This is a genomic window from Streptomyces sp. NPDC006339 (assembly GCF_040612775.1).
In the GTDB taxonomy this organism is placed as follows: domain Bacteria; phylum Actinomycetota; class Actinomycetes; order Streptomycetales; family Streptomycetaceae; genus Streptomyces.
In genome coordinates this window covers 1-57671 of sequence record NZ_JBEXQW010000043.1, presented here as the reverse complement: position 1 = coordinate 57671, position 57671 = coordinate 1, and the positions used below count along the sequence as shown (strand labels likewise).

The window sequence follows — 57671 nt, the reverse complement described above, 5'->3', positions numbered from 1 at the left end:
GGGGCACGATCTGACCCGGGGGACGGCGGCCTTCCGCCGGGCGGTGCGGCAGAACACCGAAACACCTGTACCGGAGCAGCGGGTTCCGGATCGATCGGCACCCTCGGCGCCCGATCCCTGGCAGACGCCGCCACCACCTGCGGCCGAAGACGTCTCGCCGCCCGCCGTGACAGCCTCTTGACGGTCAGTCATGAGGATTTGTCGACACCGTGACCTGCGGTTTTGCGGTCAACTTCTGCCGCTGATAACGATTTCGAGTCGGAATGGTTATCAGACCGTACGACGGGACACGGGGGGCTTCCCCGTCCTTAGGATGCCCGGGTACTCATGAGGCGCTTGCTTCCAGTGGGTCAGTGAGTCTGCTGGCGGGTGCTCCCCCCACGCGTATCGACGATGACGCGGAGCAGCCCGCCCGGAGGGGAAATCCATGTTTTCTGTACGGAGGCGCGGCGTTGCCCGCCTTGCCGCCGCGACCGTGGTCTCCGGCCTCGTCGCGGCGGGCGCGATAGCCGTCGCGGGACCGGCGACGGCCGACGACGGCTCCACGAACGGGGGCGGCGTCGCGGCGACGCTGGGTCCGCTCGCCGAGTCCGGCGACATCGCCATCACCGTCAAGAACTCCAAGGGCGAGGAGGAGACCCACACCTACAAGGGCGGTCTCTTCTCCCTCGAGGTCAACGGCGGCGGTTCGCTCAAGGCATACTGCATCGACCTGTTCACTCCGACCGAGCCGGGCGTCAAGTACAAGGAGGTCGGCTGGGACGAGTCGACCCTCCACAACAACGCCGACGCCGGCAAGATCCGCTGGATCCTGCAGAACTCGTACCCCCAGGTCGACGACCTCACCGCGCTGGCCACCAAGGCCGACGTCAAGGGTGGTCTGACCAAGGAGGAGGCCGCCACGGCCACCCAGGCGGCGATCTGGCACTTCTCCGACAAGATCACGGCCGTCCCCGCGGACGCCGAGGCCAAGCAACTGGCCGCGTTCCTCGTGGAGAAGGCGAAGAAGGCCGAGGACCTCGCCGAGCCCCCGGCGACGCTCGGGGTCTCCAAGGGCTCCCTGGCGGGCAAGGCCGGCACCCGCATCGGCCCGACCAAGGTGAGCACCAACGCCTCCACCGCCACGATCTCCCTGGCGGCCGACGCCCCCGCCGGCGTCAAGGTCGTCGACAAGGACGGCAAGGCCGTCACCTCCGCCAAGGACGGCGACGAGCTCTACCTCGACGTGCCGGCGGGCACGCCCGACGGTTCCACCAAGGTCAGCCTGCAGGCCAACACCAAGGTGAACGTCGGCCGCGCCTTCGCCAGCACCACGCAGAAGCGCAAGCAGACCCTGATCCTCGCGGGCAGCAGCGAGACGACGTCCAAGGCCGAGTTCCAGGCCACCTGGGCCAAGCAGGGCCCCGTCCCGGCCGTCGACTTCAAGGAGAACTGCGCCGAGGGCGGCGTGGACGTCACCGTCTCCAACAAGGGCGACGAGGACTGGGTCTTCGAGCTGGGCGGCGTGAAGCGCACGATCGGCGCCGGCAAGTCCGAGACGGTCACCGTGCCGGTCGCCGAGGACGCGGCGTACAAGTACACGATCACCGGCCCGAACGGGTTCGAGAAGGTCATCGAGGGTGTCCTCGACTGCAAGACGGCCACCCCCGGCCCGAAGCCGTCGGAGACCCCGGCCCCGTCGGAGACCCCGGCCACCACGACCGGCGGCACCGCCGGCGGCTCCACCGGCTCCACCACCGGCGGCGGCGACCTCGCCGAGACCGGTAGCTCCAACGCCACCCCGATGATCGCCGGCATCGCCGTCGCGCTCGTCGCGATCGGCGGCGGCGCGATGTTCTTCCTCCGCAAGAAGAAGGCGGCCGGCCAGTAAGGCGCCCGGCAGTACCCCGCAGCACCCGCAGTACCCCGGGGCCGCCCTGAGCGGCGGCCCCACCGGACGGCCCCGTCGCGCACCGCGCGGCGGGGCCGTCCGCCGTCTCACCGCGCTTCCCAGGGGCCGCCGCCCCGCCTGCCCCGCCCGCCGGAGCACCCACCGTGACCGGCCGGTCACTGCGCCTCCCGCGCAAGGCCCAGGTCAGCCGCTCCCGGAGCCGTCCGTGAGGTACTGGTTTCCGCCGATGGGGCTCGGTCAGGCAAGATGGGGTCTATCTGCCCACTCACTCTTTGCCGGACGGTTTCTCTTGGCTGAGTACATCTACACCATGCGCAAGACGCGCAAGGCGCACGGCGACAAGGTCATCCTCGATGACGTGACGCTGAGCTTCCTGCCCGGTGCGAAGATCGGTGTGGTCGGCCCGAACGGTGCCGGTAAGTCCACCGTGCTGAAGATCATGGCCGGTCTGGAGCAGCCCTCCAACGGTGACGCCTTCCTCACGCCGGGCTACTCCGTCGGCATCCTCATGCAGGAGCCGAAGCTCGACGAGTCCAAGACGGTCCTGGAGAACGTCCAGGACGGCGTCGCCGAGATCAAGGGCAAGCTCGACCGGTTCAACGCCATCGCCGAGGAGATGGCCACGAACTACACGGACGAGCTCATGGCGGAGATGGGCAAGCTCCAGGACGACCTGGACCACGCCAACGCGTGGGACCTCGACGCCCAGCTCGAGCAGGCCATGGACGCGCTGGGCTGCCCGCCCGGCGACTGGCCCGTCACCAACCTCTCCGGTGGTGAGAAGCGCCGCGTGGCCCTCTGCAAGCTCCTGCTCGAGGCCCCCGACCTGCTGCTGCTCGACGAGCCCACCAACCACCTCGACGCCGAGTCGGTGAACTGGCTGGAGCAGCACCTCGCCCAGTACAAGGGCACCGTCGTGGCCATCACCCACGACCGGTACTTCCTGGACAACGTCGCCGAGTGGATCCTCGAGCTCGACCGCGGCCGCGCCATCCCGTACGAGGGCAACTACTCCACGTACCTCCAGCGCAAGTCCGAGCGCCTCAAGGTCGAGGGCAAGAAGGACGAGAAGCGGCAGAAGCGCCTCAAGGAAGAGCTGGAGTGGGTCCGCTCCAACGCCAAGGGCCGCCAGGCCAAGTCCAAGGCCCGCCTCGCCCGCTACGAGGAGATGGCCGCCGAGGCCGACAAGATGCGGAAGCTGGACTTCGAGGAGATCCAGATCCCGCCGGGCCCGCGCCTGGGCTCGGTCGTCGTCGAGGTCAACAACCTCTCCAAGGCATTCGGTGACAAGGTCCTCATCGACGACCTGTCCTTCACCCTCCCGCGCAACGGCATCGTCGGCGTGATCGGCCCGAACGGCGCCGGCAAGACCACGCTCTTCAAGATGATCCAGGGCCTGGAGACCCCGGACTCCGGCGACATCCGGGTCGGCGACACGGTCAAGATCTCGTACGTCGACCAGACCCGCGCCAACATCGACCCGAAGAAGACGCTGTGGGCCGTCGTCTCCGACGAGCTCGACTACATCAACGTCGGCCAGGTCGAGATGCCGTCCCGCGCCTACGTTTCCGCGTTCGGCTTCAAGGGCCCGGACCAGCAGAAGCCGGCCGGCGTGCTCTCCGGCGGTGAGCGCAACCGCCTGAACCTGGCGCTCACCCTCAAGCAGGGCGGCAACCTGCTGCTCCTCGACGAGCCGACCAACGACCTCGACGTCGAGACCCTGTCCTCGCTCGAGAACGCGCTCCTCGACTTCCCCGGCTGCGCCGTGGTCGTCTCCCACGACCGCTGGTTCCTCGACCGGGTCGCCACCCACATCCTGGCGTACGAGGGCGACTCCAAGTGGTTCTGGTTCGAGGGCAACTTCGAGTCGTACGAGAAGAACAAGGTCGAGCGGCTCGGCCCGGACGCCACCCGTCCGCACCGCGCCACCTACAAGAAGCTGACCCGAGGCTGAGGCTGACCGCCGTATGGCACGACACATCTACTCCTGTCCCCTGCGCTGGTCGGACATGGACGCCTTCGGGCACGTCAACAACGTCGTCTTCCTCCGCTATCTGGAGGAGGCGCGGATCGACTTCATGTTCCGGCTCGCGCCGGGGAACGGGAGCCCGTCGTTCTCCGGCGGGTCCGTCGTGGCCCGCCACGAGATCGACTACGTACGGCCCCTGGTCCACCGGCACGAGCCGGTGACCATCGAGTCCTGGGTCACCAAGATCGGCGCGGCGTCGCTGACGATCGCGTACGAGATCAAGGACCCGGACGTGACGTACGTACGGGCGAAGACGGTCGTCGTGCCCTTCGACCTCCAGGAGCAGCGCCCGCGCCGGATCTCCGAGGAGGAGCGGGCGTTCCTCCAGGAGTACGTCGACGACGGGATGACGTCCGCTCCATGACCGCCCTCGCGCCGCTGCACTTCGCCGACCCCAGGGAGGCGGCGGGCCTCGCCGCCTTCCTGCGCCGGCTGCTCCACTACGACCGCGCCGCCGCCGTCCGCCTCCAGGCGGGCGAGGGCGGCGCGCTCGCCGTGTTCGGACGGCCGCCGTCGTTCGAGGTGCTGGCGATCCGCGCGGCACGGCTCGTCGACGCCGTGACCCTGGACGTGACCGTGTCCGCCGGTGAACTCCTCGAAGGCATCGAGGAGTCGGCGGGCAAGGCCGTCGTCCCCGACGCCGTCACCGGCCCGCCCTGGGCCGGGGTCCTGCCGCCGCGCGGCGGCTGGGAGCCGGTCGCCGGGCTGCCGTCCGCCGCCGAGATGCGGGGCGCGGTCGCCATGGCGGTGGCCGAGTTCCGGTCCCGCGACGAGGCACTGCCCGAGGAGCGGCGGACCCGGGCCGAGCGGGACCGCATCGGCCGCGAGATCTGGTCCCGCACGCTCGCCGGGACCGGCCTCCCGCTGCGCGCCGTCCACGCGGCCCAGTCCCTCGGCTTCCTCCCGGACCTCCCCGACGAGGACCTGCCGGTGCTGCTGTTCGCCGCCGGACCGTGGCTGCGGCTGCGCACCCCGTACGGCTCGATCGCCCTGCGCCGCGCCCCGATCTCGCTGACGGTCACCCCTGGCCCCGGCCCCACCCGATGACGGACCGCCCGGCCTCCGGCCCGGACCGCCCGGCCTCCGGCCCGGACCGCCCGGCCTCCGGCCCGGACCCCGTTCCCGCCGTCGACAGCGCGCTCACCGGCGACGAGCTGAACGAGCTCTTCCACGCCTCCTGGCCCGGACACCGGGACACCGACTTCGCGCCCGTCCTCGCCCGCCGCCTGCTGCACGTCACCGCCCGCCGCGACGGCCGGCTGGTCGGCTATGTGAACGTCGTCGGCGACGGCGGCGCCCACGCCTTCCTGCTCGACACCACCGTCCACCCCGACGAGCGCCGCCGCGGGCTCGGCGTCGCGCTCGTACGGGCCGCCGCCGAGGCGGCGCGGGAGCGCGGGGCGCGGTGGCTGCACGTGGACTTCGAGCCGCACCTCACCCGCTTCTACGAGGAGTGCGGCTTCCGGAGCACGGCGGCCGGGCTCATGCGTCTCGATCCCTGAGGCCGGTCCGCTCCTCCGCCGCCACGGCCACGACCGAGAGCACCGCCGACAGCGCGAGCAGGACCGACGGGACGACCGGCGAGCCGTGGGCCACGTTGTCCTTCTCCAGGATCGGGTCCATCCGGTGGGCCGGGTCGTAGGCGATGCGCACGGTCTTGCCGGCCTCGCCGATCCGCTCCTCGGCGGTGAACTCCGACGGGTAGCCGCCGGGGCAGTCGAGCGGATGGTGGTACAGCCACTTGTCGCTCGGCGCGCCCTCGCCGAAGGTCGGGTGGTACGTCGCCCTGGCCTTGCCGGTGATCTCGCACGTGACGACCTCCGCGCGGATCCGGGAGTCCCGCGCCTCCACCCACACCGCGGCCAAGCCGGCCACGAGCAGCACCACCGCGGCGAGGCTGCCGCCCTCCCGGAACAGCGCGTCGTGCGCGAGCAGGGCGACACCGGTCAGGGCCAGACCGGCGAGCACCGCGATCAGGGTCGGTACGCGGACGGGGCTGCGCATGCTCCAACCCGCCCACAGGTGCAGCAGCAGACCGGCGCCCGAGGGCACCAGCACCGCGCCGAGATACGCCAGAGCTCTCCTCATGCGTCACCCCCGGTTACGGGGACGCGCACCACCCCGGCACGGTTTCCGCCGGCGCCCCTCAGCCCCGGCCCCTCTCAGCCCCCGGCGCCCGACTCCGTCCCCGTCCCCGTGCCCGTCTCCGTCCCCGCGTCGTCCGGCCACACCCCGATGTGGTCCTGCTCCAGCTCGAGCGCCACCCGGTGCCGCATGCCGAGCGCCTCCGTGTACTCGGCGGGAAGCTGGAGCCGCCCCGCCCGGTCGAGCATCGCGTACTCCCGGGCCACCAGCGACTCCTGGCCCTCCGCGTCGATCTCCGTGCGCCGCAGCACCTCGGAGGAGGTGCGGCCGTCGCGGATGGCGACCGTACGGCGGACCTCCGAGGCCACCGCCTGGTCGTGGGTGACGATCACGATCGTGGTGCCCAGCTCCTCGTTGGCCCGGCGGAAGGCCGCGAAGACCTGTTCGCCGGTCGCCGAGTCCAGCTCACCGGTCGGCTCGTCGGCGAGCAGCACGGACGGGTCGTTGGCGAGGGCCACGGCGATCGCCACCCGCTGCTGCTGGCCGCCGGACATCTGGTGCGGGCGCCGGTCGTGGATCTCCGAGATGCCCAGCATCGCCAGCAGCTCCTCGGCCCGCTTCGCCCTGCTCTTCGCCTTGCCCTTCGCCGTGTTCCCCGCCCCGCCGCGCAACTGCATGGGCAGCGCCACATTCTGGGCCGCCGTCAGATACGGCAGCAGGTTGCGGGCGGTCTGCTGCCAGACGAAGCCGACGACCTCACGGCGGTAGCGCAGCCGGGCCCTGCCGTCCATGGCGAGCAGATCGCAGCCCGCGACCTTCGCGGCCCCGGCGGTCGGCACGTCCAGCCCGGCCAGGATGTTCATCAGGGTCGACTTGCCGGAGCCCGACGCCCCGACCAGGGCCATCAGCTCGCCCTCCTTCACCAGCAGATCGAGCCCCTGGAGGGCCTGCACCTCCACCCCGTCCGTGGTGAAGATCCGCACCAGCCGGTCACAGGCGATCAGCGCGTCATGGCCGTACGAGGGCCGGTCGCGGCGCGCCGCCGCCCGCCGCTCCAGCTCCTCCAGCGTCGTCCCCGCGGCCCCCGCCGTACCCGCCGTACCCGGAGCCCCCATGGCGCCCGCCGCGCCTGCCGCCGTCCCCGTGCTCGTCGTCATCGTGCGTCTCCTGCCCTGAGTTCCCTGATCGAGCCCCTACGGGATGCCCACCACGCCTGCACCAGCGCCGACCCCGCCGCCAGCAGCACCACGCCGAGCGCCGGAAGCCCCAGCGACCACACGTCCGCCCGCAGGGCCGCCCCCAGCGCCATCGCCTCGTCCGGCGCCGCGCCGAGCGCGAGCCGGGCCAGATCCACCCCCGGCGAGAGCAGCACGATCGTCGCCCAGCCGACCAGCGCGCCGCCCACCGCCGCGAGGAACGCCTGCGGCAGCGCCTCCAGGCCGAGCAGCCGCCGCGCCTGCCGGCGGGTCAGCCCCATGGTGCGCAGCCGCGCGAGCAGCGTCGTGCGCTCGGGCGCGGACTGGAGCAGGGCGAGCATCAGCGCGAGGACGGCGTATCCGGCGCCCGCGGCGAGGGCGGTGAGGTAGATCCGTTCGGCACCGGTCTGCATCGGCGAGTCGACGTAGCCGGCCCGCTGCTCCGCCTTCAGCGCCACCCGGAGGCTCCCGGCCTTCGCCGTGACCGCCGCGCGCAGCGCCGCTCCGTCCAGCGAGCCCTCGGCGCGCTCGCCGACGAGCAGCGCGGTGGGCGCCCGGTTGGTGAGGTCGGCGGCGTTGACCAGGAGGAAGTCCTTGTCGGGCAGGGCCGGCGTGGCGGCGCGTACGGCGACCACCCGCACATGGAACCGGCCCGCGGCCGCCGTGATCTCGATGGGCGCCCGGCCGAGCCGCTCGGCGACCCGCGGCGAGGCGATCACGGGAAGCACCCGCTCGTTGTCGCCGGTGTGGGCGGGACCGCCGGTGCCGGTGGTCTTCAGCAGGTCGGCGGGGAACGGGCCGAAGCCGGTCCTGGCCGCGAGCCGGGCGTACGAGGCGGGCTCGACGCCGATCAGGGGCGCGCCCATGCCGTTGTCGACGGAGCCCTTGTGGTCGGGCAGCTCCAGGCCGAACTCGATCTGCACCGGCGACACCTCGCCGACCCCGGGGAAGCGCCGTACCGTCTCGGCGAGTCCGGCGGGCAGCGGTGTCATCTCCAGGTCGTGGTTCACCCGGGCGTCCGCGCCGGTCGCGAGGAGCGCCGCCCGGTCGCGCGCCTCGGAGATCCCGGTGAGCACGGAACCGCCGAACGCGGCGATGGTCAGCGCCACGAGCAGCGCGAGCAGCGGCAGCGCGCCGGTCGACGAGGAGCGCCCGGCCCGGGCGAGGGACAGATAGCCGACGGCGCCCCGCAGCCGGCGGGCCGGCCGGGCGGCCCAGCGCAGCGGCAGCGGATACAGCCGTACGAGCACGAACGCGGCGATCAGGCCGACCAGGACGGGCGCGGCGCTGACCAGGTGGTCGCCCGAGTCGGCGGTGCCGCGGCGGCGCAGCGCGGTGACCGCGCCCACCGCGAGGACCAGGAAGGTGAGTTCGGCGATCGTGCGGCGGGCGGAGGGCCGGGCGGCGACCAGGTCCTCACGGCCGCCGTGCGACAGAGGGCGGCGGTGCAGGAAGACCGCGCGCAGCGGCAGGACCAGGGCGGCGAGCAGGGCGACGGCCGCGGCGCCCGCGCAGGCGGGCCAGAAGCGGGCGCCGTCGCCGGCGCCGACCGCCGGCAGGGCGAGGAGCAGCCCGAGCACGGCGGCCGGGAGGGCGACCGCGGCTGTCTCGCAGAGCAGCCGGCCGCCGATGCCGGTCAGCGAGGCGCCGCGGGAGCGCAGCAGGGCCAGTTCGGCGTGACGCCGGGCGGTGAACAGGCCGGCGGTCATGACGATGACGACGGCGGCGACGGCGCCGATGCCGAAGGCGGCGACGGCGACGACCGACGCGATGGCGTCCCGCATCCCGGTGTACTCGTCGACGACCTCGTCGAGGTCGGTGCCGAGGACACCGTTGTCGCCGAGCACCTTGCGCAGCTCGGCCCGGACGGGCCCGGAGTCCGCCGAGTCGAGGGCGGCGGCGAGCCGGTCGGTGTCCTGGCCGGTGAGGTGGCCGACGCTGGGCGCGAACCGCCAGTACTGCTCGGGTTCACCGAGGGTGGTGAGCAGCTCCGGCGCGCTCTCGGGCGCCACGATCAGGGTCGCCGTCCAGTACCACTTGATCTCATCGACGCCCTTGGCGGTGAAGAGGGGGGTGTGCAGGAGCGGGTCGACCGCCCAGTAGCCGCCCTCGGTGTCACGCGGCTCGACGATGCCGGTGACGGTGACCGGCTTGGGCAGGCCGTCCTTGCCCGGCACGTGGACGACGGAGCCGACCTTCAGCCGGAGCGCCTCGGCGGTCCTCGCCGTGACCGCCGCCTCCATGGCGCCGTCCGCGCCGGCCCCGGGCGCGCGGCCGGCCGTCAGGGTGGAGTGCGCGGCCAGGTCGGACGGCGCGTCGAGAAAGAGCTCCGGCGGCAGGCCGTCGGGCTGCGGCAGCCACGGGTCGAGGCCCGGGACCCGCTTCGTCGTGTGCACGCCGTACGCGGAGTTCGCGGGATCGGTGCGCAGCGGCGGGGGCAGCAGGGGCAGCAGCGCGTCCCGGGTCGCGCGCAGTCGCTCCGGGGTGAGCTGCGCGGCCTGCGCCGCCGGGGTCCAGTCGGCCTCCGGGCTTGTGGTCAGCGTGATCGCGCTGCGGCGGGCCTCCGCCGATGCGACGGCGTGCCACAGCCCCTCGGTCTCGTACGCGTCGACGGCCCGCGGCAGCGCCGCCGCCAGGAAGGCGGTCACGAGCACGAGCAGGCCGTAGGCGACGGCCGTGCCCGGAGCGGTCCGCAGCCGGGTGCGGACCCAGGGGGCCACGGGGCGGGCGGGCTTGCGGGGCATGGCGTCCGCCTTTCCGCGGGCCGGGGTGGACGGCGGCATCGGTGCGCGGGAGTCCGGCATCAGTGGTCCCCCTGGGTGCGCAGGGTCACGGCCGGGTCGGTGCGGCGCAGCGCGATCGCGGCGACGATCAGCAGCGGCAGCGCGGCGACCCCGGCGAGCAGCAGGGCCACGTGGGCGACGGGCAGTTCGACCAGGACGGCGGGCGCAGGGCGGCCGGCCTGGGCGGTGAGCACGATGAGCGGGACGACGGCCCGGGTGAGGACGGCGCCGAGCGCGACGCCGACGAGCAGGCCGATGCCGATGAGCAGGCCCTGCTCGGCGGCGATCAGCCGGGCCAGTTGGCGGCGTGGCGCGCCGAGCGCCCGCAGCACCCCGAACTCCGCGGACCGCTCGCGCATCGAACCGGCCGAGCCGACCGCGAAGCCCACCGCGGCGAGCGCGGCCGCCGCGGCGGCGACCGCCATCAGGGCGGAGTTGGGGCCCGCGCCGAGCGGGTCGCCGAGCAGTTCGGCGGCGGCCTCGTCCCGTACGAGGACCAGGGAGGCATCGGTGTCGGGGCGGGCGCGCAGCGCCGTGGCGACCTCGGCGGCCCGGCCGGGCGCGGTGGTCAGCCACCACTCGGTGGGCGGCAGCGCCGAGGCGCCGGCGCCAAGGGCCCGGTGCGCGGTGAACAGGTCGACGAGGAGCGCGCCGCCGTCCTCCGGGGCGGGGACGGCGGAGGGCGCCGCCGCCGACACGGACCGGGCGCCGGGTCCGGCGGTCGGCAGCACCCGTACCACCTCCGTGATCTCCACGTCGACGGTGACACCGCCGAGGGCGACGCCGACGGTGTCGCCCTTCTTCGCGTTCGCGGCGGCGAGGAAGGCGTCGGTCGCGAGCGCGGGGATCCGCCGCGGCGCGGCGGGGCGCGGGGCGGTGAGCGTCAGCACGTACGCGTCGGTGCCGGGGTGCCCGGCGCCGCTCGCGGGCTTCTTCGTGGACCCGCCGGTGAAGGTGACGGTGAAGGGCGCGCCGGCGGTGGGCGGCCGGCGCACCGGGTCCCCGGGGTTGTCGCCGTTGGCGAGATCCGCGGTGTACGTGGTGCGCCACTGACGCAGGGCGACGGAGAGGTCGACCGGCTGCCCGGTGCCGTCGGCGCGCACGGGGGTGATCCGCTCGACGGCCAGGGCCCGCGGCCCGCCGCGTCCCTCCTCGCTCCGACCGTCGATCTCCAGACCGACGAGCCCGAGACCGGTGGTGGGCCGGGTGGCGCCTGCGGGCTGCGCGTCGCCGTGGGACCGGGCGTCGTGTGCGGACTGGGTGTCGCCTGCGGGCCGGGTGGCGCCGTGGGCCTTGGTACCGCCCGCGGACTGGACGTCGCCCGTGGACCGGGTATCGCCCGCGGACCGGGTGTCGTCGCCGGTGGACTGGGCGTCGCCGTGGGACCCTGCGTCGTGTGCGGACCGGGCATCGCCCGTGGACCGGGTGGCGCCGTCGCCTTCGGGCAGCGCCACGGTCAGCCGGTGGGGGCGCCCGTCGGCGGGCAGGCTGCCGAGGTGGCGGCGGTACGGGGTGCCGTGGGCGTCCTCGAGGACGGCGGTGACCTGGGTGGCGGGCGTTCCGGGCGGTGCCGTGTCGCGCAGCTCCACGGTGAGGGCGCGGGTGCCGGCGGGCAGCGGGACGCCCGGCGGCGGTCCGGCCTTCGGGGTGACGGCGGCGAGGCGCTCGGCGGGCTCGCCGTCCGCGAGGTCGGGGCGGAGGCGGAGGCCGTCGGCGGCGTGCCGGGTGTCCATGGCGAGGACGGTGGCCTGCCGGCCGGCGACGTCGGTGGTGGTGCGGTGCACGGGGGCCGCCGCCCGCACCCCGGGGAGGGCCGCGAGCCGTTCGGTCTCCGCGAGCTCGCCGGGTCCTGAGGCCAGCAGGCGGATGTCCGTACCGGTGCGGAAGTCGGCCTGGTCGCGCTGCGAGCGGTCCCAGGAGTCGCTCTGACCGATCGCCAGCATGCCCATGGCGACGGCGAGGACGAGCAGCAGCACCGGGCCCGCGCCGCGCAGCGGGCGGCGGCTGAACTGCCAGCCCGCCAGTGCCGCGGGCAGTCCCCGGCCGCCGGCCGCGCGTCGCTCGGCGAGCCGGGCGGCGGGCGGCAGCAGACGCAGCGTCAGGACGGTGCCGGCGAGCAGGGCGAGGGCGGGCGCGGCCACCAGGAGCGGGTCGATGCCGAGGTCGCCGGCCCGGTCGCCGGCGAGGGCGCCGCCGCCCTCGCCGGTCTGCCGGTCGAGCTGCCAGTAGGCGACGCCGGCGATGACGAGCAGGCCGACGTCGGCACCGGCCCGTACCGGCGCGGGCAGCGCGGCGGCCCGGCCCGCGCGCAGCGGGACGACGCCGCCGTCGCCGACGGCGAGCGCCGGGGCGACGACGGCGGCGGCGCAGCACAGGGCGACCGCGGCGGCGACCAGCCACACCGTGAGCGGGGGAGTGGCGTCGAGCCGGCCGAGCGCGTCGAGCGCGGACCGGTCGGCGAAGAGCCGGGTGAGCGGGCCGGCCAGCAGCGGGGCGGCGACGGCGGCGGGCAGCGCGAGGAGCAGGGCCTCGGCGGTGGCGAGTGAGGCGATCCGGCGGCGGGAGGCGCCGCGGGCGCGCAGCAGCGCGGTCTCGCCGGAGCGTTCGGAGCTGAGCAGCCGGGCGACGAGCAGCAGGGCGTAGGCGGCGAGCAGCACGAGCTGCACGGCCACGATGGATAGGGTGGAGCGGGACACGAGCAGGGCCCGGTCGGTCTGCTCCAGGACGGTGGGCAGCGAGGTGGAGGCGTTGACGGTGGCGCCGAAGCGGACCGTGTCGGCGGCGAGCGCCTTCGGCCCCTCGGTCGCCGCGGTGCGCAGCGCGTCCATCCGGTCGGTGGTGACGCCGGTGTAGTCGGCCGTTCCGAGCCATACCGTGTCCCCGGTGGTGAGCCGGCCGGCGCCGAGGACGGCGGGGTCGGTGAGCAGCGGGCCGTACGTGGTGAAGACGATCGTCTTCACGCCGCGGCCGCCCACCAGGTCGAGCTGCCAGTAGAGGTCGGTGGTGTCCAGCGGCCGGTAGACGCCGGTGACCCGGATGGTGACGGTGGTGCCGCCGAGCCGGTCGGTGAGGTCCAGGACGGTGCCGGGGGTGACCTTGAGCCGCTTCGCGGCCTCTTCGGGCAGCGCGGTCTCGATCGCGTCGCGCGGACCGGTCGGCTTCGGCCAGGCGCCGTCGACGAGGGCGATCCGCGAACGGTCGAGCGCGGCGAAGTGGGTCAGGTCCGGCTCGCCCGCGCGGGCGGCGGCGGGCTGGAGCGAGCGGGGCAGCGCGTACGTGCCGGAGCGCTCCAGCTTGCGCAGGGTGACGGGGAGCCCGTCGAAGGTCCGCTCGGCGCCCTCGCGGGCGGCGGCGTCGGCACTCGCCCCCTTGGCGGTGGGGACCTGGCTGGTGACGACCAGGGCGGCGGCGGGCGCGGAACGGCCGCGCAGGGTGCCCTGGAGGGCGGCGTCACCGATGGAGCCGGAGAAGGCGGCGAGGGTGGCGAGGACGGCGGTGGTGAGGAGGACGGACAGCAGGGCGGCGGCCAGCAGGAGGCGGTGCGCCCTGACCCGTAGCAGTACGAAGCCCGTCACCCGTTTCCCCCCTGAAAACACCGTGATCGTTCACGATCGAACGTCCAAGGATGCTTTCAGAGGGCATCGGCCCTGGAAACCGCTTTCGGACCGACCTTGATGCGATCGTGACCGTTATCCGGGACCGCGTCACCGGAATGTGTTCGTCCGGGAGCGGGCGGTCAGTCCGCCGTGTTCACCATCGAGGCGGCCGCGTAGGTCAGGTAGCGCCACAACTGCTGCTCGTGCTCCGGCGCCAGACCCAGCTCGTCCACCGCGTCCCGCATGTGCCGCAGCCACGCGTCGTGCGCCGCCCGGTCGACCGTGAACGGAGCGTGCCGCATCCGCAGCCGGGGATGGCCGCGATGGTCGCTGTACGTGCGCGGGCCGCCCCAGTACTGCATGAGGAAGAGCACCAGCCGCTCCTCGGCGGGCCCGAGGTCCTCCTCCGGGTACATCGGCCGCAGCAGCGGGTCCTCCGCGACTCCCTGGTAGAAGCGGCGGACCAGGCGCCGGAAGGTCTCCTCGCCACCCACCTGCTCGTAGAAGGTCTGCTCCTGAAGCGTGCCGCGCGGAATCTCGTTCACCGTTCCATCGTCTCAGATGCCCCGGCGGAGGACCGGAGGTCTAGGACCTTCCCCCGATCGGCTCCCCGGCTCGGCTCCCCGGCTCGGGCGGGGTCCGTGACCGGAGCGGGTGGGAGCGGTGGCCGGATCCCGCCGGTCCGCAGCACAGTGGACCCATGGGCGCACCGCACGACACGTTCGCCGAGGAGGGCACGCGGGCCCGGCGGGAGCTCGTGCGCGAGATCGAGGCGTACGGCGTTCTGCGCGACCCCGCCTGGCGGGCCGCCTTCGCCGAGGTCCCGCGTCATCTCTTCGTCCCCTCCTACTACGTCGCGGGGCCCGGCGGCTACGAACGCCTCTGGTCCGGGGACCCCGATCCGCACCGCCGCTCCCGCTGGCTGCGCGGGGCCTACCGGGACACCGCCCTCGCCACCCGGGTCAGGGACGGCGAGCTGATCTCCTCCGCCAGCCAGCCCTCCCTGATGGCGCGGATGCTGGAGGCCCTCGACGTCCACGACGGCCACGACGTCCTGGAGATCGGCGCGGGCACCGGGTACGGCGCCGCCCTGCTCTGCCACCGCCTGGGCGAGGACCACGTCACCACCGTCGACCTCGACGAGGAGATCGCCGAGTCCGCCCGCGTCCATCTCGCCGCCGCCGGTCACCGGCCCGCCGTCGTCACCGGGGACGGCGCCCGCGGCTGCCCCGCCCACGCCCCGTACGACCGGATCGTGGCCACCTGCGCCGTGCCCTGCGTCCCGTACTCCTGGCTCGCCCAGTGCCGGCCGGGGGCCCGGATCCTCACCCCGCTGTCCACCGGCCTGGTCGTGCTCGACGTCCCCGACCCGGGCCACGCCGAGGGCCGCTTCCTGGCCACCTCCGCCTACTTCGTCGCCCTGCGCGGCGGCGTCGCCCGCCCCGCCCCGCCCCGGCGCACGGCCGGGGTGCCGCGGCGGGTGGGAGAGGACGAGCGGTTCGCGTTCCTGACCGGCCTCGCCGGGGACAGCCTCGACACGCGCGAAGCGCTCGCGCTCTGGCAGCGGGAGGGCCGGCCGGAGCGGGAGCGCTTCGGGGTGACGGTGAGCGGCGGCCGGCAGTGGGCCTGGCTGGACGACCCCGAGGGACCGTACGCCTGGCCCCTGCCGGACGGGTGACCGCGCGCTACGGGGGCGGGCTCAGCCGCGCCGGACCGTGATCGTCGTCCAGGCGCCGACGTGCACCCGGTCGCCGTCCTGGAGCTGCACCGGCACGTACGGCTGGATCGGATCCGGCGAGCCGTTGATCGTGGTGCCGTTGGTGGAGTTCTGGTCCACCACCGCCCACGAGCCGTCCGGCTGCTGCACCAGCACCGCGTGCTGATGCGAGACGCCCGGGTCCTCCGGCGGCACGGACAGGTCGATGTCGGGCGACTCGCCGGTGGAGTGCCGGCGACGGCCGATGCTCACCTGGCTGCCCTGGAGCGGGACCTGCTGCTCGGGGGAGTACGCGGGCAGGTTGAGCCCCGACGCCTCCGGGCCGCTGCGCTGCATCATCGCCATGAAGTAGTCGCGGTCCGGGCCGATCACGGCCGTCCAGCCGGCCTGCGGACGCGGCGGCTGCGGAGGCGACTGCTGCGGCTGCGGGTGCGGCTGCGGTGGCTGCGACTGCTGCTGGAACTGCTGCGGCGGGCCCTGCGGTGGCGCGGACTGACCGGAACCCTGCGGGCCACCGGGGTGCGGGCCGCCGGGGCCCGGCGCGGGGGCCGGCGGTTGCGGCGCCGACGGCGGCGGCAGCATCCAGTCGTCGTCCGCGCGCGGCTGCGGGGGCGCGGGCTGCGGCGGTGCCGACGGGGGCGGCGCCTGCTGGAAGGACTGCGGGGCCTGGGGCGGCTGCGGCGGCTGGTGCGCGGGGGGTCCCATCGGCGGGCGCTGCGGCGGCGTCTGGTGATGGGTCGCGTCGGTGCCCAGCGGCTCGGCCGGACGGTTCACCTGCGAGGGCCGCGAGCCCTGGTACTCGAACGGGTCCGGGTGCTGCGGCGGCGCGGGCCGCGGCGGCGACTGGAAGCCCGGCGGCAGGTTGAGGCCGGGCGGCGGGCCCTGCGGCGGCGCGGCCGGACCCGGCTGCGCGTGCGGCGGGGCGAGCGGCGTGTACGAGGTCGCCGTGTTCGTGAGGAAGTTCCAGCGGCACTCCTCGCAGAACGGCGCCATGTGCTCGCGCGGCGTGCGGCACTGCGGGCACAGCTCGGCCTGGGCGGTCGCGTTCGGGTCGTAACCACCGGGAGCGGGGGCGGAGCCAGGGCCGGGAGCGCCGGGCGGCGGCACCGGGGCACCGGGCCCGCCGGGGCCGGGGTAGCCGTACGCGGGCGGCGGCGGGGGAGGCGGCGGCACGGCACCCGCCGGCGCACCCGCCCCGGCCGCCATGCGGTGGCCGCAGACCTCGCACCAGTCGTCGGAGACCGACTGGTGTCCGTTCGGGCAGGTCGGCATGTCGGTGCTTCCCCCTCTCATCCCGTCATCACGCGCTACTTCTGCACGCCTTACTTCTTCACGCGAACGGTCTTGGTGGAGCGGGTCTCGAGAGTCATCTCGTCCGCTTCCGCGACCTTCGCCTTCAACCGCACAGTACCCGTCGCGGCGTCGACCACGTCCACCACCTTCGAAAGGAGTTTCGCGGTATCGGCGTTGCCGGAGGCCGCCGCGAGCTGCACCGCGCGCCCGAGTTTCGCCGTCGCGCCGTCGTGATCGCCCGATTTGCGTGCGTCGAGACCCTGCTGGATGACGTCGGCGAGCTCGGCCTGCCCCGTGTAGTGCGCGACCTGCGGGTTGATGGACGTGGACATCGCCAGGTCGTCCGTCCACACCGCCCGTACCAGTCCCTGGGACAGCGTCGTCGGCGTGCCGCCCGCCGGGTCGGGGACGATCAGCGAGACCCGGGCGGCCAGCATCTCCTGGCCGACCGCGGCCTGCGGGACGCGGACGGACACGTGGTAGTCGCGGGACTCGTCGCCCCACGAGCCGGTCGGATAGTCCCCGGCGCGCGGGCCCGCCTCGGTGCGGCGGCCGGTCAGGTCCTCGACCGTCGGGGCGACCTGCTTCACGAAGGCGATCTCCACGCCGACCGGGGTCCACAGGCGCAGCGCGACGTCCGCGACCTCCTTGCCCATGGCGTTCTCCATCATCGTCGTGAAGTCCTCGGCGAGACCGGACGGGTCGGCGACGATGTCGGCCGTGCCGAGCAGCGCCGAGGCGATGCCGCGGACCTCCTCGACGTCCCAGTCGGTGCCGACCCCGCGCGCGTCACAGGTGAACCGGCCCGCGCAGGCGTCCAGGGCGGCCCGCAGCGCCTCGGGCGTCTCGTGCTCGTTGCGGCCGTCGGTGAGCAGGATGCCGTGCCGGATGCGGGCGTCGGCGGAGGACAGCAACCGGTCGGCCAGGCGCAGCCAGGTCCCGATGGCGGTGCCGCCGTCCGCGCTCAGGCGGCGCAGCGCGTCCTTGGCCTGGGCGCGGGTCCGGGCGTCGGCGACGGCCAGCCGTCCGCCGCCGGGGTAGACCTCCTTCGCCACGTGCGTGCCGGCGACGAGGGCGAAGGAGGTGCCGTCGCGCAGGGTGTCGATGGCGGCGGCGGCCGCCTCGCGCGCTCCGCGCATCTTGGACCCGGGGTATTCCATCGACCCGGAGCAGTCGAGCATCAGGACCACCGCGGCGGAGCCGGCGGCCGGCTGCGCCGCGGTCGCGGTGCCGCCGCCGGTGGCGGTCACGGTGACGATCGCGCTGACGTCCCGACCGCCCTCCGGCAGGTACTCGTTCTGGTACACGTCCACCGAGAACTGCGGCCCGGTCGGCTTGGAGAAGTTGGCCATGGCTGATTCGGCTCCTCGGCTCACGAGGGAAGGGAAGATCGGGAACGGGTCGGGGTCGGGGTGCCGTGCGGTGCGGTGCGGTGGGGGCCCGGGCTAGGCGGATCCTGCCCCGGGCGACGGAACGGCGAACGGCAGCAGCGCGACCGTGATGTTGTCGTGGCCTCCGCCGTCGAGGGCGTGTCCCACCAGGACCTGGGCGCCGTGCAGCGGACGTTCGGACGCGTCCGCCGGCATGACCCGGGCCATGTCCTCCGCGCCCTCCGCGTAGTTCCACAGACCGTCCGTGCACACCACGACCACACCCGGCCGGTCCGGTTTGAACGCGGCGGTGTGCGGCTCCAGTTCGTACGAGTCGGCGCCCAGCCAGCCGGTGATGGCGTGGGCGCGCTCGTCCGCGTACGCCTGCGCCTCGTTCATCAGACCGGCCGCGACCATCTGCGCGGCCCACGAGTCGTCCTCGGTGAGCCGGGCGGGCGGCGTGGTGCGGTCGTCCGGCACCCAGTAGGCGCGGCTGTCGCCGACCCAGCCGACGACGAGCAGCCCGCCGGCGACGATCGAGCCGACGATGGTGCAGGCCGGGGCGTTCTGGTGCTCGCGGTCGGCGGTGGTCGGCTCCGCGAGGGCGTTGACCGCCTCGGCGGCCGCCACGATCGCCTCGTGCATGGCCTGCTGCGGATGCGTGCCGCGGGGCAGCGCCGCCACCAGCGCGGCGCTCGCCGCGGCGGCGGCGGCGGCGGACGCCTCGTCGGGGCGGGTCGCGGAGGAGACGCCGTCGCAGACGACGGCGAGCGCGGCGGGGGAGCCGTCGGGCAACGAGGCCGACGCCACGGCGAACGAGTCCTCGTTACGGTGGTGCCGCAGCCCCCGATCACTGACGGCGGCCACGGTGGGGAGCTCCTCCTCCATGTGGTCCCGCTCACGCGGCTGCGCGTGCCCGCAGTGCTCGCAGTACCCGTCCCGATCCACCCGCCCCGCCCGGCACGCCACACACACCTTGCCTCCACCCCCGGAGCCCCCGCCGTCCCCCTGCACCGGCCCCCCGGCCTGCATCGCGGCCCGCGGATCGGGCGCGGGCAGAGTGAAGTCCCCCTCGTCCCCGGCCCCACCCGCGGCCCCGGCGACCCCGCCGGGGGCTGCCGCCGTGCCGGGTGTCGCGAGGCCGTCGCCGCCCGCCGATCCGGCGGCCGGGCCGTCGGGGCCCGCGCCGGACACCGCCGGCGCGCCGGGCGCTGTCCCGGGAGTACCGGGCACGGCAGGTGCAGCGGGCGCGCCTGCTCCGACCGGGCCTCCGGCCCCGGTCGGACCGCCCGGCTCTGTCGGGCTGCCGGGCGCGGCATGCCCGCTGGGCGTTGCCGCCCCGGCCGGACCCGCAGCCGTTCCCGGCGTGCCAGGCTCACCCGGCCCCGCCGGCCCGGTGGCGGAGGCCGCCGGGTCACCGGGCACGGCAGGTCCAGCCGACGTGCCTGTTCCGGCCGGGCCTGCGGCCCAAGCCGCGCCGCCCGGTTCCGCTGCCGGCGACGGCATGCTGCCCGCCGCACCACGCTCGCCCAGGCCCACCGGCCCGCCGGGCGTAGACGTCCCACTCGGGCCGGAGGCCCCGGCCGGACCCGCGGGCGCTGCTGGCGCTGCTGGCGCACCCGGCCCCGTCGGCCCCGTCGGCCCGCTGGGCCCTGCCGCCTGGCTGCCGGGCGCGGCGTGTCCGCCGGGCGTTGCCGTCCCGGCTGGGTCTGCGGCCCCGGCCGTACGCGTGGGCGTGCCCGCCGTCCCCGTCCCCCCCGCCCCCGGGACCTCGTCCGTGCGGACCGGGATCGTCGGGAGGTCGTGGCCGCCCGAGTCCGTGCCGGGGAGGTCGCCGGGGTGTTGGGTGGCCGTGGTGAGGGAGTGGGGGTCGCGGGGTGGGGGCTCGGGCCAGTCGACGGGGAGGGCGATCGGGACCGTCGGGCGGTCCGGGACCGGGACGGCCGACAGGTCGTATCCGCACGCGCCGCAGAAGCGGTCGCCGGACTCCAGCGGCTCCGCGCACTCGGGGCAGTTCCCCAGGGGATGCGGGGGCTTGGGCTTCAGGGACATACTCACACCCACGTCCTGGGGCGGAAGCGGTTGGCCCGCTCCACCAGTTCGATCCTTTCGTCGCCCCGCTGGGCGAGCCGGGCGAGCACCCGGTACGAGCGCTCGAGGCCGAAGCGCAGTCCGCGCTCGTCCAGGGCGCTGCCGAGCAGCACCGTGCCGGCCGGGTCCCCGCCGGGGCTGCCGGACAGCACCCAGTCGAGCGCCGTACCGAGCACCTCCGTGGACAACCGCTCGCGCCGCACCGCGTCCAGGCCGAAGCCCTGCAACGCGGAGACCTGCGCCGCGGCGGCGGTCAGGTCCGCGCCCAGCGGCTCGTTCGCGGGCCGGCGCCGCAGCCGGGCCCGTACGGCGGCGACCCGGGCCGCCGTGTAGTGGATGGACGACTCCGGCACCGACTCCAGCGTGCGCACCGCGCCCGCCCGGTCGCCCGCCGCCAACTGCACCCGCGCGAGCCCGAAGGCCGCGCTGACGTAGCTCGGATCGGTCGTCCACACCAGCCGGTAGTACTCCGCCGCGTTGTCGAGCTGGCCGAGCACCTCGGCGCACACCCCGAGCGCCAGCTTGGGCGCCGGTTCGCCGGGGAACGCGTCGTAGATCGCGTCGAAGGAGAGCGCCGCGCTCTCCCGGTCGCCGCCGATCAGGGACGTGACGCCCCGGTACCAGACCACCCGCCAGTCGTCGCCGTACCCCTGCTCCAGGGTGGCGAGCGCCTGCCCGGCCGCGCCGAGGTCGCCCATCTCCAGGCGCGCCCGCAGCTCGCGCAGCCGCAGTTCGAGCGAGGCCACGGGCGCCGCGTGCAGCGCGGTGATCAGCTCGGCGGGGGCGGCCGCGAGCAGACCGGCGAGGAAACCGGCGTTGGGGTCGCCCGGGTCGACCCGCGGCACCGGCAGCGCGAGCGCCGTCGCGGGCACGTCGAGCATCCGCAGGAAGCCGCCGCCCCGCCCGGCCACGGACGTGGGCAGCGCCTTCCGCCGCCCGCGACGGGTCTCGCGCGCCCCGAGGACCGACACGTCGTCGCTGAGCTCCGCGAACAGCTCCGTGTCCGTGACCCGCACCTCGGCACCGAAGAGCGTCGACAGGGCGGGGCGCGGGCGGCCCGACTGGAGCGCCACGACCTCCCGCAGCACACCCGTCAACTGCTCGGCCATCTCCTGCGCGGAGGCGAACCGGCGCGCCGGGTCCGGGTCGGTGGCCCGCACCAGGAAGCGGTAGAACGACTCGTACGTACGGAAGACCTCGATGCCGTCGGGCTCGGGCAGCGAGTCCGCGAACACGTTCGTGTAGCCCTGGAAGTCGAAGGTCAGCACGGCCAGGGTGCGGGCGACCGTGTACAGGTCGCTCGCCACCGACGGGCCGACCTCGGCCACCTCCGGCGCCTGGTAGCCCACCGTCCCGTAGATCGCCGACTCGTCGTCGTCCATCCGCCGGACCGCGCCCATGTCGATCAGCTTGAGCTGGTCCTCGGTCTGGATCGCGTTGTCGACCTTGAAGTCGCAGTACAGCAGGTTCCGGCTGTGCAGATGGCCGAGGGCCTCGAGCGCCTCGATGCCGTACGCGCACGCCTGCTCGACCGGCAGCGGGTCACGCCGCCCGTCGGGGGTGCGGCGGTCGTTGGCGATCTCCTTGAGCGACTTGCCGCCCACGTACTCCATGACGATGTAGCCGTCCAGGGAGCCGGTGCGCTGGTCCAGGTGCTCGACGAAGTTGTAGATCCGGACGATGTTGGAGTGCTCGATCTCCGCCAGGAAGCGGCGCTCGGAGATCGCCGCCGCCATGGCGTCCTGGTCGCCGGTGTCGAGCAGGCCCTTGAGGACCACCCAGCGGTCCGAGACCGCCTTGTCGACGGCGAGATAGATCCAGCCGAGACCGCCGTGCGCCAGGCAGCCCACCACCTCGTACTGCCCGTGCACCACGTCCCCGCCGCGCAGCTTGGGCACGAAGGAGTACGGGTGACCGCACTTGGTGCAGAAGCCCTCGGTGCGGCCAGGCCGGTCGCCGCGCGAACGGCCCACCGGTGCGCCGCAGTCGGAGCGCGAGCAGAATCGCTTCCTCTCGGGCACCTCCGGCTTCGCCATCACCGCCGCCCGCGGGTCGGGGCGCGGCACCTCCGGCACCGTCACCAGGCCCGCGCCGAGCCGGCCCCGCGCGGACTGGCCACTGCTCGAACCGGAGCTGCGCACCGACACCGAACGGGCCGTGCTCCGCCCCGACAGCGAGCGCGAGAGCCGCCCGGAGACCGAACGCCGGGACGCCGCCGAACGCGCCGAGCGCGAGGACCCGTGCGAGGACGTGCGCGACGAGGCCGCCGAGCCGGCCGCGACGGAACGGGCCGACTCGGAGCCCCGCCCGGCCGCGCCGGCACCGGGCACCGCGATCCCGGTCCGCGTCGACCGCAGCATGCCGCCGGGCGCCACCACCGGGGCGAGGCCGCAGGTGTCGCAGTACAGCTCGCCGCCTCCCATGTCCTCGTACGAACCCTCGCACGACGGACGCTGACAGCTACTCACTCCGGGCTCCCCGCTCACCACTGACTCCCCCTGCCGTCCCTCGGCGCGGACAGCGTCTCCGCCGCCGCCTGCTGGTAGCGCAGCACCGCCTGCTCGGCGGCCCGCAGGTCGCACGGGGCGCTCCACAGCATCCGGCGGGCCGTGTCGTACCGCTCGATCAGCAGCGGGTCCTCCGCCGCGCCGAGCCGGGCCACCTTCGCCTTGTACGCGTCGAGCCGGCCGCGCAGCTCGGCACGGACCGCCAGCGGCGCGGTCACCGCCGTCAACGACTCGCGGGCCCGCAGCAGTTCGTCCTCCGCCTCCTGCTCCAGGGAGTCCAGGAGCGGAGAGAGCCGGTGCCACTGGGCGTGCCTGCGGTACTCCGCGGCCGTGGCCAGCCGCTCCTGGAGCGCCGTCGGCGGCCCGCTGACGGCCGGCACCTCGGAGGCGGCGATCTTCGCGAGGACCTCGCCGCGGGCCGCCCGGGCCTCGGCGAGCGTGCGGTCCGCCCGCGACAGCACGTCCCGCAGCCGCAGCAGCCGGTCCTCCGCGTCCTGCCGGACCCGCAGCACCGCCTCGATCTCCCGCCGGACGTCCTCCAGGGCGCGGGCCGCCGTGTCGTACCGCGTGGTGTCCGGGCGGCCGCCGCCGGGGGCCGAACTGCCCTCGGCGGGCCGCCAGAAGGCCAGCGGATCGGACACGACCTGGGTGCGCAGCGCGGACAGCTCGGCCGTGATCGCCTCCAGCTCGTCCCCGGCCGGATGCTCGCCGGGACGCACGCCGACGGAGTGCGCCAGCGACCGGGTCCGGCCGAGCTCGGCGGCGAGCAGGTCTATCCGGGCGGGCAGCGCCGACCAGACGGCGTCGGCCGTGACCACCACGTCCAGCGAGGCCGCGTACAGCTCGTTCATCCGCCGCACGAGCCCGTCCAGGGTGAACCGCTCGGCGAGCCGGGGCTGCTCGCTCGCCCCGCCCGACACGTGCACGCTCTCGCCGCGCAGCCGGTCGGTCAGCTCCGCCAGCTCCTCCCGGCCGGGCCAGCGCCGCCGGGCGCGGACCTCACGGGCGTCGTGCAGCGCGGCCGTGTACGCGTCGAAGTACGCCCACAGCAGGGTGATCGTCCGCTCGGTGGCCTGCCAGCGGTCCCGGGTCGTGCCGGTCAGCTCGGCGCCTTCGAGCAGCCTGCGGCCGGCGTGGTCCTGGAGGGCGAGGAGCGAGTCCTCGACCGCCTTGTGCTCCGCGCCGAGCCGCGCCAGCGCACGGTCCACCTCGTCCCGGTCCATTACCGGCCCGGGGGGTCCCGCGACGCCCATCGATCACCTCTCGCTCTACTTGTACTTGGGGGCGGGCGGCCCGGCTATGCCGGGCAGGTCCGCCTTCAGCCACTTCGCGTACGCCGCCTGCCACGGGCCCTGCCGGTACTGCACGAGGACCTGGTTGACCCGGCGCACGAGGTCGTCGTTGCCGAGCTTCACGGCCACCCCGTAGTACTCGGTGGTGAACCGGCTTCCCTTGAGCTCGACGGCCGGGTCCTGGGCGGCCTGGCCCGCGGCCAGCGCGTTGTCGGTGACGATCGCGTCGACCTCGCCCATCTGGAGCCGGGCCAGACAGTCGAGCTGGTTGGGCACGGTCAGCAGGTCCGGGTCGTTCTTGGTGCCGTCGCCCGCTTCCTTGAAGACCGCGCCGAACGACTTCTCCTCCAGGGCCTCGTAGGCCGTGGAGCCCTCGGCCGTGCACACCCGCTTGCCGCTCAGGGAGGCGTCGTAGCCGGTGATGGGGGAGGACTTGGGGGCGAGGACCTGCTGGCCCGCCTCGAAGTAGGCGGTGGAGAAGGCGACCTGCTGGATGCGCTTGCAGTTGATCGTCATCGTGCGCACGACGAGGTCGACCTTGCCGCTCTCCAGGGCGGCGATGCGCTGGTTCGTCGGGATGGTGCGGAAGATGACGGCGTCCTCGGAGCCCAGGATCGCCTTGGCGATGGCCTTCGCCAGGTCGATGTCGAAGCCCTCCAGACGGCCCGGCTCCTCCTTCACGGAGCCGTCGGGCAGCCGCGTGACGGTGGGCGGGGTGCGGAAGCCCCACTTGTAGCTGGACTGGTCGACGCCGACGACGAGCTTGCCGCGGCTCTTGATGCGGGTCACCGACGGGCCGTCGACGCTCGACGGCGGCAGCGACGCCTCCGGGTCGCGGCAGGTCTCGGCGCTGTCCGCGCGGACCTGCACGCCCCGGCCCACCCCGGGGCCCGAACCCTCGGACGCCCCGCCGTCGCCGGCGGCGGTCCGCGGCAGGGCGACCAGCGCCAGCGAGGCGGTCAGCGCGCAGGCCACCGCCATGGCGCCCACCCCGCCCCAGCCGCGCAGCCGCGCGAGGGTACGCCGGGGGCGGGGCCCGCCGCCCGGCACCGGGCCCGGCTCCGGGCTCGGCATCCGGCCCGTACCGTTCGTCCGCTCGACGCCGTCCGGCATCCCGCCCCCTCTCACCGGTACTCCGACAGTCTGCGGTTGACGCCCGTCACGGCGGCCGCCGCGGCGAGGACGCCGAGGGCGGCCGCGCCCAGCGGCAGTGCGGTCAGCGCGTCGCGGCCGCTCTCGGCGGCGCGGGTGAACTCGTCCTGTTCGTGGGCGAGGGCGCGGCCGAGCGCCGCGTCGACCTGGTCGAAGGACTGGCCGGTCGACTGCGAGCTGCCGATGATCCGGTTCATGGCGCCGGTGAAGTCCCCGGCGTCGTCCAGCTCCCGGGCCTGCCGGTGGCGCCCCCGCCACTCGACGGTGCGGGCCGCGGCCTCGGTGACGGGGGCCCGGCCGGCCTCGTCGTCGGCGAGCCGCCCCGCCGCTTCGAGCGCGGCGGTCAGGGCGTCCGCGCTGCTCGCGTAGTCGGCCTCGTATTTGTCCCGCTTGCCGTCCTCGGTGAGCACGGCGCCGCGCGCGACCACCGTCAGGTTCTCGTTGGCGCGGGCCTTCAGGGAGCTGATCCGGGCCTCGTTGAGGACCTGCAGGGACTCCTGGCCGTGCGCCCGGGCGTCGCTCAGGCCGGCCCGGGCCAGGCCGTGCCCGGCGAGGAGCCACAGCAGGGCGGTCAGGCAGGCCGCGGTCGCCGCGAGCAGCCCCCGGTTGAACACCCGGTTCGTCATGGCGTAGTTGCGGCGCTGGGCCCACACCAGGACGGCAAGGGCGAGGATCCCGAGGCCGATCGACAGGAACGGCCAGGCGCGCGCCTCGTCGTCGTCCTGGCGCAGCCGCTCGGTCTCGGCCGCGTACAGCCGCTCGGCGGCCGGCAGCAGTTGCTGCGTCATCGTCTGGTTCGCGTACCGCAGATAGGCGCCGCCGAGCGGCAGGCCCTGCCGGTTCGCGGCGCGGGCGCGCTCGATCAGGCCGGTGTAGCGCGGCAGGTGCTCGCTGAGGGTGGCGATCTCGCGGGCCGACCCGCCGTCGGCGTCCGTGCTGGCGGCGGCCCTGACGAGCAGGCGGGAGGCGGTGGTGATGTCGTCCGTGTACCGCTTGCGGATCTGCGCGGACTCCTGCGGCCCGGCCAGGAAACCGCTCGCGGCCGTGGCGTCCGCGTCGGCGAGCGAGCGGTAGATGTCGGCGGCGTCGGCGCTCAGCGGCTGGCTGCGGCCCACCACGTCGTCCGCGTACGAGGCCCGGTCGGCGACCTCGAAGGCCGTGACGGCCCCGAAGGCGACCACGAGGAGGGCCAGGACGGCGCCGAGGATCCGCAGCCGGCCCGGCTCGGTCGTGGCGGCCCGGCGCAGGATCTCCCGGCCCTCGGCCCAGGCGCCGGGCGCCGACGGCGGCGGCACGGCCCCGGGGCCCCCGGGCGCGCCGGATCCCCCGGGCACGGCCGGCTGCGCGGGCACACCGGCAACCGGCCGCGCGGGCGCGCCGGTGGTGCCCTGCGCCGAGGCGGCGGGCGCGTTCGGCGGGTATGTCACGTGACCTCCCCCTCGGTCTGAGACGTCGACCCGTCCTGCCGGTGGGACGGCGGACGACTACCCGGCCAGCAGTATGGCCGCCGCGCCCGTCCCGTACACCGGAAATGACTCGATCTTGTTCCTATCGTGCCCCATGGCTCCGTCGCCTCCGCAGGCGAACCCCCCGTCGACCCCCTTCACTCTGAATACGTCGCCCAGCCGAAATCGGTTCCACCCCGAACGTCCTCGAACGAGTGAACATGCGTGCGGGGCGCTCCCGGAGGAACGCCCCGCACCGCAAGGACCCGTCTCGGGCCGGACCCGGCTCAGGCCCCGTAGTGCTCCCGCAGCCGCGCCGCCGCCTCCGGGCCCGCCTCCGTGGCGTCCAGGGCGAGCAGTCCGGCGCCGAGCACCGGCGGGGCGGTCACCACCCGCACCACCGCCTTCGGGGCCCGCACGGCGAGGAGTTCACGGATCCGGCCGTCGAGCAGCGGGTGCCGCGCGGCCAGCACGCTACCGCCGAGCACCACCGGCGCCGCCTCCTCCGTCAGCCCGAGCCGCTCCAGGGCGACCGAGGCCATCGCCACCACCTCCTCGGCCTGCCGGTCGACCAGGGCCCGGGCGACCGGGTCGCCCGCCGCGCCCGTACGGAAGAGCACCGGCGTCAGTTCGTGCTTGCGCACCGCCGGGACCCGCCCCAGGTGCAGCGCCTCGATCAGCGCGTGCATCGTCGGCAGCCCGAAGTGCTCGGGCAGGGCGCGGGCCAGCGCGGTCGGCTCGCCCCGGCCGTCCTCGGCCCGCGCGGCGAACCACAGCGCCTCGTCGGCCAGGCCCCCGCCACCGCCCCAGTCGCCGGAGATCTTCCCGATCGCGGGGAAGCGTGCGGTCCGCCCGTCCGGCGTCATGCCGACGCAGTTGATCCCCGCGCCGCACACCACGGCCACGCCGCGCGGCTCGTCGATCCCGGCCCGCAGGATGGCGAAGGTGTCGTTGCGGACCTGGACCGAGCGGCTCCAGCCGCGCGCCTCCAGGGCGGCCTTCAACCCCTCCTCCTCCACCGCCAGATCGGCGTTGGCGAGACAGGCCGCGACATGGGCGAAGGCGGGCGGAAGCCCGGCGCCGCCGGCCGCCGCCCACGCCCGGTCGACGATCTCCGCGAGCCCGTCGACCGCCGCCGCCACCCCCACCACCGGCGGCTGGAACCCGCCGCCGCGCGCCTCGCCCAGGACCGTTCCGTCCCGCCCGAGGACCACGGCGTCGGTCTTGCTGTTGCCGGCGTCGATCGCCAGCAGCGCCCCGTTCACGCCCACGCCAGGTGCTCCCGGTTGTGCGCGATCAGCCGGTCGGTGAGCCCGTCGGCGGAGGCGACCTGCCCCACCAGCGGGTGCGCGAGCAGCGCCTTGAACACCCGGTCGCGCCCGCCGCGCAGGGCCGCCTCCAGGGCCAGGTCCTCGTACGCGGTGACATGCGCGATCAGGCCCGCGTACAGCGGGTCGAGCGGCGCCACCGGCAGCGGCGAGGCGCCGCCGGTCCCCACCGCCGCCTGCACCTCGATCACGGCGTCGTCCGGCAGGAACGGCAGCGTCCCGTTGTTGTACGTGTTCACCACCTGGTACGGGGAACCGCCGCCGCCCAGCAAGGACGCGGCCAGGTCCACCGCCGCCTCCGAGTAGAAGGCGCCGCCGCGCTCGGCGAGCAGCTCCGGCTTCTCGTCCAGCGCCGGGTCCCCGTACATCTCCAGGAGCCGCTTCTCCATCGCGGCGACCTCGGCCGCCCGCGACGGCTTGGTCCGCAGCTCCTCCACGACGGCGTCGTGGGCGTAGAAGTAGCGCAGGTAGTACGAGGGGACGACACCGAGCCGGTCCACCAGGGAGCGCGGCAGCCGCAGGTCGTCGGCGAGGGCGTCGCCGTGCTCGGCGAGCAGCCGCGGCAGCACGTTCTCGCCCTCCGGGCCGCCGAGCCGTACCGCCGTCTCCCAGGTCAGGTGGTTCAGGCCCACGTGGTCGAGGTGGACGTCGGCCGGGGCCACGCCGAGGAAGGCGGCGAACTTCCGCTGGAAGCCGATCGCCACGTTGCACAGGCCGACGGCCTTGTGGCCGGCCTGGAGCAGGGCCCGGGTGACGATGCCGACCGGGTTGGTGAAGTCGATGATCCAGGCGTCCGGGTTGGTGCGGCGCACCCGCTCGGCGATGTCCAGGACCACCGGGACCGTGCGCAGCGCCTTGGCGAGTCCGCCGGCGCCGGTGGTCTCCTGGCCGACGCAGCCGCACTCCAGCGGCCAGGTCTCGTCGCGCTCGCGGGCGGCCTGTCCGCCGACGCGCAACTGGAGCAGGACGGCGTCGGCGCCGTCGACGCCCGCGTCGAGGTCGGTGGTGGTGACGATCCTTCCGCCGTGGCCCTGCTTGGCGAAGATCCGCCGGGCCAGGCCGCCGACCAGGTCGAGCCGCTCGGCGGCCGGGTCGACGAGGACGAGTTCGGTGAGGGGCAGGGTCTCGCGCAACCGCGCGAATCCGTCGATCAGTTCGGGGGTGTAGGTGGAGCCGCCCCCCACGACAGCGAGCTTCATACGATCAGTCAGCCCTTCACTCCGGTCAGTGTGACGCCCTCGACGAATGCCTTCTGGGCGAAGAAGAAGACGAGGATCACGGGGGCCATGACCAGGACGGTCGCGGCCATGGTCAGATTCCAGTCGGTGTGGTGCGCGCCCTTGAAGGACTCCAGTCCGTAGCTCAGGGTCCACGCGGCCGGGTTCTCGGAGGCGTAGATCTGCGGCCCGAAGTAGTCGTTCCACGCGGCGAAGAACTGGAAGAGCGCGACGGCCGCGATCCCCGGCTTCGCCATCGGCAGCACGACCCGGACGAGGGTGCGCAGTTCGCCGCAGCCGTCGACGCGGGCCGCGTCGAGGTATTCGTTCGGGATGGTCAGCAGGAACTGGCGCAGCAGGAAGATGGAGAACGCGTCGCCGAAGGCCATCGGGATGATCAGCGGCCACAGCGTGCCGGACAGGTCGAGCTGCTTGGCCCAGAACAGGTACATCGGGATGATCACGACCTGCGGCGGCAGCATCATCATGGAGATGACCAGCATCAGGGCGAGCCGGCTGCCCCGGAAGCGGAACTTGGCGAGCGCGTACGCCACCGGGATGGAGGACAGCACGGTCAGGACGGTGCCGAGCCCCGCGTACAGCAGGGTGTTGCGCCACCAGGTGAGGAAGCCCGGCGTCTCGAAGACGCGGACGTAGTTGCCCCACTCCCAGGTGTCCGGGGTGAGGTCGCGGGTGAGCGCCTGCTGGTCGCTCATCAGCGAGGTGAGCAGCACGAAGACGAACGGCAGCACGAAGAACAGCGCGGCGGCGACGCCGAGCGAGTGCACCGCGATCCAGTGCAGGACCGCCTTGCGGCGGGCGGTCCGGGCGGCCGGCGACGCCCCGGGGGAGGGGGTGACGGCCGGTGCCTTCGGGGTGTCGAGTACCTGGCTCATCGATCAGTCACCTGCCTGGACGAGACCGCCGCGGCGGCGCATGAGCAGCCCGGTGAAGAGCATGGCCAGGGCGAAGAGGACGAGGGCGGTGGCGCAGGCCGCTCCGTAGTCGAAGCGCTGGAAGCCGAGGTTGTAGACGAGCTGCGGCAGGGTCAGCGTGGACTTGTCGGGGTAGCCGGGCTCGAACTGCTGGCCGGAGCCGCCGATGACACCGGAGGCGACCTTTCCGGCCACCAGCGGCTGGGTGTAGTACTGCATGGCCTGGATGACACCGGTGACCACGGCGAACATCACGATCGGCGAGATGTTCGGCAGGGTCACGTAACGGAACCGCTGGAGCGCCGAGGCCCCGTCCAGCTCGGCGGCCTCGTACTGCTCCTTCGGTACGTCGAGCAGCGCGGCCATGAAGATGACCATGAGGTCGCCGACGCCCCACACGGCGAGCATGGTGAGCGCGGGCTTGGACCAGGCGGCGTCGTTGAACCACGCGGGGGCGGGCACACCGAGCCCTTCGAGGGCCGAGTTGACCGGGCCGGTGCCGGGGTTGAGCAGGAAGACGAAGGCGAGGGTGGCCGCGACCGGCGGGGCCAGGTAGGGCAGGTAGAACAGGGTGCGGAAGACGCCCGCGCCGGTCTTGATCTTCGTGATGAGGAGGCCGACGCCGAGTCCGAAGACGACCCGGCAGGCCACCATCACGACCACCAGCCACAGGGTGTTGCGCAGCGCGGGCCAGAACATGGGGTAGTCGGAGAAGACGTAGGTCCAGTTGTCCAGGCCGTTGAAGGTGGGGGCGGCGAAGCCGTCGTAGTGGGTGAAGGAGAAGTAGACGGTGGAGAGCATCGGGTAGGCGAAGAAGACGCCGAACCCGATCAGCCAGGGTGACAGGAAGGCCGCCGTACGAAGCGTCGCGCGGCGGCGCTTCGAGCGGAGGGTGATCGTGCCCATGCGGTCACTTCGCCTTGGCGATGTCGGTGTCGATCTGCCGGGCGGTCTTCTCCAGACCGGCCTTGAGGTCGGTCACCGCGCCCTTCTCGTACTGGAGGGCGAAGTCCTGGATCGTGTTGAGGTAGGCGGCGCCGTTGACCGCGCCCGCCGGGGTGTTGGACTTCGGGTGCTGGGCGATGTCGAGGAAGGTCTTGAAGCGCGGGTCGAACGTCAGGTTCGGGGACTTCAGCGCCTCGAAGGTGGAGGGGACGTTGCGGATGCCGTTGGCGAAGGCGACGACGGCCTCGGTGTCCGTGGTCATGAACTCGACCAGTTCCCAGGCGGCGTTCTGCTTCCTGCTCTGCGGGGCGATGCCCATGATCGTGCCGGACAGGAAGCCCTTGCCGTAGTCGGCGGCCCGCCCGTCGGGTACGGGCATCGGGGCGACGCCGATCTCGAACGGCACCTTGGCGTCGGTGGCCATGCCGAGCCGCCACTCGCCGTCGAGCTGCATGGCGACCTGGCCGGTGTGGAAGGGGTGCTTGGCGCCCCACTCGTCGCCGAAGGTGGTGCGGTACTTCTCCAGCTTCGCGTAGCCGCCGAGCTCGTCGACCATCTTCTTCTGGACGGTCATCATCTCGGCGAAGGCCGGGTCGGAGGCGACGGCGGACTTGCCGTTCGCGTCGAAGTACGAGGGGCCCCAACTGCCCAGGTAGTGCTCGGTGGTGGTCTCGTAGCCGTGGTAGTTCGGCATGAAGCCGAGCTGCTCGAAGCCGTCGCCCTTGGGCTTGGTGAGCTTCTTGGCGGTGGCGAGGAGCTCGGAGTAGGTCTTCGGGGGCTTCTCGGGGTCGAGGCCGGCCTTCTTGAAGGCGTCCTTGTTGTAGTAGAGGCCGTAGGCGTCGGTGAGCAGCGGCATGGCGCAGCGCTTGCCCTCGAACTGGGTGTAGTCGAGCAGGGTCTTCGGGATGATCTTCTCGAGGTCCAGCTTCGACTTCTCGACGAAGGGCCCGAGGTCGGCGAAGGCCCCCGAGGAGCAGAACTTGCCGACGTTGGACGTGGTGAAGGACGAGACGACGTCGGGGCCCTTCGAACCGCCCGTGCGCAGCGCCTGGTTGAGCTTGTCGTCGTTGATGTTGCCGACGACGTCGACCTTGATGTTGGGGTGGGCCTTCTCGAAGCGCCGGACGCTGTCGTTGATGGCCTTCACCTCGGAGGGGGCGGACCAGCCGTGCCAGAAGGTGATCCGGGTCTCGGCCTTGGGGTCGTCGGTCGCGCCGTTGTTCGCGGAGCCGGTACAGGCGGTGGCGAAGAGCGCGAGGGAGGCGGTCGCGGCGAGGGCGGCGGCGGGCCTGCGGTGGCGTGCGGGCATGACGAGTTCTCCCTGGGACGGGGGGGGACGGGGTGGGAAGGCGGAGGCGGGCGGGGCGGGGCGGGGCTTATCGGGAGGTGTCGAAGACCTCGTCGCGGGTGGCGGCGAGGGCCGATTCCAGCGCCCCGCGCAGGACGGGCTGCCGGTCGACGGCGGCGAGGACGAGCCGGGGCCGGGAGGCGGCGAGGTCGGCGAGCTGGGCCTGGACGCGGGCGCGCAGCGGCTCGCCGCCGGGGCTGATGGCCGCGCCGGACAGCACGATCAGTTCGGGGTCGAGTACGGCGACGAGGGCGGCGAGGCCGGTGGCGAGGCGTTCCGCGTAGGTGTCGAGGAGTCGGGCGTGGCGCTCGTCCTCGGTGTGGCGCGCGGCGGCCTCGGTGAGCAGCCGGGCGGCGACCTCGACGTACGGCTGCTCGGCCGTCCGGATCCCGACGGCCTTGGCGATCCGGGGCACGGACTGGACCCCGGCGAGCTCCTGGAAGCCGCCGGAGTTGGCCTTGGCGACCTGCCGGACGAGCGGGGTGCCGGGGACCGGCAGGAAGCCGACCTCGCCGGCGCCGCCGGTGAAGCCGCGGTGCAGCCGCCCGCCGAGGACGAGGGCGGCGCCGAGGCCGGTCTCGTTCCACAGCAGCACGAAGTTGTCGTGGCCCCGGGCGGCGCCGAGGCGCTGTTCGGCGATGGCGACGAGGTTGACGTCGTTCTCGTACTCGAAGGGCATGGGCAGGGCGACGGCCAGCTCCTCCAGGAGGGTGGGGGAGTGCCAGCCCGGCAGATGGGAGGCGTAGCGCAGCCGCCCGGTCGCCGGGTCGAAGGCGCCGGGGGTGCCGATGACCAGGCGGTGTACGTCTCCGAGGGCGAGCCCGGCGTCCTTGACGGCCCCGTCGAGGGCGTCGACGACCTGCCGCACCACGTCGTCGGCGCCCCGCCCGGGCGTCGGCAGCCGGAACTCGCCCACGACCTCGCCGGTGATGTCGGCGACGGCCGCGTGGATCCGCTCGGGGCTGACGTCGAGGGCGGCGGCGTGGGCGGCCCGCGGATTGACCGCGTACAACTGCGCGTTGGGCCCCGGCCGCCCCTCGGTGGTCCCGGTGGCGACGACGAGCCCGGCGGCCTCCAGGCGCGCCAGCAACTGCGAGGCGGTCGGCTTCGACAGCCCGGTCAGCTTCCCGATCCGCGTCCGCGACAGCGGCCCGTGCGCCAGCAACAGATCGAGCGCGGCCCGGTCGTTCATGGCCCGCAGCACCCGCGGAGTGCCGGGGATCCCGGGAGTGCCCGGGGTGCCAGGAGTTCCCGGAGTCGTACCGGCCATTGACGCGCCACCTGCCTCGCTGACGAGCTGCACTGTTAGGAAAGTTTCCTATTGGGTTGGGAGGAAGGTAAGGCGGAGGTCAGGGGGCCGTCAATACCCAGGAGCGGGCGGCTACTCGGCGTACGGGCCCCATACGGCGTCCAGGTCCTCGCAATGGACGGTGACGGTGGCGTCGGTCAGCGCGATCTCGTGCACGCACCCGGCGGGGTCCGGAAGCACCTCGTCGAACAGCACGGTGTCAGCGTCCATCCAGTCGATGGAGTGGCCGTAGTCCACCGAGAAGCGCGTGACGCCGGTGTAGCGGATCCGGATCCCCTCCTCGTGCTTCCACGGGTTCGGCGCGAAGTGGAGCAGGAGCGTCCCACTCTTGTCCGTCGCCGGCCGGATCCCCGCCAGCTCCAGGTCCTTCACGCAGCGGTGCGCGCCGACCCGGTAGTGCCCCGGGTCCATGACGAAGGCCCGCGCCCCCGGCGGCAGCTCGGGCGCGAGCCGCGGCAGCTCGGCGAGATAGGCACTCGCGTCCAGACGGAAGCCGGAGCAGTCGGCATCCCACTCGGCCACGACGTACTTCATCCCTGTCCCTGCTGTCGGTGCTCGTCGTCCTCCGCGTCGGCCATGACCAGGCCGGAGCTGACGGGCTGCTCGTCGTCGATCAGGGAGAGGTGCCTGCGGGCCCAGCCGTCGAGCAGGCCGGCGGCCCACGCCGGGTCGTAGGCCGCGGTGGGCAGGCGCGGTATGCGCTTCCGGCCCGTCTCGTCGATGCGGTACGGGACGGCGAAGGCGGTGCTCCAGTCGTCGAGGTGCGCGGCGAAACGCTCTTCCGCCTCCTGCGGCCCCACTCCGAGGTAGCGGCCGATGTCCTCCCACGAGCTGCCCCGCTCCCGTTCGTAGATCACGGCCGAGCGCAGCGCGCGCTCCGCCAGCTCGACGAGCTGCGCCGCCTGGCTGACCCGGCCCCCGGGGCCGGTGTCGGAGTCGTGGCCGGTGGCCACCAGGCCCGAGGCGGCGCCTGCGACGTCCACGGCGTGGTCGCACAGGACCAGCCGGGCCAGCGCCTGGCGCGAGTAGCGGATGCGGTCGGAGTCGTACGGCGTCTTGTCGGTCACGCGCACAGCTTCCCAGGCCGTCTTCCCCTCACGACGCCCCGCCGTGGCGGGTCAGGCGTGCCGGGCCACCTTCACCGCGGAGATGAGCAGGATCAGGGCCAGGGCCGGGATCAGGAAGGGGGTCGGGATCGCGCCGAGGAGGAGGCCGCCCAGGAGGGCGCCGGTGATCGAGCCGGCCGTCATGACGACGGCGAAGCGGCGGTGGGTGGACAGGACCGTGAAGCTGCCGTCGCGGCTGTAGCGGGCGAAGGCCACCAGCATCGTGGGCAGGGAGACCAGGAGGGAGAGGCTGCCCGCCGTCTTCGCGTCCAGCGCGAAGAGCAGCACGATCGTCGGGATCAGCAGCTCCCCGCCGGCCACGCCCATGATCGCCGCGACCACGCCGATGCCGAAGCCGGCGGCGACCCCGCACGTCACCTGGGCCCACAGGGGCAGGGCCAGGCCGCCCACGGTGGTGGCGTGGGTGACGACCAGGGCCGCCGCCATCAGGACCATCAGCGCGGCCAGCACCTTGTACAGGGTCGCGCCGCGCATCCGTACCGCCCAGGACGCCCCCGCCCAGGCGCCCGCCAGGCTGCCGGCCAGCAGGTTGGCCGCGACGGGCCAGTGGGCCGCCAGCTCCGAGGCGGGGACCGCCACCATGCGGGCGGGCAGCGCGACCAGGACCACCACCAGGCTCATCGCCTTGTTGAGGATCACGGCGGACAGCGCGGCGAAACCGAAGACGCCGATCAGCAGCGGCAGGCGGAACTCCGCGCCCCCGAGCCCGATCATCCCGCCGAGCACCCCGACGGCCGCCCCCAGGGCGAAGGCGAGCGGGCCCGCCCGCGCGGTACGTGCGGGAAGAAGGTCCTTGTCGACGGCCATGGACGGCATCCTCCCCGGCGCCGCCGCCCCACCGCCACGGACCGGGCCCTTCTTCGGGGGAAGACACCGCGCCGCCGCCCCCGTTTCGGCGGGCCGTACGACGCGAGGGGCGCCCCTCACCAGGGGCGCCCCTCGTCCGTACGACAGGTCTACTTGTTCAGGTCCGGCTTCGGCAGCGGCGTCGCCGCCGCCGACTGCGGCGAGGCCGGCGAGGCGAAGGCCGAGGGCGCCGCCATGCCCGCCGTCGGGTCGGCGGCCGACTCGTCCACCGGGGCCGGGACGCCGCCGACGATACGGATGCCCGCCGCGTCGAGGGCCCGCTTGATGCGCCAGCGCAGCTCGCGCTCCACACCCAGCTTCTTGCCCGGCATCGTCTTCGCCGAGACCCGGACCGTCATCGAGTCGAGCAGCACCTCGGTCAGGCCCAGGACCTCCACCGGCCCCCACAGCCGCTCGTTCCACGGCTCTTCCTTGGACATCGTCTCGGCCGCCTCGAGGATCACCTCGCGGACCCGGTCCAGGTCCTCCGTCGGGCGGACCGTCACGTCCACCCCGGCCGTCGCCCAGCCCTGGCTGAGGTTGCCGATCCGCTTGATCTCGCCGTTGCGGACGTACCAGATCTCGCCGTCGATACCGCGCAGCTTCGTCACCCGCAGCCCGACCTCGATGACCTCGCCGGACGCCACCCCCGCGTCGACCGAGTCACCCACGCCGTACTGGTCCTCCAGGATCATGAAGACACCGGAGAGGAAGTCCGTGACGAGGTTGCGGGCGCCGAAACCGATCGCCACACCCGCCACACCGGCCGAGGCGAGCAGCGGCGCCAGGTCGATCTTGAAGGCGCCCAGGATCATCAGCCCGGCCGTCCCGAGGATCAGGAAGGACGCCACCGAACGCAGCACCGAGCCGATCGCCTCCGAGCGCTGCCGGCGCCGCTCGGCGTTGACGAGCAGACCGCCCAGGGCGGTGCCCTCCACCGCCTGCGCCGACCGGTTCATCCGGTCTATCAGCTTGGTCAGCGCCTTCCTGACCAGCATCCGCAGGGTGAACGCGACGACCAGGATGAGCAGGATCTTCAGACCGGTGTTCAGCCAGGTGGACCAGTTCTGTTCCACCCAGCCGGCGGCGTTCGTCGCCTTCTCGGCCGCCTCGTCGAGCGTCACCGGCACTTGCGTCGGGTCGTCGGCGGCGCGCGAGGCGGCGGACCAGGACACGGGGAGCACGGGGGACCTCCAGAAAGGCGTTCGCAATTCATCCACACTAACGGGGGAAGAGTGATACCCCGGTCGACGTGCGCACAGGGAGAGACGGACCGCAGCCGGGGAAGACTCCCGGATGCGTGCCGATGTGGTCGAGAACACCCCCGGGCGATGACGCCTACGTGGTGGCGCACCGGCCAGGCATGAGGAGAGACTGAGAGCAGTTTCGTCCCGGCGCGAGCCACGCGCCGCCGGCGTCATAGGAGGCATCCGTGCCGCACGTCCTGGTCCTCAACGCGTCGTACGAGCCGCTCGGCGTCGTACCGCTCCGCCGCGCGCTCGTCCTCGTCCTGGAGAACAAGGCACTCTGCCTCGAGGAGTCCGGCGCCTTCCTGCACAGCGAGAGCCGTGTCGTCGCCGCGCCCAGTGTGGTGCGGCTGAAGCGGTTCGTGCGGGTCCCCTACCGGGGGCCCGTTCCCTTGACCCGCAGAGCCCTGTTCGCCCGCGACGGCGGACGCTGCGTGTACTGCGGTGGCGTCGCAACCAGCGTCGACCACGTCATTCCGCGCAGCCGCGGGGGGACGCACGCCTGGGAGAACGTCGTGGCGGCCTGCCGCCGCTGCAACCACGTCAAGGCCGACCGGCACCTGCGCGAGCTGGGCTGGCGGCTGCGCCACCAACCCGCCCCGCCAACCGGCCTCGCCTGGCGGATCATCGGAACCGGCCACCGCGACCCGCGGTGGCTGCCCTACCTCCAGCCGTACGGCGCGGACGACGTCCTGGCCCGGATCGACTCGGTCGCCACCGCCCCCCACCCGCAGGGGGCCGTGACGACGGGGTGAGCCGGGCCTTTCGCGTACGGGGGGCCGCGCGTCGCCTACGGGGAGCCGGCGCGGTCCTGCCGGGTGCGGGACCTGCGGGGCGCTGCTATGGGGCCCAGGCACGGCGGTAGGGGGGCAGGGCCCTGCCACGGGAGCCGGGCGTCGCCTCCGGGGAAGCCGGGCGCGGTCTGCCGGGTGCGGGACCTGCGGGGCGCTGCTATGGGGCCCAGGCACGGCGGTAGGGGGGCAGGACCCTGCCACGGGAGCCGGGCGTCGCCTCCGGGGAGCCCGGCGCGGTCCTGCCGGGTGCGGTCCTGCCGGGCGCTGCTACGGGGGCCAAGCGGCCGTCACGAGTGTCCGCACACCGCTACGGCGGCCCAAGCGCCGCTACGGCGGTCCGCACCGCCGCTACGGCGGCCCAAGCGCCGCTACGGCGCTACGGCGCTCCGCACGCCGCTACGGCGCCCCCGGAGCCGCCCCGTCGGCCGGCTCCCCCTCCGGCGTGCCCGCCGTCGCGTCAGCCGGCGCCTCGCTCTGGGCCCCGCCCGCGGCGTCCGTCGGCGCGTCGCCCGGGAGCGGGGCCTCCGGGCGGCCCGCCACCGCGTACGTCTCCACCGACCACAGCGAGTAGCCGTACTCCGTCGCGCGGGCGTCGCCCTGCACCCGCAGGAAGCGGGTGTCCGCCGCGTCCATGCGGACCGACTCCCGGCCGCCCCGGCCGTCGCGGACGGTGGCGGCCGTGCGCCAGGTGCGGCCGTCGGCGGAGACCTGGATGCGGTAGCGCGAGGCGTAGGCGTCCTGCCAGTGCAGCACCACGCGCCCTATCCGGGCCGGCTCGGCCAGCTCCATCTGCCACCAGGCCCCGTCCTCCAGCGGGGAGGACCAGCGGGTCGCCGGGTCGCCGTCGAGGGCGTGGGCGGCCGGGAAGTCGGGCGTCTCGTCGCCCGAGGAGGAGGCCGTGGCCGTACGCGCCAGGTCCGGGCCCGCGGTGCGCGGGAACGCCCGCACCGTCAGGACCCGCTCCTCGCCCGCGAAGGACACGGGGACGGCGTACGAGCCGGCCGGCACGTCCGCCGCCACCGACACCTCGAGGGGGACCGTCGTGCGGGTGCCCCGCGGCACCACGGCCTGCTTCGGCAGCCGCACCGCGATCCCCTTCGGCGGCCGGGCCGCCAGGGCCCCGCGCACCTCGGCCGCCCGCCGGCCCTCCAGGGTCACGTCCACCCGCTGGGCCGCGCCGCCGATCTCGGCGTCCGTCTCGGCGCGGGACAGCTCCAGGCCCGCGCGCGGCTCGTCGGCGAACCACGGCACCAGGGACCGCACCCGCTGCGGTGTGCCGCCGCTCCACACGATCCGCAGCGCGTCCGAGCGCAGGCCCTTCAGGTCGGTCTGGGTCCACCCGGAGGCGGCGAGCGGGCCGAGCCGGCGCCAGCCCTCGCCCGGCACGTACGCCTCCAGGACACCCGCCGCGCCCGGCTCGGTCATCACGGTCACGGTCTCCACGGGCCGCGCGCGCTCCAGCCGGACCGTGTACGCGTCCTCCGCCACGTCCGCCCGCTCGCCGGGGGCGCGGCGCCGGTCGGCACCCGTCCAGGCCGCCGCCTCGTCGGCCGCCCGCGCCAGGAAGCCGTCCAGGACGCCCTCGCCGACCGTCACGTCCTCCGGCCGCAGTTGCGCGCGCCGCCGCTCCAGGTCGAGCTGGGCCCGCCAGGCGGCGGCGCCGTCGCCGCGCGCCTGGGCCAGCAGCATGTCGACAGCCGTCTCGCCCGCGGCGCCGTACCGGGAGAGCCGGTCGAGCCACGGCCCGGCCTCCTCGCCGAGCGCGCCGCCCGCCGTGCCCCTCAGCCGTTCCGGCGCCTGCCGCATCACGGTGAACGCGGCCCGCAGCTCGCGCGCCGCCTTCTCCCGCGCGCCCTGGTCGGTGCCGGTGCGGCTCGCCCAGAAGGCGGCCGTGAGCGGCTTCAGGTAGGCGGACTCGGCCTTCGGGGCGAGGATCGAGGACGCGCCGTTCCCGGCGAGCGCGAGCAGCGCCTCCCGGGCCGCGCGGTCCGGCCCGGCCAGCTCGTCGACGGCGGCCCGCCAGGACTCCTCGGGCCGGTAGCCCTTGGGGTTCCAGGCGAAGTCGGCGGCGGTGAAGAGCGGGATGCGGGAGGCCGCGGCCTGCTCCATGCCGTTGGCGAGGAAGGCGGCGGAACCGGCGGCCACGGCCGGCTCGCGGCCGGTCGCCGGGCCGAGGAAGAGCCGGTCCTGGGCGTAGTCGTTGACCGGGTAGTTGTCCATGGTGACCAGCGGGTGGCGCAGCGCCGCGCGCGCCCCGGCCAGTTCGCGCCCGGTGATGGTGCGCGGCACCACGCCGACTCCGGTCCAGGCGACCTGCACCCACGGGTCGAGCGCGTCGGCGAGCGCCGTGCGGTAGTCGGTGGCGCCGTCCTGGTAGTACTCCGTCGGCATCAGCGACAGCGGCGCCGCGCCCGGGTGGCGCCGGGCCAGGTGCCGGGCGACGGCGTTCGCCACGTGCGCGTGCGCGCGGGCGGCGGCCTCGGGGCCGCGCCCGAAGGCGTCGGCGTCGGCCGAGCCGTCGCAGCCCCACTCGCTGTAGCTGACGTCCTGGAACTGGAGCTGGAAGGCGCGCACGCCCAGCTCCCACATGGCGTCGATCTTCGCCTGGAGCGCCTTCACGTCGGCGTCCGAGGACAGGCACATGGCCTGGGCGGGGGCCACGGACCAGGCGAGCGTCACATGGTTGGCGGCGGCCCGGGCGGCGAGCTCCCGGAACGCGGCCCGCTCGGCCGCCGGGTAGGGCTCGCGCCACAGCGCCTGGCGGTACGGGTCGTCGCCGGGCGCGTAGAGGTAGCGGTTCTGCTTGGTGCGGCCCATGAAGTCGAGCTGGGCCAGCCGGTCGGCCGGCGACCAGGGACGCCCGTAGAAGCCCTCGGTCACGCCGCGGACGGCGGTGCCGGGCCAGTCGCGCACCACGACACCCGGAAGGGTGCCGCCGGGGCCGACGAGTTGACGGAGTGTCTGCACGGCGTGGAAGAGGCCGTCGGTGCCGGCGCCGTCGAGGACGACGGTGTCCCGGCCGTGGAGGCGGCCGGTGGCGAGCCGGTAGCCGCCGTCAGGCAGATCGCCCCGCTCGGCCACCCGCAGGGCGCGCAGCGCCGCTTCCGTTTCCACGGTGTCGCCCAGCCGGACGAGGGGGCCGCGCCCCGGCAGCGCCGGGTGCACCGTCCGCACCCCGGCCGCCTCAAGGACCCGCCGGAGGGCCGCCACCGCGTACGGATCGGCGTCCGGAGCGACCTGGAGCGTCACCTCGGAGCCGAGCGTCACCGTCCCGCCGGTGCTGGTCAGGGACTGGGGCCGGGGCCATACGGCGGGGCCGGAGGCGGGCCGCGCGGCCGGCTGCCGGTCCGGCGCCGAGGCGGGAGGGAGCGGGGAGCCGGGGGCGCCGGGGGAGGACGGAGCGCCGGGTGCGGCGTGCGCGAGGCCCGGCACGGCGCCGCCGAGGAGCCCGCCGATGACCGCCGCGGCGACGGCCGTCGCGGTCCGCTTCCTGCGCCCGAGGTGCCCGAGGTGCGACACGGGACTCCTCTCTCCCCTTGGTCACGACTGGGTTACGAGCCCACCACCCGGGCCGACGGGGTGTCAATGCGGCTGGTCGAACTGTCTGGTTTGCCCGGCGGTCTTTCGGCGAGGTGGCACTGTTTCACCAAAATCCACCGGTAAAACGGGGAACGATGGGTAGGGCTCCCCTTGCTGTCCTGACTGTCTTACCTGTCGAGACGAACCGGGAGATCCCGTGACCGCCACCGACCACGCCTGCAAACAGGTACGGAAGCCGCTTCGGAATCCGATACGGATTCCGGCGCAGGGAACGCCGCTCACCAGCGAGCCGCCCCTCGCCCATGCCGCGCCGCTCACCAGCGAGCCGCCGCTGATGGAGGCGGCGCCCTTGACCAGCGAACCCACCGCCCGCGCCACCGCCGGCGGTTCGGAGTCCCCAGGAGTGTGACGTGACCCTGGCCCGTCTCGCCGCCCTGCACGGCGTCGCCACCGAGTACGCCCCCTCCGCGGGCGTCACGGTCAGCGTGCCGGACGCCACCGTGGTGGCGGTCCTGCGCGCCCTGGACGTCGACGCGTCCACCCCGGAGGCGGTCGCCGCGGCGCTCGCCACGGCGGAACGGGCCGCCGAGGAGCGACTCCTGCCGCCCACGGTCGTCCACTGGCGGGACGACACGCCGGGCTCTGCACGGGACGAGACACCGGGCCCCGTACGAGACGAGACGCCGGGCCCCGTACGAGACGAGACGCCGGGCCCCGTACCCGTACGGGATGAGGCGCCGGGCCCCGTACGGGAAGGCCGGGCGCGGGAGCAGGCGCGGCACGCGCCGGCGTGGGCGGCGCGTGATCTGCCGCCCGGCACCCGGCTCACGGTCACCACCGAGGACGGCCGGACCCTCACGGGCCCCGACTGGAGCACCCTGCCGCTCGGCGTGCACCGGCTCGCCGCCCGCGCCCCCGACGGGCGCGGCGGCACCAGCACCCTGATCGTGGCCCCCGCCCGCGTGCCGGCCCCCCGGGGCCGGGCGTACGGACTGCTCGTCCAGCTCTACTCGCTGCTGTCCGCCCGCTCCTGGGGCATGGGCGACCTCGGCGACCTGCGCGAACTCGCCGACTGGGCGGGCCGCACGCACGGCGCCGGTTTCGTGCAGGTCAACCCGCTGCACGCGGCCGTGCCCGGGGCGCCCACCGACCCCTCCCCGTACCGGCCCTCCTCGCGCCGCTTCCCCGACCCGGTCCATCTGCGGGTCGAGGACGTCCCCGAGTACCCGTACGTCGACCCCGCGCACCGCGAGGAGCTCGACCGGGTCCTCGCGGACGCGGCCGAGCTGCGCGAACGGGTCCTAGGCAAGGGCGCGCTGATCGACCGGGACGCGGTGTGGGACGCCAAGCGGCGCGCCCTGGAGCTCGTGCACGCCGTGGAGCTCGGGCCCGGCCGCCGGGCCGCCTACCGGGACTTCCTGGCCGAGCGCGGCCGGGCCCTGGAGGACCACGCCACCTACCAGGCCCTCGCCGAGCGGCACGGCCACCGCTGGCGCGAGTGGCCGGAGCGGCTGCGCCACCCGCGGACCGCCGAGGCGGTGGTCCGGGCCGACGCCGAACTGGCCGCCCGGGTCGACTTCCACTGCCGCCTCGCCTGGCTGACGGACGGCCAGCTCGCCGAGGCCGCGCGCACCGCCCGGCAGGCGGGCATGGCGGTCGGGATCGTGCACGACCTCGCGGTCGGCGTCCACCCGGACGGCTCCGACGCCTGGGCGCAGCAGCACGTCTTCGCCGCCGGCATGTCGGTGGGCGCACCGCCCGACGCCTTCAACGCCCGCGGCCAGGACTGGGGCCTGCCGCCCTGGCGCCCCGACGCCCTGGCCGCCGAGGGCTACGCCCCGTACCGCGGACTGCTGCGCGAACTGCTCCGCCACGCGGGCGCGCTGCGGATCGACCACGTCATGGGCCTGTTCCGGCTCTGGTGGGTGCCCGAGGGCGACGAGCCGACCGGGGGCACGTACGTCCGTTACGACTCCGAGGCGATGCTCGCCGTGCTCGTCCTGGAGGCCCACCGGGCCGGGGCCGCCGTCGTCGGCGAGGATCTGGGGACGGTCGAGCCGGGGGTGCGCGAGGCGCTCGCGCGGCGCGGGGTGCTCGGCACCTCCGTGCTCTGGTTCGAGCGGGACTGGACCGGCACCGGCCGCCCGCTGCCGCCGGAGGAGTGGCGGGCCGACTGCGTCGCCACCGTCACCACCCACGACCTGCCGTCCACCGCGGCCCGGCTCTCCGGCGACCATGTGACGCTGCGCCACCGGCTCGGGCTGCTCACCGGCGACCTGGAGCGCGAGCGGGGCCGGGACGCGGCCGAGACGACGGAGTGGCTGGGCCTGCTCCAGCGGCTCGGACATCTGCCGGAGGGGCCGGGCGACGAGGCGACGGAGATCCGTGCCCTGCACCGCTTCCTGGCCGCCACCCCGGCCCGCATGGTGGGGATGTGGCTGCCGGACGCGGTGGGGGACCGCCGGCCGCAGAACCTGCCGGGCACCTGGGACCAGTACCCCAACTGGCGGCTGCCCGTCGCGGGCCCGGACGGACAGCCGCTCGCCCTGGAGGAGCTGGCCGCCTCGCCCCGCGCGCACGACCTGCTGCGGCTGCTCGCGGACCGGGTCGGGGCCCGTACGGCACCCCCGGGCGCGCGGGCGGTTTAGGTGTTCGCTACTTTTGCACCGTGGACAAGAAGAACGCCCTGCGCGCCGGCGCCGTCGCGGCCGGTACGACGCTGATGATGCTGCTCATGTCGTCCCCCGCGCTCGCGCTCACCCGCGACGACGGTGACGACCCGGCCCCCAAGCTGGAGGTCGTCGAGACCCTCGGCCTGTTCGTGGCCGCTCCGCTGGTGCTGTTCCTGGTGATCACCGGCCTGGTGATGGTGCTCGACAAGTCCAAGAAGAAGGCGTAAGGCCCACTCGTACGTTCACGAGGGCGCCGCACGGTACGACGTACCGCGCGGCGCCCTCGTGTGTCCTCAGGCGCCTCCGGGCGGTCGTTCCGGGGCCGTCGGACCGTCAGACGGTGGTGGCGAGCAGGCGCCGCAGCAGGCCGGCCAGTTGCCGCGCCTCCTCCGGGGTGAGCGCCGCCTCCAGGGCCGCGCGCTGCTGGGCGAGCCCGGCGCCGACGGCCTGGTCCACGAGGACGCGGCCCTCCTCGGTGAGGGTGACGCGCAGTCCGCGCCGGTCGTTCGGGTCGGGGTTGCGGGTGAGCAGTCCGGCCCGCTCCAGCTTGTCGAGCCGGCCGGTCATCCCGCCGGTCGTGATCATCAGCGTGGCGGTCAGCTCGCGCGGTGAGAGGGTGTACGGCTCACCGGACCGCCGCAGCGTCGCCAGCACGTCGAACTCGCCCAGCGACATCCCGCCGTACGGCGCGTATGCCTTGTCGACCTTGGCGCGCATGGCGTTCGCCAGCCGGTAGATCCGGCCGAAGACGGCCATCGGCAGGGTGTCCAGGTCGGGGCGGACGACGGCCCACTGGTCGGTGATGGCGTCGACGGCGTCGTGGTTCTCCATGGAATGCAGTTTCCCTCTCCGCTGACTCACTTGCAAGAAAGCCACTTGCACGTAAGTAGCTTAGTGCTAAGTTAATTACCGCCAAGGCACACCACGCCAGCCGGACGGCCGGGACGCACCGGTCCGGCTCGTCGCCACCGCAGGGGGGAACCGTCATGTCCCACAAGGCCGCCACCATCGCCCTGACTGCCCTCGCTCCGATCTCCTGGGGCTCGACCTACTTCGTCACCACGGAGTTCCTGCCGCCCGACCGGCCGCTGTTCACCGGTCTGATGCGGGCCCTGCCCGCCGGACTGCTGCTCCTCGCCCTCACCCGCAAGCTGCCGCAGGGCGCCTGGTGGTGGAAGTCGGCCGTGCTCGGCGCCCTCAACATCGGCGCCTTCTTCCCGCTCCTCTTCCTCGCCGCCTACCGCCTGCCCGGCGGAGTCGCCGCCGTCGTGGCCTCGGTCGGCCCGCTCTTCGTCGTCGGCCTCGCCGCGCTCCTGCTCGGCGACAAGCCGACCGTCAGGGCGCTGCTCACCGCCATCGCCGCCGCCTTCGGGGTCAGCCTCGTCGTGCTCAAGGCCGGGGCGGCGCTCGACGCGGTCGGAGTGATCGCCGGACTGCTCTCCGCCCTGTCGATGTCCGCGGGCACCGTCTTCACCAAGCGCTGGGGGCGCCCCGAGGGCGTCGGCGCGCTCGCCCTGACCGGCTGGCAGCTCTCCGCGGGCGGACTGATCATCCTGCCCGTCGCCTTCCTGCTCGAAGGCGCCCCGCCGGCCCTCACCGGCACCCACCTCGCCGGCTACGCCTACCTCGCCTTCGGCAACACCGCCGTCTCCTACTTCCTCTGGTTCCGGGGCATCGAGCGCCTCAGCGCCTCCTCGGTCACCCTCCTCGGGCCGCTCTCGCCCATCACCGCCGCCGTCATCGGCTGGGCCGCGCTCGGGCAGGCGCTCGGTCCGGTGCAGTTGATCGGCATGGTGATCGCCTTCGGTGCGACGCTGGCGGGCCAGCTCACCCCGCCGAGCAAGAAGCAACCGTTCGTAAATTCTGAAAAGAACGGTCAGGAAGTTTCGATGGACCTGGAGGATCGCGAGGTGCGACGGTAGGCGGCATGACCCTGATCACCGCCCGCCACCCGACCACCCCCGAAACCACCGCCGCCACCGCAGAACCCACCCCCACCGCAGAACCCGCCACCGAGAGGCCGGCGCCCGCGAGGAAGCTCGCGCGGGGCGCCGGCCTCGGCGTGCTGCTCGCCCTGCTCGCGACCGTCGTCTGGTCCGGCAGCTTCGTCGCCACCCGCGACATGGCCGACACCATCCCGCCCGTCCAGGCCGTCTTCTGGCGCTGGATCGTCGCACTCCTCGCCGTCGCCCCGTTCGCCGCCCGCCCGTTCTGGCGGCAGCGCGCGGTGATCCGCCGTCACCTCGGATTCGTCGCCCTCGCCTCGCTGTTCGGCGTCGCCCTCTACAACACCCTGGTCCACCAGGCCGGACTGACCACCTCCGCCTCCAACATGGGCATGATCATGGCCGCCTCCCCGGTCCTCATGGCCGGCTACGCCCGCCTCGGCGGCGAACGCCTCGGCGCCCGCCGGCTCCTCGGCCTCCTCGTCGCCGTCCTCGGCGTGCTGCTGCTCGTGGGCAAGGGCTCCCTCACCGTCGACCTCGCCGCCGGGGACCTGTGGATGTTCGCCGCGGCCCTGTCCTTCGCCTCGTACAGCGCCCTCCTCAAGCGCAAGCCCGCCGAGATCGACGGACTCGCCTTCCTCTTCACCACCTTCGTCCTCGGCGCCCTGATGCTCGCCCCCGCCTACGCCCTCTCCCTCGCCCTCCAGGGCGGCTTCCCCGTCACCGCCGGAACCGTCGGCCCGCTGCTCTACGTGGGCGTCTTCTCCTCCGCCGTCGCCTTCTTCGCCTGGAACAAGGCCATCACCCTGATCGGCGCCGCCCGCGCCGGAGTCGTCTACTACCTCCAGCCGGTCTGCGTGGCCCTGCTCTCGTACGCCCTCCTCGGCGAGCGACCGGGACTCCTGGGCGTGGCGTGCATGGGGCTCATCCTGGGCGGGGTGGCCCTGGCGTCGGCGGCGACGCCAGGGGCCCGGCCGGCCGCCCGGTAGGTTGCGCCCCATGACCGAGTGGGACATCAAGAAGCTCCAGATCCTCCGCACCCTGCGCGATCGCGGGACCGTCACCGCGACCGCCGAGGCGCTGCTCATGACCCCCTCGGCCGTCTCGCAGCAGCTCACCAACCTCTCCCGGCAGCTCGGCGTGCCCGTCCTGGAGGCGCACGGGCGGCGGGTGCGGCTGACGGACGCCGCCCACCTGGTGCTGCGGCACGCCGAGGCGGTCTTCGCCCAGTTGGAGCGGGCCGAGGCCGAACTCGGCGGTTATCTGCGGGGGGAGGCGGGCCGGGTGCGGGTCGCCGCGTTCTCCACCGCCGTGCCCGCCCTCGTCGTCCCCGCCGTCCAGGCGCTGCGCTCCGCCCACCCCGGACTCGACCTCCGGATCCGCGAGGCGGAGGCGGCCGAGGCGTACGAACTGCTCACCGCCGGCGACGTCGACCTGGCGCTCTCGCTCGCCGCCCACGCGCCCACCGCCCGCGACCCCCGGTTCAGCCGGGTGCCGCTGCTCGCCGACCCGCTCGACGTCGCCCTGCCCACCGGGCACCCGCTTGCGGACGCCCCCGGGCTCCGGCTCGCCGACCTGTCCGCCGAGCCGTGGATCTTCGGCGGCTCCGGGCCCTGGTCCGAGATCACCACCGCCGCCTGCGAGGCCGCCGGATTCGTGCCCGAGCAGGCGCACAGCGCGGCCGGCTGGACCGCCATCCTCGCCATGGTCGAGGCCGGGATGGGCGTGGCCCTCGTCCCCCGCATGGCCGCGGCCGAGCGCCGCAGCGGCGTCGTCATGCGGGTCCTCTCCGCCGACCAGCCGCTGCGTCATGTCGTCGCCGCGGTACGGCGCGGGGCGGAGGAGCATCCGGCCGTCGCGCGGGTGCTCGCGGCGCTGCGTCAGGCCGCCCTCCAGCGCGAGACCGTTCAGCAGAGCTGAAAAGCGACCTCGAAAACATTCGATGGACCTGCGGTGTGGTCGAGCGGCACAGTCGAGACATGAGCCTTGACGCCGCCCTCACGGACTCCCTCGCAGACTCCCTCGCCGACGACCCGCACGCCAACGACGCCGCCCCCTACGCCGGAGGCGACCCGTACGCCGACTACCGCGCCGGCGACTTCCCCTTCACCGAGCTCGTCGACCTCGCCGACCGCCGCCTCGGCGCCGGAGTCGTCGCCGCGAACGACGAGTTCTTCGCCGAGCGCGAGAACCTCCTCGTCCGCGAGCGGGCCGTCTTCGACCCCGAGCACTTCGGGCACAAGGGCAAGATCATGGACGGCTGGGAGACCCGCCGCCGGCGCGGCACCGACGCCGGCCACCCCTTCCCCGCCCCCGAGGACCACGACTGGGCGATCGTCCGCCTCGGCGCGCCCGGCGTCATCCGCGGCATCGTCGTCGACACCGCCCACTTCCGCGGCAACTACCCGCAGCGGGTGAGCGTCCAGGCCGCCGCCGTCGACGGCACGCCGAGCCCCGAGGAGCTCCTCGACGCGAAGTGGGAGGAGCTCGTCCCGCCCACCCCCGTGCGCGGCCACGCCGCCAACGGCTTCCAGGTCACCGCCGAGCGCCGCTACACCCACGTACGGCTCTGCCAGCACCCCGACGGCGGCATCGCCCGGCTCCGTGTGCACGGCGAGGTCGTCCCCGACCCCGAGTGGCTGGACGTCCTCGGCACCCTCGACCTGATCGCCGTCGTCAACGGCGGGGTGTACGAGGACGCCTCGGACCGCTTCTACTCCTCGCCCACCCAGATCATCCTGCCCGGCACCTCGCGCAAGATGGACGACGGCTGGGAGAACCGCCGCCGCCGGGTCCGCGGCACGAACGACTGGGTCCGCTTCCGGCTCGCCGCCCAGGGCGCGGTCCGCGCGGTCGAGATCGACACCGCCTACCTCAAGGGCAACTCGGCCGGCTGGATCGCCCTCCAGGGCTGCAACGGCGACCCGGCGGGCGGCGCGGAGTGGTTCGAGATCATCCCGCGCACCCGGCTCCAGCCCGACACCCTCCACCGCTTCACCCTCCCCGCCCAGGCGGTCGTCACCCACGTCCGCCTCGACGCCTTCCCCGACGGCGGCATCGCCCGGATGCGCCTGCACGGCAGCCTCACCGACGAGGGCGCGGCCACCCTGCGCACCCGCTACGCCCGCCTGACGGGCTGACGGGCTGACGGGCCGGCGGGCTCACCGCCTGACGACGGCCCCACCGCCCCACCGCCCGAGCAACTCCCCCCCAGCACGGCGAAAGGGCGCCCCCCGGGGGAGGGCGCCCCTTCGTCGGTCATCGGACCACGGACCGGTCCTAGCGGGCCGCCGCCGCGTCCGCCGCCTGCGCCTTGAGGGCGCGCTCGACGCCCGCGCGGCACTCCGTCACCAGACGCCGCAGCGCCGGCGCCGGGTCGTGCTCGGCGATCCAGGCGTCCGTCGCGTCGAGCGTCTCCTGCGACACCTGGAGCGTCGGGTAGAGGCCCACCACGATCTGCTGCACGATCTCGTGGCTGCGGGTCTCCGAGATGCCCTTGATCGAGGCGAAGTACTTCGCCGTGTACGGGGCGAGCAGCTCACGCTGGTCGGTCTGCACGAAGCCGCTGATCACCGCCTCCTGCACCGCGTTCGCCAGCTTGTCGTCCTCGACGACCGAGGCCCACGCCTGCTCCTTGGCCGCGTCGGTCGGCCGCGCCGCGCGGGCGGTCGCCGCGTGGCGCTCGCCCGCCGCCGTGCGGTCGCGCTCCAGCTCGGCCGCGATCTCCGGCTCGTCGTACACGCCGGTCGCGGCGAGCCGCTGGACGAAGGCCCAGCGCAGCTCGGTGTCGACGGCCAGGCCCTCGACGGTCTCGCGGCCCTCCAGGAGAGCGGCGAGCAGGTCGAGCTGCTGCGGGGTGCGGGCGGTCGCCGCGAAGGCCCGCGCCCACGCGAGCTGGTGGTCGCTCGCCGGCTCGGCGGCCTGGAGGTGCGCCAGGGTCGCCTCGGTCCAGCGGCTCAGCCCCGCCTCCCGCCACTCCGGCGCCGCGTACAGCTCCAGAGCCGCCTTGACCTGGCCCTGGAGCGACTGGACCACGCCGATGTCGGTCTCCTTGGCGATGCCCGAGAGCACCAGGTCCAGGTAGTCGCGGGTGGCCAGCTCGCCGTCCCGGGTCATGTCCCAGGCCGAGGCCCAGCACAGCGCCCGCGGCAGCGACTCGGTGAAGTCGCCCAGGTGCGCGGTGACGTTCTTCAGGGACACCTCGTCGAGCCGGACCTTCGCGTACGACAGGTCGTCGTCGTTGAGCAGCACGACCGCCGGGCGCGCCCGGCCCGCGAGCTGCGGGACGGCGGTCCGCTCGGTCGCCTCGATGTCCAGCTCCACCCGCTCGGTGCGGACCAGCTTGCCGGCCGGGTCGAGGTCGTAGAAGCCGATCGCGATCCGGTGCGGGCGCAGCACGGCCTCGCCCTTGGCGCCGGCGGGCAGCGCCGGGGCCTCCTGGCGGACGGCGAAGGAGGTGATCGTGTCGTTCTCGTCGGTCTCGATCTCGGGCCGCAGGATGTTGATGCCCGCGGTCTCCAGCCACGCCTTCGACCATGCCTTCAGGTCACGCCCGCTGGTCTCCTCGAGCGCGCCGAGCAGGTCGGTGAGACGGGTGTTGCCGAAGGCGTGGCGCTTGAAGTACGCCTGCACGCCCTTGAAGAACTCGTCCTGGCCGACGTACGCCACCAACTGCTTCAGGACGGAGGCGCCCTTGGCGTAGGTGATGCCGTCGAAGTTGACGAGCACGTCCTCCAGGTCGTTGATGTCCGCCATGATCGGGTGCGTCGACGGCAACTGGTCCTGGCGGTAGGCCCAGGTCTTCTCCGCGTTGGCGAAGGTGGTCCAGGCGTTCGGCCAGCGGGTGCCCTCGACGGACGCCTGGCAGGCGACCGAGGTGTAGGTGGCGAACGACTCGTTCAGCCACAGGTCGTTCCACCACTCCATGGTGACGAGGTCGCCGAACCACATGTGGGCGAGCTCGTGGAGGATCGTCTCGGCCCGGCGCTCGTACGCCGCGTCCGTCACCTTCGACCGGAAGACGTACTGGTCGCGGATGGTGACCGCGCCCGCGTTCTCCATCGCGCCGGCGTTGAACTCCGGCACGAAGAGCTGGTCGTACTTGGCGAAGGGGTAGTCGTACGCGAACTTCTCCTGGAACCAGGTGAAGCCCTGCCGCGTGACGTCGAAGATGTGGTCCGCGTCGAGGTACTCGGCCAGCGAGGGACGGCAGTAGATGCCGAGCGGCACGACCTGGCCGTCGGGGCCCTCGTACGTCGAGTGCACCGAGTGGTAGGGGCCGACGATCAGCGCGGTGATGTACGTGGAGATCCGCGGCGTCGGCTCGAAGACCCAGATGTCGTCCTTGGGCTCCGGCGTCGGCGAGTTGGAGATGACCGACCAGCCGCTCGGCGCCTTCACGGTGAACTGGAAGGTCGCCTTCAGGTCCGGCTGCTCGAAGGAGGCGAAGACGCGACGGGCGTCCGGCACCTCGAACTGCGTGTAGAGATACGCCTGTCCGTCGACCGGGTCGACGAAGCGGTGCAGGCCCTCACCGGTGTTGGTGTACGCGCAGTCCGCGACGACCTTCAGCTCGTTGCGGCCCTGCTTCAGGTGCCGCAGCGTGATCCGGGAGTCCCGGAAGACGGCGGCCACGTCGAGGGAGTGCCCGTTGAGCACCACCTCGTGGACGGCGGGGGCGACGAGATCGATGAAGGTCTCCGCACCGGCCTCGGCGGAATCGAAGCGGACGGTGGTGACGGACCGGTAGGTGCCGCCCTCCTGCGCACCCGAGAGGTCGAGGTCGACCTCGTACGCGTCCACGGACAGCAGCTTCGCCCGCTGCTGCGCCTCTTCACGGGTCAGGTTCGTGCCAGGCACCCGGTCAACTCCTCGGTTTCGTGACGTTTGGCCCATCCTTCCACGGGGCGTGTCGGCGGCGCACGGTTCATTTCCCAGGGCGAACAGGGGAAAGGGCGGCCACCCCACGGGTGGCCGCCCTCACCGGGTCCGTACGGCTGTCAGCCCTGGAGCTCCGCCGCGACGAGCTCCGCGATCTGCACGGCGTTGAGCGCCGCGCCCTTGCGCAGGTTGTCGTTGGAGAGGAACAGCGCGAGGCCGTTCTCGACGGTCTCGTCGACGCGGATGCGGCCCACGTAGGAGGCGTCCTTGCCGGCGGCCTGGAGCGGGGTCGGGATCTCGGAGAGCTCGACGCCCTCGGCGTCCTTCAGCAGCTCGTAGGCGCGCTCGACGCTGATCGGACGCGTGAAGCGGGCGTTGACCTGGAGGGAGTGGCCGGAGTAGACGGGCACGCGCACACAGGTGCCGGAGACCTTCAGGTCCGGGATCTCGAGGATCTTGCGGGACTCGTTGCGGAGCTTCTGCTCCTCGTCGGTCTCGAAGGAGCCGTCGTCGACGATCGAGCCGGCCAGCGGCAGCACGTTGAAGGCGATCGGACGCTTGTAGACGCCGGGCTCGGGGTAGGCCACGGCCTCGCCGTCGTGGGTGAGCTCGGTGGCGCGCTCGGCGACGGCCTTGACCTGGCCGTCGAGCTCGGCGACGCCCGCCAGGCCGGAGCCGGACACGGCCTGGTAGGTGGTGGCGACGAGCGCGGTGAGGCCGGCCTCGTCGTGGAGCGGCTTGAGGACCGGCATGGCGGCCATCGTGGTGCAGTTCGGGTTGGCGATGATGCCCTTGGGGCGGTCCTTGATCGCGTGCGGGTTCACCTCGGACACCACCAGCGGGACCTCGGGGTCGCGGCGCCAGGCGGAGGAGTTGTCGATCACGACGGCACCCTGCGAGGCCACCTTCTCGGCGAGGGCCTTGGAGGTGGTGCCGCCGGCCGAGAAGAGGACGATGTCCAGGCCCGTGTAGTCGGCCGTGGAGGCGTCCTCGACCGTGATGCCGTCGAGGACCGTGCCCGCGGAGCGGGCGGAGGCGAAGAGCCGCAGCTCGTCCACCGGGAAGGCGCGCTCGGCCAGAATCTTGCGCATGACTGTGCCGACCTGACCGGTCGCTCCGACGATTCCGACCTTCACGGGGATCCTCCGAATGTGTGTGCAGGGTGGTGCCGCATCCATCATGCGTGTGGCCCGGGGCGCCTTGTCCAATCCATTGTCCAAGGGACGGGACGGCCCCGGGAGACGGTAAGACGCCAAAGGGGCGGGCACCGGTTTCGATGCCCGCCCCCTCACTCCCCATGCGGGGATGTGACGCGTGTTACGGCGTGACCTTGCCGATCACGACGCTGCCGGCGCCCGCGGCGGTGCCGCGCGCGTTCAGCAACTGGACCTCGCCGAAGAACTGCCGGCCCTCGGGCGCGGCACCGGCGACCAGGACCTGGGCGGCGACCTTGGCGGACGCGCCGTTGGCCAGCGGGTAGGTCTTGGCGGAGTCGACCTGGACGCTGCCGAGCGCGGCGGAGTAGTACACGTCCCGGTAGTCGAAGGTCGTGCCCTCGGCCGCCTGGACGGAGTAGCCGTCGATCTCGACCGTGTAGGTGCCCGGCGCCGGCTTGATCAGCGTGACGGACTCCTCAGAGTCGCCGTCCGCGGACGAGCCCACGACCTTGCCGTCCAGCTTGACCGAGAGGTCGAGGTCGGCGGCCTTGTCGGAGGTGTTGCCGATCGCCACGTCGAGCCGCTCCACACCCTCACCGATGGTGACGGTCTTCGTCTGCTTCTCGTGGTGCCGGATCGTCGGGGTCTCGACCTTGGCCGAGCCCAGCGAGCCGCCCTTCAGCTTGCCCTCGACGGCGGCGAACTTGTTGGTGACGGTCCACTCGACGGCGGCCGGGGTGCCGACCTTCGCCTCGGCGACGGTCTGCACGGCCGGGTCGAAGGCGGCGCCGAGCACCGACACGTCCAGCTTGTACGGGTTGTCCAGGTCGGGCGAGGTGCGGCGCGACTCGACCTCGATCTCCCAGACGCCCGGCGTCGGGTTGGCGTACGAGCGCAGGTCCGGCCGGCAGGTGTTCGCCGGGTTGTAGTGCGGGTAGCACACGTTGGACGCGGTGGACTCGATGGCCACGCCGTACGGGTGGATCGCGATGAAGCGGGTCTGGCTCTTGGCCTTCAGACCGCCGATGGCGACCTCGAGGGACTTGGCGCCCTCCGGGACGGTCACGAAGTACGACTTGTGGCTGTTGCGCTGCACCGAGCCGGTGGCGGAGAAGCCGTAGCCGGGGGCGACCAGGTCGTTCGCGACGACCGAGGTGGCGAGGATCTGCTTGTCGACGCCCTCGGTGCGCTCGTCGTCGGCCTCCAGGATCACGCTGTGCACACCGGCGGTGGTGGGCCGGGCCTGGAGCTTGACGGTGACCGGCTTGTTCAGCGGCAGGTCGATCTCGTCGTCGCCGAGGATCCGGAAGGTGCCGTCGTTGTACTTCAGCTCCAGCTCGTGCTCGATGGCCCGGTCCGGGCCGCTCGTGCGCGTGATGGTGACGTCGTAGACCTTCTTCTGGCCGACCTTGAGGCCGCCCTCACGGTCGTACACACCGGTGCCGGTGTGCGGGGCCGGGAAGATCGCGGTGTCGACCGGGGCCTCGACCTTGTAGGCGTGGGCGGTCGCGCCGTCCTTGATCGAGTCCCATGCCTCGTTGATGTCGATGAGGCCGGCGCCCTGCTCGTGCGCGGCGACCCCGCCGATCCGCTTGGCGGTCGAGGTGAGCGCGGTGCGCAGGGTGAGCGGGGAGAGCTCGATGCCCTTCTGCTTGGCGGCCGAGAGCAGCAGCGCGCTCGCGCCGGCCACCTGCGGGGAGGACATCGAGGTGCCGTTGAGCATCCCGTAGCCCGCGGGCAGGCTGTAGCCGGCCTCGGCGACGCCGGAGCCCGCCTGCCAGGTCGGGATGGTGTTCACGGCCGAGCCCGGACCGGTGAGGGTCGGGGTGAAGCCGCCGTCCTCACGCGGGCCGCGCGAGGAGAAGGGGAACATCGCGTACGGCTTCTCGACGGCCGAGCCGTAGTTGGCGGCCCAGGTCGACTTGGAGATGGCCGCGCCGACCGAGACGACCTTGTCGGCCAGGCCGGGGTCGCCGATGGTGTTGATGCCCGGGCCGGAGTTGCCGGCCGAGATGATCAACTGGACGCCGTACTCGTCGATCAGACGGGTGTAGAGGCGGGCGCGCACGTTGTCGCCGTCGTTCTGCGCGGGCAGGCCGCCGATCGACATGTTGACGATGTCGACGCCGCGGTTGACGACGAGGTCCACCATGCCCTCGGTGAGGGCGGTGTTGGTGCAGCCGCCGGTCCAGGTGCAGGCGCGCGAGGAGACGATCTTCGCGCCGGGCGCGGCGCCGTTCATCCGGCCGCCGAAGAGGCCGTGGGCGGCGGTGATGCCGGCGACGTGGGTGCCGTGCGAGGACTCGACGAGACCGACGTTGACGAAGTCGCGCTTCTGGCCGACCCAGCTCCCGCCCAGGACGTCCATCGGGACGTCCTTGCGGATCTCGATGACGAACGGGGTCTTCTCGACGACCTCGGTGGCCGGGTTGTCGGTACCGAAGTAGCCGATCTGGTGCCCGTCCTTGTACGGCTTCATCGGCGCGTTGTCGGTGAAGTCGTTGTTCTGGTCGGAGTCGACGCGGACCGTGCCCGCGGCCGGGTCGTACAGCAGGCCGAAGGTGTCGGTGGTGTCGCCGTCGCGGTTGATGTCACCGGCCGGGTCGCCGCCCGCGGTGATCGACTCGCTGAAGCGGCTCCACTGGTAGGAGCCCTCGGGCGCCTTCCAGCTCTGCGTCGCGGCGGTGAAGACGGGGCCGGTGACCGGAGTGATCTGGGCGCGCCAGGTGGCGTCGCCCTCGGTCAGCGGGTCGGTGGCGGTGACCCAGTCGACGATCTTGCGCTCGCCGGTGGTGGTCTTCTGCAGCGCCGGGTGGCCGAGGTCGACACCGGAGTCGAGGACGCCGATGGTCACGCCGCGGCCGTCGGCCCTGGGGTGGTCCTCGACGAACTCGACCGCGCCCGTCTCGTGGGACGGGTTGTACGGGTTCTTCGCCGGGGTGTTCTTGCCGGGCGCCGGGTACGTCGTGGTGACGGTGGTGCCCTCGACGGCGCCGGCGGTGCCGGCGTCGGGGGTCGGGTCGTCCAGCTTGATCTCGGCCTGGAGGTCGATCGACTGGACGGAGGAGAGCTTGCCGGCCGCCTTGATCGCGGCGTCGGCCTTGCCGGTCGGCAGGGTCGCGCGGACGTAGCCGAGCTTGTCGTCCTGCTTGCCGACGAAGGCGCCGGGGACGGCGTCGAGCTGGCCGGCGACCTGCTCGGTGGCGCCGGGGGCGGTGGCGACGAGGACGGTGACGTGCTTCTCACCGGCCGCCTCGGCCGCGTCGAGCCGCTGGGCGTCGGTGGGGCCGAGCTTGTCGGCGGAGTCCGCGGCCTTCACCGGGGAGGTGGCCGCCGGGTCCTCGGCGGCCAGAACCGGGGCGGCACCGGTCGCGACCAGGGCGGTCACGAGTCCGGCGGCGGCGGCGATGCGGGCCGCGCGTCTGGTCCCGGGGGTCGAGCGCCCGGATATGGAGCTCTGGGTTTCGGGGGTGGTCATTTACATCCCTGTTTGTGAAGGAGAGGGTCCGGATTTCGGTACCGGATGACCGCTCAGCCTTTCGCAAGTGACAGGGGTTTGGGGAGAGTTACCGGGCGGCGGAATGCGTCCGTGGCACACATCCGCCACTGCGGAACATGCGCCACGGGGGACGAAACGGCCTCAACGGGGACGAGGTGACGGGGCGTCGCGGGGGTGTCGCGGGCCGACTGTCGGGACTAGTGATCCTTTGTACGGGCATAGTGGCGCATCGCCTTGGCCCGGTTGCCGCACGCGGCCATCGAGCACCAGCGGCGGGTGCCGTTCCGCGAGGTGTCGAAGAAGTGCAGGATGCACGCCTCGTGGGCGCAGGCGCGGATCCGGTCGGGGTGGGTGCGGAGCAGGTCGAGGTAGTCGCGCGCCGCGGTCCAGCCCGGTCCCCAGGCGGGGTCGGCGAACTCCGGCCGCTCGCCGGGGCCCTCGGGGGTGAGGGTGGCGCGGATGCGGCCGTGGCCGAGGACGGCGTCGACCCGGGCGGTGGCCTCGGGGTCGCCCGGGCGGTCGACGAGGGCGGCGAGGGCATCCCGGGCGGCGAGGGTGTGCCGCAGGGTGGTCGCGTCGGCGGTGAAGCGGTCGTCCAGGCCGTGGGCGGCCAGCCAGACGGCGAGCCCCTCGGTGTCGTCGAGCAGGTCCCGGCGGACGCCCTCGTGGTTCCAGCGGGTGTTGAGCAGGTCGAGGGAGACGGGTTCGCCGGTGAGTGGCCGCGGGTCGATGACGGTCATGGCGGGCGCCCTCCTCGGCGGTCCGAACCGGAACTAACCCCTCAAGGTTACGTGACCGGTTGCACGCGGAGTGATCTAACCTCTAAAGTCGCATTGAAGGGTTAGTCGCATCTCGCCCGTGGAGGGGAACAGTCATGTCCGTCGGAACGCTCACCACCGCTCACATCGGCCTCAACGTCACCGACCTGGAGCGCTCGCTCGGCTTCTACGGAGAGGTCCTCGGCTTCCAGGTCCTGCGCGAGGGCAAGGAGGAGGGCCGCCGCTACGCGCTCCTGGGCCAGGAGGGCCGGCTCACCCTCACCCTCTGGCAGCAGGCCGAGGGCGGATACGACTCCGGCCGGGCCGGCCTGCACCACCTCGCCTTCCAGGCCGAGTCGATCGACCACGTGCGCGCCGCCGAGGCCGCCCTGAAGGCCCGCGGCACCCACTTCGCGTACGAGGGCGTCGTCCCCCACGCGGAGGGCGCGGCCTCCGGCGGCATCTTCTTCCACGACCCCGACGGCACCCGCCTGGAGATCTCGGTCCCCAGTGGTGCGGAGGGTGCCGAGGCACCCGTCGAGTCCGCCCCGACCTGCGGCTTCTTCTAGGCCGTGTCTTTCGGATCTTGCCGGGCTCGCGACTCCCCCAGAGCTTCGCCTGGGAGGTGCCCCCATGCGCACGCACGCTCGCCGCGTTGTCGTCGGTCGCCGATGTC

44 protein-coding genes (1 of these 44 running past the window's edge) are annotated in these 57671 nt (G+C 73.8%); 16 read left to right on the top strand and 28 right to left on the bottom strand.

Going from position 1 to position 57671, the window contains the following annotated elements:
• The 6 genes from ABZ135_RS29425 to ABZ135_RS29400 form a co-directional block, all read left to right on the top strand.
• Positions 1-181, top strand: the end of a protein-coding gene (locus ABZ135_RS29425) for a single-stranded DNA-binding protein (RefSeq protein ID WP_356699792.1). 308 nt of this gene lie to the left of the window's left edge; only the last 181 of its 489 coding nucleotides appear in the window; its start codon lies off the left edge, out of view; its stop codon occupies positions 179-181.
• A 246-nt stretch (positions 182-427) separates the two neighbouring features.
• Positions 428-1870, top strand: a complete 1443-nt coding sequence (locus ABZ135_RS29420) for a thioester domain-containing protein (RefSeq protein WP_356699790.1) — start codon at positions 428-430, stop codon at positions 1868-1870.
• A gap of 310 nt (positions 1871-2180) precedes the next feature.
• On the top strand, positions 2181-3845 hold the full coding sequence (gene ettA, locus ABZ135_RS29415; RefSeq protein ID WP_356699788.1) for an energy-dependent translational throttle protein EttA: 1665 nt from the start codon (positions 2181-2183) through the stop codon (positions 3843-3845).
• Positions 3846-3858: 13 nt separating this feature from the next.
• On the top strand, positions 3859-4284 hold the full coding sequence (locus ABZ135_RS29410; RefSeq protein WP_356699786.1) for a thioesterase family protein: 426 nt from the start codon (positions 3859-3861) through the stop codon (positions 4282-4284).
• Positions 4281-4967, top strand: coding sequence for a hypothetical protein (locus ABZ135_RS29405; RefSeq protein ID WP_356699784.1), 687 nt, complete (start codon positions 4281-4283; stop codon positions 4965-4967). Before ABZ135_RS29410 ends, ABZ135_RS29405 begins: the two co-directional genes overlap by 4 nt.
• Positions 4964-5422 (top strand): GNAT family N-acetyltransferase, encoded by a 459-nt coding sequence (locus ABZ135_RS29400; protein ID WP_356699782.1) that lies wholly within the window; start codon positions 4964-4966, stop codon positions 5420-5422. The genes ABZ135_RS29405 and ABZ135_RS29400 overlap by 4 nt, the downstream gene beginning before the upstream one ends.
• On the opposite strand, the gene ABZ135_RS29395 is transcribed toward ABZ135_RS29400, so the two are convergent.
• The 5 genes from ABZ135_RS29395 to ABZ135_RS29375 all read right to left on the bottom strand — a co-directional run bounded on the left by ABZ135_RS29395 (position 5403) and on the right by ABZ135_RS29375 (position 14125).
• The gene (locus tag ABZ135_RS29395) at positions 5403-6008 is read right to left on the bottom strand and encodes a hypothetical protein (RefSeq protein ID WP_356699781.1); all 606 of its coding nucleotides are present in this window, start codon (positions 6006-6008) and stop codon (positions 5403-5405) included. The genes ABZ135_RS29400 and ABZ135_RS29395 overlap by 20 nt on opposite strands.
• Positions 6009-6082: 74 nt before the next feature.
• Positions 6083-7120 (bottom strand): ABC transporter ATP-binding protein, encoded by a 1038-nt coding sequence (locus ABZ135_RS29390; RefSeq protein ID WP_356699809.1) that lies wholly within the window; start codon positions 7118-7120, stop codon positions 6083-6085.
• 38 nt (positions 7121-7158) lie between these two features.
• On the bottom strand, positions 7159-9945 hold the full coding sequence (locus ABZ135_RS29385; RefSeq protein WP_356699779.1) for an FtsX-like permease family protein: 2787 nt from the start codon (positions 9943-9945) through the stop codon (positions 7159-7161).
• A gap of 59 nt (positions 9946-10004) precedes the next feature.
• Complete coding sequence (locus ABZ135_RS29380) at positions 10005-13559, bottom strand: ABC transporter permease (protein ID WP_356699777.1); 3555 nt, start codon at positions 13557-13559, stop codon at positions 10005-10007.
• A gap of 161 nt (positions 13560-13720) precedes the next feature.
• Complete coding sequence (locus ABZ135_RS29375; protein WP_356699775.1) at positions 13721-14125, bottom strand: globin; 405 nt, start codon at positions 14123-14125, stop codon at positions 13721-13723.
• A 155-nt stretch (positions 14126-14280) separates the two neighbouring features.
• Here ABZ135_RS29375 and ABZ135_RS29370 point away from each other — a divergent pair, with 155 nt between their 5' ends.
• Positions 14281-15258, top strand: a complete 978-nt coding sequence (locus tag ABZ135_RS29370; RefSeq protein ID WP_356699773.1) for a methyltransferase domain-containing protein — start codon at positions 14281-14283, stop codon at positions 15256-15258.
• A gap of 21 nt (positions 15259-15279) precedes the next feature.
• Here ABZ135_RS29370 and ABZ135_RS29365 read toward each other — a convergent pair whose 3' ends face one another.
• The 17 genes from ABZ135_RS29365 to ABZ135_RS29285 form a co-directional block, all read right to left on the bottom strand.
• Entirely contained in the window at positions 15280-16569 is a 1290-nt protein-coding gene (locus ABZ135_RS29365) for an FHA domain-containing protein (RefSeq protein WP_356699771.1), read from the bottom strand.
• Positions 16570-16619: 50 nt separating this feature from the next.
• Positions 16620-17942 (bottom strand): VWA domain-containing protein, encoded by a 1323-nt coding sequence (locus ABZ135_RS29360; RefSeq protein WP_356699769.1) that lies wholly within the window; start codon positions 17940-17942, stop codon positions 16620-16622.
• Positions 17943-18035: 93 nt separating this feature from the next.
• The gene (locus ABZ135_RS29355) at positions 18036-19466 is read right to left on the bottom strand and encodes a PP2C family serine/threonine-protein phosphatase (protein ID WP_356699767.1); all 1431 of its coding nucleotides are present in this window, start codon (positions 19464-19466) and stop codon (positions 18036-18038) included.
• A gap of 548 nt (positions 19467-20014) precedes the next feature.
• Positions 20015-22474, bottom strand: a complete 2460-nt coding sequence (locus ABZ135_RS29350; RefSeq protein ID WP_356699807.1) for a tetratricopeptide repeat protein — start codon at positions 22472-22474, stop codon at positions 20015-20017.
• Positions 22475-22533: 59 nt separating this feature from the next.
• Positions 22534-23811, bottom strand: a complete 1278-nt coding sequence (locus tag ABZ135_RS29345; RefSeq protein WP_356699765.1) for a hypothetical protein — start codon at positions 23809-23811, stop codon at positions 22534-22536.
• Between the two features lie 15 nt (positions 23812-23826).
• Positions 23827-24963: a glutamate ABC transporter substrate-binding protein gene (locus ABZ135_RS29340; protein WP_356699763.1), complete on the bottom strand. Its 1137-nt coding sequence runs from the start codon at positions 24961-24963 to the stop codon at positions 23827-23829.
• An 11-nt stretch (positions 24964-24974) separates the two neighbouring features.
• Positions 24975-26297, bottom strand: a complete 1323-nt coding sequence (locus tag ABZ135_RS29335; protein WP_356699806.1) for a hypothetical protein — start codon at positions 26295-26297, stop codon at positions 24975-24977.
• 437 nt (positions 26298-26734) lie between these two features.
• Positions 26735-27718: a BadF/BadG/BcrA/BcrD ATPase family protein gene (locus ABZ135_RS29330; protein ID WP_356699761.1), complete on the bottom strand. Its 984-nt coding sequence runs from the start codon at positions 27716-27718 to the stop codon at positions 26735-26737.
• The gene (locus ABZ135_RS29325) at positions 27709-28974 is read right to left on the bottom strand and encodes a 6-phospho-beta-glucosidase (protein WP_356699759.1); all 1266 of its coding nucleotides are present in this window, start codon (positions 28972-28974) and stop codon (positions 27709-27711) included. Before ABZ135_RS29325 ends, ABZ135_RS29330 begins: the two co-directional genes overlap by 10 nt.
• Positions 28975-28982: 8 nt before the next feature.
• Positions 28983-29888 carry a carbohydrate ABC transporter permease gene (locus tag ABZ135_RS29320; protein WP_356699757.1) on the bottom strand — a complete coding sequence of 302 codons (906 nt, stop codon included), beginning with the start codon at positions 29886-29888 and terminating at the stop codon, positions 28983-28985.
• A gap of 3 nt (positions 29889-29891) precedes the next feature.
• The gene (locus ABZ135_RS29315; protein WP_356699756.1) at positions 29892-30833 is read right to left on the bottom strand and encodes a sugar ABC transporter permease; all 942 of its coding nucleotides are present in this window, start codon (positions 30831-30833) and stop codon (positions 29892-29894) included.
• A 4-nt stretch (positions 30834-30837) separates the two neighbouring features.
• On the bottom strand, positions 30838-32181 hold the full coding sequence (locus ABZ135_RS29310; RefSeq protein WP_356699754.1) for an ABC transporter substrate-binding protein: 1344 nt from the start codon (positions 32179-32181) through the stop codon (positions 30838-30840).
• A gap of 67 nt (positions 32182-32248) precedes the next feature.
• Positions 32249-33490 (bottom strand): ROK family transcriptional regulator, encoded by a 1242-nt coding sequence (locus tag ABZ135_RS29305; protein ID WP_356699752.1) that lies wholly within the window; start codon positions 33488-33490, stop codon positions 32249-32251.
• Positions 33491-33601: 111 nt separating this feature from the next.
• On the bottom strand, positions 33602-34063 hold the full coding sequence (locus ABZ135_RS29300) for a hypothetical protein (protein WP_356699751.1): 462 nt from the start codon (positions 34061-34063) through the stop codon (positions 33602-33604).
• Positions 34060-34596: a hypothetical protein gene (locus ABZ135_RS29295; protein WP_356699749.1), complete on the bottom strand. Its 537-nt coding sequence runs from the start codon at positions 34594-34596 to the stop codon at positions 34060-34062. The genes ABZ135_RS29300 and ABZ135_RS29295 overlap by 4 nt, the downstream gene beginning before the upstream one ends.
• Before the next feature lie 51 nt (positions 34597-34647).
• On the bottom strand, positions 34648-35463 hold the full coding sequence (locus ABZ135_RS29290) for a sulfite exporter TauE/SafE family protein (RefSeq protein WP_356699747.1): 816 nt from the start codon (positions 35461-35463) through the stop codon (positions 34648-34650).
• Positions 35464-35612: 149 nt separating this feature from the next.
• A complete protein-coding gene (locus ABZ135_RS29285) occupies positions 35613-36677 on the bottom strand; it encodes a mechanosensitive ion channel family protein (RefSeq protein WP_356699804.1) in 1065 nt (354 codons plus the stop codon).
• Between the two features lie 257 nt (positions 36678-36934).
• Between ABZ135_RS29285 and ABZ135_RS29280 the strand changes: the two genes are divergently transcribed.
• Entirely contained in the window at positions 36935-37504 is a 570-nt protein-coding gene (locus tag ABZ135_RS29280) for an HNH endonuclease (protein ID WP_356699745.1), read from the top strand.
• Positions 37505-37939: 435 nt separating this feature from the next.
• Here ABZ135_RS29280 and ABZ135_RS29275 read toward each other — a convergent pair whose 3' ends face one another.
• Positions 37940-41062: a beta-N-acetylglucosaminidase domain-containing protein gene (locus ABZ135_RS29275; protein ID WP_356699743.1), complete on the bottom strand. Its 3123-nt coding sequence runs from the start codon at positions 41060-41062 to the stop codon at positions 37940-37942.
• 217 nt (positions 41063-41279) lie between these two features.
• Here ABZ135_RS29275 and ABZ135_RS29270 point away from each other — a divergent pair, with 217 nt between their 5' ends.
• Genes ABZ135_RS29270 through ABZ135_RS29260 form a run of 3 tightly spaced genes read left to right on the top strand, consistent with a single transcriptional unit; the run spans position 41280 to position 43982 of the window.
• Positions 41280-41492: a hypothetical protein gene (locus ABZ135_RS29270; RefSeq protein ID WP_356699816.1), complete on the top strand. Its 213-nt coding sequence runs from the start codon at positions 41280-41282 to the stop codon at positions 41490-41492.
• Position 41493: 1 nt separating this feature from the next.
• Positions 41494-43731 (top strand): 4-alpha-glucanotransferase, encoded by a 2238-nt coding sequence (gene malQ, locus ABZ135_RS29265; protein ID WP_356699741.1) that lies wholly within the window; start codon positions 41494-41496, stop codon positions 43729-43731.
• Positions 43732-43751: 20 nt separating this feature from the next.
• Positions 43752-43982, top strand: coding sequence for a hypothetical protein (locus tag ABZ135_RS29260; protein ID WP_352075850.1), 231 nt, complete (start codon positions 43752-43754; stop codon positions 43980-43982).
• 106 nt (positions 43983-44088) lie between these two features.
• On the opposite strand, the gene ABZ135_RS29255 is transcribed toward ABZ135_RS29260, so the two are convergent.
• Positions 44089-44586, bottom strand: a complete 498-nt coding sequence (locus tag ABZ135_RS29255) for a MarR family transcriptional regulator (protein ID WP_356699739.1) — start codon at positions 44584-44586, stop codon at positions 44089-44091.
• A 155-nt stretch (positions 44587-44741) separates the two neighbouring features.
• On the opposite strand from ABZ135_RS29255, the gene ABZ135_RS29250 reads away from it, so the two are divergent.
• The 4 genes from ABZ135_RS29250 to alc are packed head-to-tail and all read left to right on the top strand — an operon-like array spanning position 44742 to position 48841.
• On the top strand, positions 44742-45677 hold the full coding sequence (locus ABZ135_RS29250) for an EamA family transporter (protein WP_356699738.1): 936 nt from the start codon (positions 44742-44744) through the stop codon (positions 45675-45677).
• A 5-nt stretch (positions 45678-45682) separates the two neighbouring features.
• Complete coding sequence (locus ABZ135_RS29245; protein ID WP_356699736.1) at positions 45683-46690, top strand: DMT family transporter; 1008 nt, start codon at positions 45683-45685, stop codon at positions 46688-46690.
• Between the two features lie 10 nt (positions 46691-46700).
• Positions 46701-47621 carry a LysR family transcriptional regulator gene (locus ABZ135_RS29240; protein WP_356699734.1) on the top strand — a complete coding sequence of 307 codons (921 nt, stop codon included), beginning with the start codon at positions 46701-46703 and terminating at the stop codon, positions 47619-47621.
• Between the two features lie 59 nt (positions 47622-47680).
• Positions 47681-48841, top strand: coding sequence for an allantoicase (alc, locus tag ABZ135_RS29235; protein ID WP_356699732.1), 1161 nt, complete (start codon positions 47681-47683; stop codon positions 48839-48841).
• Between the two features lie 139 nt (positions 48842-48980).
• Here alc and pepN read toward each other — a convergent pair whose 3' ends face one another.
• From pepN to ABZ135_RS29215, 4 genes are all read right to left on the bottom strand, one after another.
• Complete coding sequence (pepN, locus tag ABZ135_RS29230) at positions 48981-51560, bottom strand: aminopeptidase N (RefSeq protein WP_356699730.1); 2580 nt, start codon at positions 51558-51560, stop codon at positions 48981-48983.
• Between the two features lie 140 nt (positions 51561-51700).
• Positions 51701-52717, bottom strand: coding sequence for an aspartate-semialdehyde dehydrogenase (locus ABZ135_RS29225; protein WP_356699728.1), 1017 nt, complete (start codon positions 52715-52717; stop codon positions 51701-51703).
• Positions 52718-52898: 181 nt separating this feature from the next.
• Positions 52899-56216 carry a S8 family serine peptidase gene (locus ABZ135_RS29220; protein ID WP_356699726.1) on the bottom strand — a complete coding sequence of 1106 codons (3318 nt, stop codon included), beginning with the start codon at positions 56214-56216 and terminating at the stop codon, positions 52899-52901.
• A 218-nt stretch (positions 56217-56434) separates the two neighbouring features.
• The gene (locus tag ABZ135_RS29215) at positions 56435-56977 is read right to left on the bottom strand and encodes a CGNR zinc finger domain-containing protein (protein ID WP_356699724.1); all 543 of its coding nucleotides are present in this window, start codon (positions 56975-56977) and stop codon (positions 56435-56437) included.
• A 134-nt stretch (positions 56978-57111) separates the two neighbouring features.
• Between ABZ135_RS29215 and ABZ135_RS29210 the strand changes: the two genes are divergently transcribed.
• Entirely contained in the window at positions 57112-57564 is a 453-nt protein-coding gene (locus ABZ135_RS29210) for a VOC family protein (protein ID WP_356699722.1), read from the top strand.
• Positions 57565-57671: the final 107 nt, after the last annotated feature.

Bases quoted from the DNA above. Each gene is read 5' to 3' on its own strand.
- ABZ135_RS29390 (WP_356699809.1), bottom strand. From the start codon at position 7,120: ATGGGGGCTCCGGGTACGGCGGGTACGGCGGGGGCCGCGGGGACGACG.
- ABZ135_RS29310 (WP_356699754.1), bottom strand. From the start codon at position 32,181: ATGCCCGCACGCCACCGCAGGCCCGCCGCCGCCCTCGCCGCGACCGCC.
- ABZ135_RS29245 (WP_356699736.1), top strand. From the start codon at position 45,683: ATGACCCTGATCACCGCCCGCCACCCGACCACCCCCGAAACCACCGCC.
- ABZ135_RS29405 (WP_356699784.1), top strand. From the start codon at position 4,281: ATGACCGCCCTCGCGCCGCTGCACTTCGCCGACCCCAGGGAGGCGGCG.
- ABZ135_RS29385 (WP_356699779.1), bottom strand. From the start codon at position 9,945: ATGCCCCGCAAGCCCGCCCGCCCCGTGGCCCCCTGGGTCCGCACCCGG.
- alc (WP_356699732.1), top strand. From the start codon at position 47,681: ATGAGCCTTGACGCCGCCCTCACGGACTCCCTCGCAGACTCCCTCGCC.
- ABZ135_RS29210 (WP_356699722.1), top strand. From the start codon at position 57,112: ATGTCCGTCGGAACGCTCACCACCGCTCACATCGGCCTCAACGTCACC.
- ABZ135_RS29255 (WP_356699739.1), bottom strand. From the start codon at position 44,586: ATGGAGAACCACGACGCCGTCGACGCCATCACCGACCAGTGGGCCGTC.
- ABZ135_RS29290 (WP_356699747.1), bottom strand. From the start codon at position 35,463: ATGGCCGTCGACAAGGACCTTCTTCCCGCACGTACCGCGCGGGCGGGC.
- ABZ135_RS29400 (WP_356699782.1), top strand. From the start codon at position 4,964: ATGACGGACCGCCCGGCCTCCGGCCCGGACCGCCCGGCCTCCGGCCCG.
- ABZ135_RS29220 (WP_356699726.1), bottom strand. From the start codon at position 56,216: ATGACCACCCCCGAAACCCAGAGCTCCATATCCGGGCGCTCGACCCCC.
- ABZ135_RS29320 (WP_356699757.1), bottom strand. From the start codon at position 29,888: ATGAGCCAGGTACTCGACACCCCGAAGGCACCGGCCGTCACCCCCTCC.
- ABZ135_RS29300 (WP_356699751.1), bottom strand. From the start codon at position 34,063: ATGAAGTACGTCGTGGCCGAGTGGGATGCCGACTGCTCCGGCTTCCGT.
- ABZ135_RS29325 (WP_356699759.1), bottom strand. From the start codon at position 28,974: ATGAAGCTCGCTGTCGTGGGGGGCGGCTCCACCTACACCCCCGAACTG.
- ABZ135_RS29305 (WP_356699752.1), bottom strand. From the start codon at position 33,490: ATGGCCGGTACGACTCCGGGAACTCCTGGCACCCCGGGCACTCCCGGG.
- ABZ135_RS29250 (WP_356699738.1), top strand. From the start codon at position 44,742: ATGTCCCACAAGGCCGCCACCATCGCCCTGACTGCCCTCGCTCCGATC.
- ABZ135_RS29410 (WP_356699786.1), top strand. From the start codon at position 3,859: ATGGCACGACACATCTACTCCTGTCCCCTGCGCTGGTCGGACATGGAC.
- ABZ135_RS29215 (WP_356699724.1), bottom strand. From the start codon at position 56,977: ATGACCGTCATCGACCCGCGGCCACTCACCGGCGAACCCGTCTCCCTC.
- ABZ135_RS29240 (WP_356699734.1), top strand. From the start codon at position 46,701: ATGACCGAGTGGGACATCAAGAAGCTCCAGATCCTCCGCACCCTGCGC.
- ABZ135_RS29350 (WP_356699807.1), bottom strand. From the start codon at position 22,474: ATGGGAGGCGGCGAGCTGTACTGCGACACCTGCGGCCTCGCCCCGGTG.
- ABZ135_RS29370 (WP_356699773.1), top strand. From the start codon at position 14,281: ATGGGCGCACCGCACGACACGTTCGCCGAGGAGGGCACGCGGGCCCGG.
- ABZ135_RS29395 (WP_356699781.1), bottom strand. From the start codon at position 6,008: ATGAGGAGAGCTCTGGCGTATCTCGGCGCGGTGCTGGTGCCCTCGGGC.
- ABZ135_RS29420 (WP_356699790.1), top strand. From the start codon at position 428: ATGTTTTCTGTACGGAGGCGCGGCGTTGCCCGCCTTGCCGCCGCGACC.
- ABZ135_RS29365 (WP_356699771.1), bottom strand. From the start codon at position 16,569: ATGCCGACCTGCCCGAACGGACACCAGTCGGTCTCCGACGACTGGTGC.
- ABZ135_RS29340 (WP_356699763.1), bottom strand. From the start codon at position 24,963: ATGCCGGACGGCGTCGAGCGGACGAACGGTACGGGCCGGATGCCGAGC.
- ABZ135_RS29315 (WP_356699756.1), bottom strand. From the start codon at position 30,833: ATGGGCACGATCACCCTCCGCTCGAAGCGCCGCCGCGCGACGCTTCGT.
- ABZ135_RS29360 (WP_356699769.1), bottom strand. From the start codon at position 17,942: ATGGCCAACTTCTCCAAGCCGACCGGGCCGCAGTTCTCGGTGGACGTG.
- ABZ135_RS29345 (WP_356699765.1), bottom strand. From the start codon at position 23,811: ATGGGCGTCGCGGGACCCCCCGGGCCGGTAATGGACCGGGACGAGGTG.
- ABZ135_RS29355 (WP_356699767.1), bottom strand. From the start codon at position 19,466: ATGCCGTCGCCGGCAGCGGAACCGGGCGGCGCGGCTTGGGCCGCAGGC.